Annotated in this window: 49 protein-coding genes, 4 tRNA genes and 2 pseudogenes (1 of these 55 cut by a window edge); 36 read left to right on the top strand and 19 right to left on the bottom strand. The window is 60.8% G+C overall.

Annotated elements, in window-relative coordinates; genetic code table 11:
* The 5 genes and pseudogenes from HMPREF2978_RS13090 to HMPREF2978_RS13085 all read left to right on the top strand — a co-directional run.
* Window positions 1-141 (top strand): annotated as a pseudogene (locus tag HMPREF2978_RS13090) (HAMP domain-containing histidine kinase); the annotation flags it as partial.
* Between the two features lie 145 nt (window positions 142-286).
* The gene (locus HMPREF2978_RS10120; RefSeq protein WP_019193801.1) at window positions 287-613 is read left to right on the top strand and encodes a heavy-metal-associated domain-containing protein; all 327 of its coding nucleotides are present in this window, start codon (window positions 287-289) and stop codon (window positions 611-613) included.
* 51 nt (window positions 614-664) lie between these two features.
* The gene (locus HMPREF2978_RS10115) at window positions 665-2,899 is read left to right on the top strand and encodes a copper-translocating P-type ATPase (protein WP_070745361.1); all 2,235 of its coding nucleotides are present in this window, start codon (window positions 665-667) and stop codon (window positions 2,897-2,899) included.
* A gap of 47 nt (window positions 2,900-2,946) precedes the next feature.
* Window positions 2,947-3,561 carry a YdhK family protein gene (locus HMPREF2978_RS10110; protein WP_070745358.1) on the top strand — a complete coding sequence of 205 codons (615 nt, stop codon included), beginning with the start codon at window positions 2,947-2,949 and terminating at the stop codon, window positions 3,559-3,561.
* A 267-nt stretch (window positions 3,562-3,828) separates the two neighbouring features.
* Window positions 3,829-4,117 (top strand): annotated as a pseudogene (locus HMPREF2978_RS13085) (IS6 family transposase); the annotation flags it as partial.
* 386 nt (window positions 4,118-4,503) lie between these two features.
* Here HMPREF2978_RS13085 and HMPREF2978_RS10105 read toward each other — a convergent pair.
* Window positions 4,504-5,469: a helix-turn-helix transcriptional regulator gene (locus HMPREF2978_RS10105; RefSeq protein ID WP_046648642.1), complete on the bottom strand. Its 966-nt coding sequence runs from the start codon at window positions 5,467-5,469 to the stop codon at window positions 4,504-4,506.
* 118 nt (window positions 5,470-5,587) lie between these two features.
* Between HMPREF2978_RS10105 and HMPREF2978_RS10100 the strand changes: the two genes are divergently transcribed.
* Complete coding sequence (locus HMPREF2978_RS10100) at window positions 5,588-5,953, top strand: VOC family protein (RefSeq protein ID WP_046648644.1); 366 nt, start codon at window positions 5,588-5,590, stop codon at window positions 5,951-5,953.
* Window positions 5,954-6,477: 524 nt separating this feature from the next.
* Here HMPREF2978_RS10100 and HMPREF2978_RS10095 read toward each other — a convergent pair.
* Window positions 6,478-6,562 (bottom strand) — tRNA-Leu (locus HMPREF2978_RS10095).
* 190 nt (window positions 6,563-6,752) lie between these two features.
* Between HMPREF2978_RS10095 and HMPREF2978_RS10090 the strand changes: the two genes are divergently transcribed.
* The 11 genes from HMPREF2978_RS10090 to HMPREF2978_RS10040 all read left to right on the top strand — a co-directional run bounded on the left by HMPREF2978_RS10090 (window position 6,753) and on the right by HMPREF2978_RS10040 (window position 17,910).
* Window positions 6,753-7,577 (top strand): DUF3662 and FHA domain-containing protein, encoded by an 825-nt coding sequence (locus HMPREF2978_RS10090; RefSeq protein ID WP_070444456.1) that lies wholly within the window; start codon window positions 6,753-6,755, stop codon window positions 7,575-7,577.
* A 44-nt stretch (window positions 7,578-7,621) separates the two neighbouring features.
* Window positions 7,622-8,074 carry an FHA domain-containing protein FhaB/FipA gene (locus HMPREF2978_RS10085; RefSeq protein WP_010188187.1) on the top strand — a complete coding sequence of 151 codons (453 nt, stop codon included), beginning with the start codon at window positions 7,622-7,624 and terminating at the stop codon, window positions 8,072-8,074.
* Window positions 8,071-9,405, top strand: a complete 1,335-nt coding sequence (locus tag HMPREF2978_RS10080; RefSeq protein WP_070745354.1) for a PP2C family protein-serine/threonine phosphatase — start codon at window positions 8,071-8,073, stop codon at window positions 9,403-9,405. The genes HMPREF2978_RS10085 and HMPREF2978_RS10080 overlap by 4 nt, the downstream gene beginning before the upstream one ends.
* Window positions 9,406-10,758 (top strand): FtsW/RodA/SpoVE family cell cycle protein, encoded by a 1,353-nt coding sequence (locus HMPREF2978_RS10075; RefSeq protein ID WP_070745351.1) that lies wholly within the window; start codon window positions 9,406-9,408, stop codon window positions 10,756-10,758.
* Complete coding sequence (locus HMPREF2978_RS10070; RefSeq protein ID WP_070745348.1) at window positions 10,755-12,185, top strand: penicillin-binding transpeptidase domain-containing protein; 1,431 nt, start codon at window positions 10,755-10,757, stop codon at window positions 12,183-12,185. The genes HMPREF2978_RS10075 and HMPREF2978_RS10070 overlap by 4 nt, the downstream gene beginning before the upstream one ends.
* The gene (locus tag HMPREF2978_RS10065; RefSeq protein ID WP_070745345.1) at window positions 12,185-13,597 is read left to right on the top strand and encodes a serine/threonine-protein kinase; all 1,413 of its coding nucleotides are present in this window, start codon (window positions 12,185-12,187) and stop codon (window positions 13,595-13,597) included. The genes HMPREF2978_RS10070 and HMPREF2978_RS10065 overlap by 1 nt, the downstream gene beginning before the upstream one ends.
* 6 nt (window positions 13,598-13,603) lie before the next feature.
* On the top strand, window positions 13,604-15,544 hold the full coding sequence (gene pknB / locus HMPREF2978_RS10060) for a Stk1 family PASTA domain-containing Ser/Thr kinase (RefSeq protein WP_070524982.1): 1,941 nt from the start codon (window positions 13,604-13,606) through the stop codon (window positions 15,542-15,544).
* A 68-nt stretch (window positions 15,545-15,612) separates the two neighbouring features.
* Window positions 15,613-15,888, top strand: a complete 276-nt coding sequence (crgA, locus tag HMPREF2978_RS10055; RefSeq protein WP_010188168.1) for a cell division protein CrgA — start codon at window positions 15,613-15,615, stop codon at window positions 15,886-15,888.
* Between the two features lie 15 nt (window positions 15,889-15,903).
* Window positions 15,904-16,980 carry a sensor histidine kinase gene (locus HMPREF2978_RS10050; protein WP_070524980.1) on the top strand — a complete coding sequence of 359 codons (1,077 nt, stop codon included), beginning with the start codon at window positions 15,904-15,906 and terminating at the stop codon, window positions 16,978-16,980.
* A gap of 51 nt (window positions 16,981-17,031) precedes the next feature.
* The gene (locus HMPREF2978_RS10045) at window positions 17,032-17,247 is read left to right on the top strand and encodes a hypothetical protein (protein WP_070524978.1); all 216 of its coding nucleotides are present in this window, start codon (window positions 17,032-17,034) and stop codon (window positions 17,245-17,247) included.
* A gap of 9 nt (window positions 17,248-17,256) precedes the next feature.
* Entirely contained in the window at window positions 17,257-17,910 is a 654-nt protein-coding gene (locus HMPREF2978_RS10040) for a response regulator (protein WP_070524976.1), read from the top strand.
* Window positions 17,911-18,381: 471 nt separating this feature from the next.
* Here HMPREF2978_RS10040 and HMPREF2978_RS10035 read toward each other — a convergent pair whose 3' ends face one another.
* Both HMPREF2978_RS10035 and HMPREF2978_RS10030 read right to left on the bottom strand, forming a co-directional pair.
* Window positions 18,382-19,026, bottom strand: coding sequence for a rhomboid family intramembrane serine protease (locus HMPREF2978_RS10035; protein ID WP_070524974.1), 645 nt, complete (start codon window positions 19,024-19,026; stop codon window positions 18,382-18,384).
* 70 nt (window positions 19,027-19,096) lie between these two features.
* Window positions 19,097-19,627: a peptidylprolyl isomerase gene (locus HMPREF2978_RS10030; RefSeq protein WP_070524972.1), complete on the bottom strand. Its 531-nt coding sequence runs from the start codon at window positions 19,625-19,627 to the stop codon at window positions 19,097-19,099.
* A gap of 69 nt (window positions 19,628-19,696) precedes the next feature.
* Here HMPREF2978_RS10030 and HMPREF2978_RS10025 point away from each other — a divergent pair, with 69 nt between their 5' ends.
* Complete coding sequence (locus HMPREF2978_RS10025) at window positions 19,697-20,347, top strand: HAD family hydrolase (protein ID WP_070524970.1); 651 nt, start codon at window positions 19,697-19,699, stop codon at window positions 20,345-20,347.
* Window positions 20,348-20,351: 4 nt separating this feature from the next.
* On the opposite strand, the gene metE is transcribed toward HMPREF2978_RS10025, so the two are convergent.
* Both metE and HMPREF2978_RS10015 read right to left on the bottom strand, forming a co-directional pair.
* Window positions 20,352-22,616: a 5-methyltetrahydropteroyltriglutamate--homocysteine S-methyltransferase gene (metE, locus tag HMPREF2978_RS10020; protein WP_070745342.1), complete on the bottom strand. Its 2,265-nt coding sequence runs from the start codon at window positions 22,614-22,616 to the stop codon at window positions 20,352-20,354.
* A complete protein-coding gene (locus tag HMPREF2978_RS10015) occupies window positions 22,613-23,536 on the bottom strand; it encodes a methylenetetrahydrofolate reductase (RefSeq protein ID WP_070524966.1) in 924 nt (307 codons plus the stop codon). The genes metE and HMPREF2978_RS10015 overlap by 4 nt, the downstream gene beginning before the upstream one ends.
* A 362-nt stretch (window positions 23,537-23,898) precedes the next feature.
* On the opposite strand from HMPREF2978_RS10015, the gene HMPREF2978_RS10010 reads away from it, so the two are divergent.
* From HMPREF2978_RS10010 to HMPREF2978_RS09990, 5 genes are all read left to right on the top strand, one after another.
* Window positions 23,899-24,774, top strand: a complete 876-nt coding sequence (locus tag HMPREF2978_RS10010) for a hypothetical protein (protein WP_070745339.1) — start codon at window positions 23,899-23,901, stop codon at window positions 24,772-24,774.
* A gap of 167 nt (window positions 24,775-24,941) precedes the next feature.
* Entirely contained in the window at window positions 24,942-25,145 is a 204-nt protein-coding gene (locus HMPREF2978_RS10005; RefSeq protein ID WP_070523292.1) for a hypothetical protein, read from the top strand.
* A gap of 72 nt (window positions 25,146-25,217) precedes the next feature.
* Window positions 25,218-26,792 (top strand): ABC transporter transmembrane domain-containing protein, encoded by a 1,575-nt coding sequence (locus HMPREF2978_RS10000; protein WP_070524962.1) that lies wholly within the window; start codon window positions 25,218-25,220, stop codon window positions 26,790-26,792.
* A complete protein-coding gene (locus HMPREF2978_RS09995; RefSeq protein WP_070524960.1) occupies window positions 26,789-28,582 on the top strand; it encodes an ABC transporter ATP-binding protein in 1,794 nt (597 codons plus the stop codon). The genes HMPREF2978_RS10000 and HMPREF2978_RS09995 overlap by 4 nt, the downstream gene beginning before the upstream one ends.
* Before the next feature lie 23 nt (window positions 28,583-28,605).
* A complete protein-coding gene (locus HMPREF2978_RS09990) occupies window positions 28,606-29,097 on the top strand; it encodes a GNAT family N-acetyltransferase (RefSeq protein WP_070524958.1) in 492 nt (163 codons plus the stop codon).
* A 44-nt stretch (window positions 29,098-29,141) separates the two neighbouring features.
* On the opposite strand, the gene HMPREF2978_RS09985 is transcribed toward HMPREF2978_RS09990, so the two are convergent.
* Window positions 29,142-29,214: transfer RNA gene (locus tag HMPREF2978_RS09985), tRNA-Ala, on the bottom strand.
* Window positions 29,215-29,384: 170 nt separating this feature from the next.
* On the opposite strand from HMPREF2978_RS09985, the gene HMPREF2978_RS09980 reads away from it, so the two are divergent.
* Window positions 29,385-30,272 (top strand): polysaccharide deacetylase family protein, encoded by an 888-nt coding sequence (locus tag HMPREF2978_RS09980; RefSeq protein WP_070524956.1) that lies wholly within the window; start codon window positions 29,385-29,387, stop codon window positions 30,270-30,272.
* A 181-nt stretch (window positions 30,273-30,453) separates the two neighbouring features.
* Here the strand turns inward: HMPREF2978_RS09980 and HMPREF2978_RS09975 are convergent.
* The 4 genes from HMPREF2978_RS09975 to gyrA all read right to left on the bottom strand — a co-directional run bounded on the left by HMPREF2978_RS09975 (window position 30,454) and on the right by gyrA (window position 33,639).
* Window positions 30,454-30,526 (bottom strand) — tRNA-Ala (locus HMPREF2978_RS09975).
* A 9-nt stretch (window positions 30,527-30,535) separates the two neighbouring features.
* A tRNA-Ile gene (locus HMPREF2978_RS09970) sits at window positions 30,536-30,612 on the bottom strand.
* A gap of 87 nt (window positions 30,613-30,699) precedes the next feature.
* Window positions 30,700-31,047, bottom strand: a complete 348-nt coding sequence (locus tag HMPREF2978_RS09965; RefSeq protein ID WP_070524954.1) for a DUF3566 domain-containing protein — start codon at window positions 31,045-31,047, stop codon at window positions 30,700-30,702.
* 3 nt (window positions 31,048-31,050) lie between these two features.
* Window positions 31,051-33,639, bottom strand: coding sequence for a DNA gyrase subunit A (gyrA, locus tag HMPREF2978_RS09960; protein WP_070524952.1), 2,589 nt, complete (start codon window positions 33,637-33,639; stop codon window positions 31,051-31,053).
* A 79-nt stretch (window positions 33,640-33,718) separates the two neighbouring features.
* Between gyrA and HMPREF2978_RS09955 the strand changes: the two genes are divergently transcribed.
* The 4 genes from HMPREF2978_RS09955 to HMPREF2978_RS09940 are packed head-to-tail and all read left to right on the top strand — an operon-like array spanning window position 33,719 to window position 35,151.
* The gene (locus HMPREF2978_RS09955; RefSeq protein ID WP_070525256.1) at window positions 33,719-33,940 is read left to right on the top strand and encodes a CopG family transcriptional regulator; all 222 of its coding nucleotides are present in this window, start codon (window positions 33,719-33,721) and stop codon (window positions 33,938-33,940) included.
* Window positions 33,937-34,197: a cell filamentation protein Fic gene (locus tag HMPREF2978_RS09950; protein WP_070524950.1), complete on the top strand. Its 261-nt coding sequence runs from the start codon at window positions 33,937-33,939 to the stop codon at window positions 34,195-34,197. Before HMPREF2978_RS09955 ends, HMPREF2978_RS09950 begins: the two co-directional genes overlap by 4 nt.
* A gap of 50 nt (window positions 34,198-34,247) precedes the next feature.
* The gene (locus tag HMPREF2978_RS09945) at window positions 34,248-34,694 is read left to right on the top strand and encodes a hypothetical protein (protein WP_070745336.1); all 447 of its coding nucleotides are present in this window, start codon (window positions 34,248-34,250) and stop codon (window positions 34,692-34,694) included.
* 10 nt (window positions 34,695-34,704) lie between these two features.
* Window positions 34,705-35,151, top strand: coding sequence for a DUF6918 family protein (locus HMPREF2978_RS09940; RefSeq protein ID WP_070524946.1), 447 nt, complete (start codon window positions 34,705-34,707; stop codon window positions 35,149-35,151).
* Window positions 35,152-35,224: 73 nt separating this feature from the next.
* Here HMPREF2978_RS09940 and gyrB read toward each other — a convergent pair whose 3' ends face one another.
* The 5 genes from gyrB to dnaA form a co-directional block, all read right to left on the bottom strand.
* The gene (gyrB, locus tag HMPREF2978_RS09935) at window positions 35,225-37,270 is read right to left on the bottom strand and encodes a DNA topoisomerase (ATP-hydrolyzing) subunit B (protein WP_070524944.1); all 2,046 of its coding nucleotides are present in this window, start codon (window positions 37,268-37,270) and stop codon (window positions 35,225-35,227) included.
* Window positions 37,271-37,400: 130 nt separating this feature from the next.
* The gene (locus tag HMPREF2978_RS09930; RefSeq protein ID WP_010188103.1) at window positions 37,401-37,949 is read right to left on the bottom strand and encodes a DciA family protein; all 549 of its coding nucleotides are present in this window, start codon (window positions 37,947-37,949) and stop codon (window positions 37,401-37,403) included.
* Window positions 37,936-39,114, bottom strand: a complete 1,179-nt coding sequence (gene recF, locus HMPREF2978_RS09925) for a DNA replication/repair protein RecF (RefSeq protein ID WP_070745333.1) — start codon at window positions 39,112-39,114, stop codon at window positions 37,936-37,938. Before recF ends, HMPREF2978_RS09930 begins: the two co-directional genes overlap by 14 nt.
* Before the next feature lie 5 nt (window positions 39,115-39,119).
* Complete coding sequence (dnaN, locus tag HMPREF2978_RS09920) at window positions 39,120-40,301, bottom strand: DNA polymerase III subunit beta (protein ID WP_070745330.1); 1,182 nt, start codon at window positions 40,299-40,301, stop codon at window positions 39,120-39,122.
* A gap of 576 nt (window positions 40,302-40,877) precedes the next feature.
* Window positions 40,878-42,518 (bottom strand): chromosomal replication initiator protein DnaA, encoded by a 1,641-nt coding sequence (dnaA, locus tag HMPREF2978_RS09915; RefSeq protein WP_010188097.1) that lies wholly within the window; start codon window positions 42,516-42,518, stop codon window positions 40,878-40,880.
* Window positions 42,519-43,317: 799 nt separating this feature from the next.
* On the opposite strand from dnaA, the gene rpmH reads away from it, so the two are divergent.
* From rpmH to HMPREF2978_RS09875, 8 genes are read left to right on the top strand one after another with little or no spacing between them, the layout of a single operon-like run.
* The gene (gene rpmH, locus HMPREF2978_RS09910; RefSeq protein WP_003847033.1) at window positions 43,318-43,461 is read left to right on the top strand and encodes a 50S ribosomal protein L34; all 144 of its coding nucleotides are present in this window, start codon (window positions 43,318-43,320) and stop codon (window positions 43,459-43,461) included.
* A gap of 3 nt (window positions 43,462-43,464) precedes the next feature.
* Window positions 43,465-43,833 (top strand): ribonuclease P protein component, encoded by a 369-nt coding sequence (gene rnpA / locus HMPREF2978_RS09905; protein WP_070444524.1) that lies wholly within the window; start codon window positions 43,465-43,467, stop codon window positions 43,831-43,833.
* The gene (gene yidD / locus HMPREF2978_RS09900; RefSeq protein WP_070444526.1) at window positions 43,821-44,099 is read left to right on the top strand and encodes a membrane protein insertion efficiency factor YidD; all 279 of its coding nucleotides are present in this window, start codon (window positions 43,821-43,823) and stop codon (window positions 44,097-44,099) included. The genes rnpA and yidD overlap by 13 nt, the downstream gene beginning before the upstream one ends.
* A gap of 9 nt (window positions 44,100-44,108) precedes the next feature.
* Window positions 44,109-45,095: a membrane protein insertase YidC gene (gene yidC / locus HMPREF2978_RS09895; protein ID WP_070524940.1), complete on the top strand. Its 987-nt coding sequence runs from the start codon at window positions 44,109-44,111 to the stop codon at window positions 45,093-45,095.
* 23 nt (window positions 45,096-45,118) lie between these two features.
* Complete coding sequence (rsmG, locus tag HMPREF2978_RS09890) at window positions 45,119-45,748, top strand: 16S rRNA (guanine(527)-N(7))-methyltransferase RsmG (protein ID WP_070524939.1); 630 nt, start codon at window positions 45,119-45,121, stop codon at window positions 45,746-45,748.
* Between the two features lie 10 nt (window positions 45,749-45,758).
* On the top strand, window positions 45,759-46,607 hold the full coding sequence (locus HMPREF2978_RS09885; RefSeq protein WP_070444533.1) for a ParA family protein: 849 nt from the start codon (window positions 45,759-45,761) through the stop codon (window positions 46,605-46,607).
* Between the two features lie 6 nt (window positions 46,608-46,613).
* Window positions 46,614-47,669, top strand: coding sequence for a ParB/RepB/Spo0J family partition protein (locus HMPREF2978_RS09880; protein WP_070524937.1), 1,056 nt, complete (start codon window positions 46,614-46,616; stop codon window positions 47,667-47,669).
* Window positions 47,670-47,675: 6 nt separating this feature from the next.
* A complete protein-coding gene (locus HMPREF2978_RS09875; protein ID WP_070524935.1) occupies window positions 47,676-48,251 on the top strand; it encodes a hypothetical protein in 576 nt (191 codons plus the stop codon).
* A 5-nt stretch (window positions 48,252-48,256) separates the two neighbouring features.
* On the opposite strand, the gene HMPREF2978_RS09870 is transcribed toward HMPREF2978_RS09875, so the two are convergent.
* The 3 genes from HMPREF2978_RS09870 to trxB all read right to left on the bottom strand — a co-directional run.
* On the bottom strand, window positions 48,257-49,441 hold the full coding sequence (locus tag HMPREF2978_RS09870) for an N-acetylmuramoyl-L-alanine amidase (protein ID WP_070524933.1): 1,185 nt from the start codon (window positions 49,439-49,441) through the stop codon (window positions 48,257-48,259).
* A 65-nt stretch (window positions 49,442-49,506) separates the two neighbouring features.
* On the bottom strand, window positions 49,507-49,830 hold the full coding sequence (gene trxA, locus HMPREF2978_RS09865) for a thioredoxin (RefSeq protein ID WP_070444541.1): 324 nt from the start codon (window positions 49,828-49,830) through the stop codon (window positions 49,507-49,509).
* A 7-nt stretch (window positions 49,831-49,837) separates the two neighbouring features.
* Window positions 49,838-49,951, bottom strand: partial view of a thioredoxin-disulfide reductase gene (trxB, locus tag HMPREF2978_RS09860; protein ID WP_010188061.1) — the 3' end only. Its footprint extends 813 nt past the window's final position; only the last 114 of its 927 coding nucleotides appear in the window; its start codon lies beyond the right edge, outside the window; it ends in the stop codon at window positions 49,838-49,840.

The raw sequence follows: 49,951 nt of genomic DNA, 5'->3' as shown, positions 1-49,951 counted from the left end.
ATCGGTCTGACCATCTCCAAGGCATTGATCGAGGCCCACGGCGGCACTCTCACCGCCACCTCCCCCGGACCCGGTCGCGGAGCGGTGTTTGCCCTCCGCCTCCCGCTGTCCCCTCCCGACAGTGAGGAGGCTGCTCGGTGACCACACCCTGCCCCGCGTGAGGGCCGTGCCCTTCCCCCCTTTGAAAATATACCCCGGGGGGGTATACGCTAGGGAATATACCCCAGGGGGGGTATCCGCTAGAGAGCGGCATCGCCGCACCCCACCGAACCGAAGGAGCTTTCCCATGATCACCTCCCCGCCCCGCCTCTTGCCGATGGCCTCCCACGGCTGCAGCTGTTGCGGACCTGCCTCACGTGCCGACACTGCCTCCATCCCTGCCGCCAGCGACTCGTCAGCAGGAGGGTCCTCCCCTAGCTACCAGGTCACCGGCCTGACCTGCGGGCACTGCGCGAAAAGCGTGACCCAGGCCCTTCAGGCCCTCCCCCAGGTCGACGACGTCCAGATTGATCTCGCTGCTGGTGGTGTTTCCACCGTCACGGTCACCGGTGCCGTACCTCCGGAGATGGTTCGCCGGGCCATCGAGGAGGCCGGCTACACCGTCTTATCCTGATCAGTTTTACCCATCATCTCGACCCCGACCGGGTTGAGCGAAAGGAACGTCATGAGCACTCCCCACCATTCGGGTGATCACCATGGTGATCACCCCGCTCCGGAAACAGACCACACCCACCACCCGGATCATGCCAGCCACGAACACCACGCACATGCCGACACCCACGGCCAGGCGATGCCCCACGATCACCCGCACTCCGCCCTGGACGAAGACCACCACGTTCATGGTCACGGCGAACACGCCGGACACAGCACCGCAATGTTTCGGGACCGCTTCTGGTGGTCGCTGATTCTGTCCATTCCCGTCGTTATTTTCAGCCCCATGGTCGCCCAGCTGCTCGGCTACCAACTCCCGGCATTCCCCGGATCCACCTGGATCCCCCCGGTGCTGGGCACGATCATCTTCGTCTACGGCGGAACGCCTTTCCTCAAGGGCGGATGGAGAGAATTGAAATCCCACCAACCCGGGATGATGCTCCTGATCGCCATGGCCATCACCGTGGCGTTTGTCGCCTCCTGGGTCACCACTCTGGGGCTGGGCGGTTTTGAGCTGGACTTCTGGTGGGAGCTGGCCCTGCTGGTGACCATCATGCTGCTGGGCCACTGGCTGGAGATGTCCGCTCTCGGGGCCGCGTCCTCCGCGCTTGACGCGCTGGCTGCCCTGCTGCCGGATGAGGCCGAGAAAGTCATCGACGGAACCACCCGCACCGTGGCCATCTCCGACCTGGTCGTCGACGACGTCGTGCTGGTGAGGGCCGGTGCCCGGGTGCCGGCCGACGGAACCATCCTCGACGGAGCCGCCGAATTCGATGAGGCGATGATCACCGGCGAATCCCGTCCCGTCTTCCGCGACACCGGTGACAAGGTGGTCGCCGGTACCGTGGCCACCGACAACACCGTCCGCATCCGGGTGGAGGCTACCGGCGGGGACACCGCCTTGGCTGGGATCCAACGCATGGTTGCCGACGCCCAGGAGTCCTCCTCCCGGGCCCAGGCCCTGGCGGATCGGGCGGCGGCGTTGTTGTTCTGGTTCGCGCTGATCTCCGCTCTGATCACCGCGGTGGTGTGGACCATCATCGGCAGCCCGGACGATGTCGTGGTGCGCACGGTCACGGTGCTGGTCATCGCCTGCCCGCATGCCCTGGGCCTGGCGATTCCGCTGGTCATTGCGATCTCCAGCGAGCGGGCCGCGAAATCCGGGGTGCTCATCAAGGACCGGATGGCGCTCGAGCGGATGCGCACCATCGACGTGGTGCTCTTCGACAAAACCGGCACCCTGACCGAGGGTGCGCACGCGGTAACCGGTGTCGCGGCAGCTGCCGGCGTCACCGAGGGCGAGCTGCTGGCCCTGGCCGCCGCCGCGGAGGCCGACAGCGAGCACCCCGTGGCCCGCGCCATCGTGGCGGCTGCGGCCGCCCATCCCGAGGCCTCCGGTCGGCAAATCCGTGCAACTGGTTTCAACGCCGCCTCCGGCCGGGGGGTCCGGGCCACTGTCGATGGCGCTGAGATCCTCGTGGGCGGGCCGAACATGCTGCGCGAGTTCAACCTCACCACCCCGGCCGAGCTCACCGACGCCACCAGTGCCTGGACCGAGCGTGGGGCCGGTGTGCTCCATATTGTCCGCGACGGTCAGATCATCGGTGCGGTGGCCGTCGAGGACAAGATCCGCCCCGAATCCCGCGCCGCCGTGAAAGCCCTCCAGGACCGCGGGGTGAAGGTCGCGATGATCACCGGCGACGCCCAGCAGGTGGCCCACGCCGTCGGTCAGGACTTAGGCATTGATGAGGTCTTCGCCGAGGTCCTGCCCCAGGACAAAGACACCAAGGTCACGCAGTTGCAGGACCGGGGTTTGAGCGTGGCCATGGTCGGTGACGGTGTCAATGACGCCCCCGCTCTGACCCGCGCGGAAGTCGGTATCGCCATCGGTGCCGGCACGGATGTGGCCATGGAATCTGCCGGGGTGGTCCTAGCCAGTGATGACCCGCGGGCAGTGCTGTCGATGATTGAGCTGTCCCAGGCCAGCTATCGCAAGATGATCCAGAACCTGATCTGGGCCTCTGGCTACAACATCCTCGCCGTGCCGTTGGCCGCCGGAGTGCTCGCCTCGATCGGGTTCGTGCTGTCCCCGGCCGTGGGCGCGATCTTGATGTCTGCCTCGACCATCGTGGTGGCCCTGAACGCCCAGCTGTTGCGCCGCATTGATCTGGATCCGGCTCACCTGGCTCCGACCGACGGGAAGGAGGAACACAGTGGGTCGATATCCCCCGTAACCGTTACTGACTGACCTTGTCTCTCGACCCCTAACTCACACCACCTTTGAAAGGAACGCTCATGAAACGCAGCATTACCCTCGCCGCCTTGGTACTGACCTCCACCCTGGCGCTGACCGCCTGCAGCGACGCCACCGACAACTCCGACGATGCCGACACCACCAGCACCACGACGGCAACCGCAGAGACCAACGAGACCCATCAGGAAGACACCACCACTGCCGACGAAGAGCACGGCGGGCACGACCACCCTGCCGACGGCGGGGCACCGCCGGCAGGCATTGAAGAGGCCGAGGATCCCACGTACCCGGTGGGCACCGAGGTCATCCTCACCGCTGACCACATGCCCGGCATGGACAGGGCCACAGCCACCATTTCCGGGGCGTTTGACACCACGACCTATTCGGTCAGCTACACCCCCACCGAGGGTGGGGCCCCGGTTACCGACCACCGCTGGGTCGTCCATGAGGAGCTCGTCGATCCGGGTCAGGCCCCCCTGCCCGACGGGGCAAGCGTTGTCCTGGATGCCGAGCACATGTCCGGCATGAAGGGTGCTGAGGCCACCATCGATTACTCCACCGAGGAGACGGTCTACATGGTTGATCTCACCGTCGACGGGATGACGATGACCAACCACAAGTGGGTCACCGAGAGCGAGATCCAACCCGCCGAATAGTCCACCTACCCTGAACCGCGAGACCAGACAAGGCACCCGCTCCAGAGTCGGTCATCAATCGCTGCCGACCATGCCGAAGCAAACCAGCCACACACGGAACCTGCACGCCCACAGGGCCCACGCTGAGGTAGGCCTTCTGTGTCACTGCTTCTCTTAGTCAGGGAAATATGCCCTGGAATGACCCTGGTGACAGGAGTTCATTCCAGGGCTTTGGGTGCTGTTGCAAAGTTGGGGCAGTAGGAAGAGCGACGTGAAAAAATCACAGCCATGGGTATCTTCTCCGGTCGTCATTTCCCCCGTGACATCATTCTGTGGGCAGTGCGGTGGTACTGCCGCTAGGGGTGAGCTACCGAGACTTGGAGGAAATGATGACTTCAGCGGGGTGTGCCGGTTGATCAACCACGATCTACCGCTGGGTCCAGAAATACGCCCCTGAGCTGGACAAGCAAACACGGTGGTACCGACAGGTACCTGACTGGCAGGCCAGTTCCTGGCGGGTGGTGAGACCTATATCCGGATCGGCGGCAGGTGGTGCTACCTCTATCGGGCGATCACTATGGCCGAAATATTTTGCGTACCTCAACCTCTAAGTCGTGCTCACCTGAATTCTCATGAGTGACATGTAAACCTGCTCTCACACCCTTGGTAGATCACACAGAATCGTCATGGTAAAGACCCTCAATGTGAAGTGGGAAGATTGTAGACCGGCTAAGATGCCCGCACTACGCTGCGGCTTCACCAGTGGTAAGAGGCCCTCGCCCGCCTTGAAGGCGCTCTGAACCTCCAAAGCCCTTACTCCACCACCCTGCGAGTGAAGCGAAAGCCATCGTTACTTACTTTTCTCCAATCATAAGATCCACGAGAGCTCCTAGATTGTTAGCGCACCTCTTACCGTTTTCAGCAGGCCTGTTACGACGGCATCCCAGTGCCCATCTTCGGTCTCTACGATTCAGGATTTGTGGTCCCACTATGTCGTTTCGCAAGTTCATTAGCTAGATCAGCAGTGATTTTTACTGCTTCCGGGGGATCAGTGACCCAGATGTGGTCCCCAAACTGAAGCAATTGCCTTACCCCCTGAATATCCGCATATCCCACCACGATACGGACAAAGTTTTCGTCCACGGGTTCATAATGGATAAGCCGTGATCCCAAAATACGAGATGCCATATCAAGCCGAGTCGCTCGAAGAAGTGCGGTGATTCGAACTGGCATGTCTTCTTCTAATTGCTCAACGAGCTGCGCCCACACCCTTGCCAAACTTTGCCCTGGACGAAGCTGAGCAGCTTGACCTAAAACTCGAAAGGTTTCTAAACGCGAGACTGCCAACATCCTTGGTTCCCCATCGATATCGACGACCAAGTACCAACTTCTACCCTTGTGTACAAGCCCATAAGGATCAGCCACAGCACGTTGTTGCTTCTTGTCCCCGCTTCGGCGATAGGACACCTCAATTCGAGCTTCTTTCCGTACAGCCTCTAGCAACTCTTCTAAGTCGTTTTGGGTTTCATTGCTAAACCAGCCACTGGAATCAAGTAGGACCTTTTCTTCCAAATTATGAGTATCGGACGCTTTAGAGAATGAGACTGCGTTCATTTTCTTCTGCAGCAGGGCGATGTCTTGGCCAAACCCCAAGTGTGCGAGTGAATCTGCCCCGACGCCAAGAATCCTCATCAGCTGAATCTCAGTCGGATCCAATCGAGAAGCGTTCAATCGAGCGCGCCTATCGAGCACAATCCCACCATGCATACCTTGCTCCGTATAAACAGGTATTCCTGCGGCCGAGAGTGCATCAACGTCACGCAGTATTGTGCGCTGGGAAACCTCGAAATGCGAAGCCAGCTCGGCAGACGTAGCACGGCCTCGGGTTTGCAATAGCAAGAGCATAGACAACAAGCGCGCCGATCTCATGCCGTAATTATCACTGGAACCACAATATTTTCCGGAATATGACACTCCTTGTCAGGTTTGTTTGCTCCAATGCACTGCGTCCACGTAAACAACACCACTCACCGAAAGGAGAATGGCGATGCCAACCCCCAATCTTTTCCTAACCTATGTCTCCGATACAGAGATCTCGACTGCCTTCTACAGCGACTTATTCGATATGCAGCCATCGTTCATCAGTCCTCGATATGTAGCATTCGAGATTTCAAAGGATGTCCTGTTTGCTGTGTGGACCGGCCATAACACCCACATGGAGAAACAGACACCGCGAACGAGCGAAATAGGTTTGATGCTGGATGGACCGGCAAGCCGCATCGATGAGACATACCGTCTATGGAAATCGAAAGGAATCCAAATTGTGCAGCCACCCTACGATGATGTCTTCGGCCGCACCTTCGTTGTTGCCGACCCTGATGGAAACCTTATCCGCGTCAGCCCAGTCGATTAACTCCTAGATCAGGATTCAACGACTAGGAAATCCTCCAACACCCGGGAAACACCTCAGTTGGAGGATTCCAAGTGACCCTAAGTAGGATCTCAAGTCAAGGATGGTTTAGGCACACCAGCTTTCCCGTACAACGAACCCCTAAAACTGCTTGGCCTATGGGCGCAGCAGAGATCCACCGAAAGTAATGGCCCGGTCCCAAATCGAACTACGAGATCGAGATCATGCAATAAAACTATTATCCTCTCGACCCTGCCAACCAAACCTAAGCAAACATCAAGCCTCGGACTGACTGCCTACACAATAAACCGAAACTCAAAAGAAGGGTGTCAGATCAAGATGACTTGTTGACACCATCGAAAACAAAATTCGAAAGACGTGTCGACCGGCTCGGGCGGGATTTAGGATGTAAATCCCCACACTTTTAATCCTCGACCGCCAAAATTCAGAAAAACAAAGAAACCGAAGGTCACGAACCCTTTCGAGTTTGTTACCTCCGGTGTCGCAGTTTGTTCAACTGCTCAGCGTGCCCGGGGCGGGACTTGAACCCGCACGTCCTATAAGGACACTGGCACCTGAAGCCAGCGCGTCTGCCAATTCCGCCACCCGGGCAGGGTATTGATGTCTTGGCGACTAGCTAACTCTAGCACGCAGCCCCAGCGAATCTACAAATCCGCTGGCAAACCTGAACTTTCCAGGGAACTTTGCCGCGCGCGTCTACGTTAAGTCAAGAAAAGCACCTTATACTGATCGCTGCTATATCTCTCCCTGAAAACATCCCGAAAGGAGGACGGCCCTTCCTATGGCATTGCTAGATAAGCTCGCCAAGCTGGATTCTTCCCTGCAACGCGGACTGGACAACGGCATGGCCTTTGTCTTCGGCGGAAAAGTCGTCCCCGCTGAGATTGAGGAGCTTCTCAAGCAGGAGGCGCAGGACAATTTGTCCCGCGGTGATGATGGCAAGCTGTATAGCCCCAACGTCATGACCGTCGGCGTATCCTCCAAAGATATCGAGAACCTCTCCCAAGACCGGGGTGTTCCCAAGGATCTAGCTGATCAGCTCACCCGCTTCATCCGTAACAGTGGCTGGTCCCTCGCCGGGCCGGTCATCGTACGCATCGCGGAGGAGTCGGGACTGCGGACTGGGCAGTTGCGCGTGTCCTCCTTTTTGGATCACGAGCCCACCGAAGAAACCGGATTTGATGCGATTTTCCACCACGACCATGGTCAGGAGGACTCTATGACCCAGCCGCACAACGCCGATGAGGCCGCAACCACCGCCTTCATGGCCCCCACCCCGAACCAGCCGGCACCGCAGGGCCCCGCGGTGACGCTCATGCTGCAGGACGGTTCCTCCCGCGTCTACCACGTGCAGGAGGGCTCCAACATCCTGGGCCGCAGCAACGACGCGGACCTGCGCCTGCCCGATACCGGTGTCTCCCGCCAGCACGCGGAGATCACCTGGAACGGCCAGGACGCCGTGCTGGTGGACCTGCAATCCACGAACGGCACCACCGTGAACGACACCCCTATTGAGAACTGGCTGCTTGCCGACGGCGACGTGATCACCCTCGGCCACTCCCACATCGAGGTACGCATCACCGGCCTCGAGAACCAAGGCTATTAAACCACCCCGGCAACGATTATAGATTTTTAGCGTAAGGATTTTCCATGGATTCGATCGTGCTGCTCTCGCTGCGCATCGGCCTGCTGGTGTTGTTGTGGCTGTTTATCTTGGTCGCGCTCAACGCCATGCGCCGCGACGCCAACAAGGCTGCCGGCGTCTACCAAGCATCGTCCCCAGTGAAGGGATCCCAGAAGCGTCGCGAAGCGCCGCGTGAGATCGCCATCGTGGACGGGCCGCTGCGCGGTTCCCACATGGAACTGGGCACGCTCGAAGACTGTACGATGGGCCGCGCACAGGACTGTGACTTTGTCACTGGTGATGATTTCTCCTCCGGCCACCACGCTCGCCTGTTCCGCAGGGGCAGCGAGTGGTTCGTGGAGGACCTCGAATCCCGCAACGGCACCTTTGTTGGTGGCGTTCGCATTGACCAGCCAGAACGAGTCGGAGTCGGCTCCGATATCAAACTTGGCCGAACGACCGTGAGGTTGATGGCATGACTTTAAGCCTGACTTTTACTGCAGTGACGGACCGCGGATTGGTCCGCGAAAACAACGAGGATTCCGCCCACGCGGGCCCGCACCTGCTGGTGCTTGCCGACGGCATGGGTGGACACGCCGCCGGCGAGGTCGCCTCCACCACGATGGTGGAGCACATGGCCTCCCTCGAGCGTGATCCGGGCGATAATGACATGCTGGCCCTGCTCGGCGCGGCGGCGGAAGATGCTAATGCGGCGATCCGCGAGCACGTGGACGAGCACCCGGAGACCGAGGGCATGGGCACCACGCTGACCGCCCTGCTCTTTAACGGCTCCGAGTTCGGCGTGTGCCACGCGGGTGATTCCCGCGGCTACCGGCTGCGTGAGGGCAAGCTGACCCAGATCACCAAGGATGACACCTATGTGCAGTCCCTGGTGGACGAGGGCAAGCTCGACCCAGAAGATGTATCTTCCCACCCACAAAAGTCGTTGATCCTCAAGGCCTACACGGGCCGCCCGGTAGAGCCGACGCTCTTCATGCTCGATGCTAAACCGGGCGACCGCCTCCTGTTGTGCTCGGATGGCCTCTCGGATCCAGTGACGGCCTCTACCATCGAGCAGGCGCTGAAGCAGGGCACGGTCGAAGAGGCCGCCACCACCCTGCGGGATCTGGCGCTGCGCTCCGGCGGCCCGGACAACGTCACCATCGTGGTGGCAGAGGTCGTGGAGGGAGAGGGTGATGAGAACGCCCCAGTGACCGTGGGCGCGATCCAGGGCGTCGTCCCGGAGCCAACGCACCCGGATTCCTCTGCTAGCCGCGCTGCCAAGTTGATCTCACCCCCAAAAGCCCAGGCCGCTGAGGAGAAACCCCAGGAGGAACCACAGCGGCGGCCCCAACGAAGCCGGATTGGGTGGAAGGTCATCGCGGGCCTTGCCATCATTATCGTGCTGGTCATCAGCGGCGGGCTCTGGATGAAGAGTTACCTAAGCAATAACTACTACGTCACCGCGAACGAAGACGGTGTCCTCACCATCCAAGAAGGCGCGGACTATGAGATTTTCGGCCGCCCGCTGCACCACACGTATCAAAATGCCTGCTTGAGCAAGGAGAACGCGCTCAAGTTGGGGCACGGCGCCTGCGACGGTGATTTCGCACCGTTCGCGCTGAAGGATTTGCCCGAATCCGAACGCGCTGCCGTGGGCAATCTGCCCTCCGGTTCTTATGACGAGGTGCAAACGCAGCTTTCGCAGCTTTCGGACAAGGCGCTCAAGCCCTGCCCGAAGGCGTCGAAGGACGAGAAAAACAAAGATGCCAAGAGCGAATCCAAAGGAAACTGCCGGGAGGTGAAGTAGATGAGTAAGTTCTTTTCCCGCGGCACCGAGTTCGGCCTGCTCGTGCTCGCCACCGTGGTCTTCGCCATCACCCTGGTCAGCCTCGAGTTGTCGCAGGGCAACGTGCTGACCCTCGATGTCCTCTACCTCATCGGCGGTTTCATCGGCGTCTTCGCCGTCGCTCACTTGGTGCTCTGCTTCCTCGCACCCTACGCGGATCAGCTCATGCTGCCCATCGTCGCGGTGCTCAACGGTACTGGACTCATCTTGTTGCAGCGCCTCGACCTGGCGAATGGCGGCGGCCTGGCGGTGCGGCAGGTGATGTGGACCATCGTGGGCCTCATCCTCTTCGCGCTGGTGCTGGTTCTCCTGCGTGATCACCGCTCGCTCACCCGATACTCCTATATCCTGGGCGCGCTTGGCCTCATCCTCCTCGCGTTGCCACTCGTGTGGCCGCAGCCCCCGGGCGTGGACGCCCGCATCTGGCTGTGGCTCGGGCCATTTTCCATCCAGCCGGGTGAGTTTTCCAAGATCCTGTTGATCCTGTTCTTCGCCATGCTGCTGACCCAGAAGCGTTCGCTGTTTACGGTGGCTGGCTACAAGTTCCTCGGCATTTCACTGCCGCGCCTGCGGGATCTCGCTCCCATCCTGGTGATCTGGGGTATTGCCATTGTCATCATGGGTATTTCCAATGACTTCGGCCCAGCCCTGCTGCTTTTTAGCACCGTGCTCGGAATGCTCTTCATGGCCACCAACCGCGTGAGCTGGCTACTCATTGGCGTCATCCTCGTGGGCGTCGGTGGCTTCGGCATCTACCAGATATCGGAGAAGATCCAACAGCGCTTCTCCAATTTCTTGGATCCGCTGGCCAATTATGATTCCACCGGCTACCAGCTCTCCCAAGCACTCTTCGGCATGTCCTCCGGCGGCATTACCGGCACCGGCCTAGGCCAGGGGCATCCGGACATGGTTCCGGTGGCGCACTCCGACTTCATCCTGGCTGGCATCGGTGAGGAGTTCGGCCTCATTGGCCTTACCGCTGTGCTTGTCCTGTTTGCCATGCTCGTCTCCCGCGGCTTCCGCACCGCGCTAAGCTGCCGTGATACCTATGGCAAGCTGGTCTCCTCGGGCCTCTCGCTCACCTTGGCTGTGCAGGTCTTCGTCGTCACCGGCGGCATCTCCGCGCTGCTGCCCATGACGGGCTTGACCACGCCGTTCATGTCTGCGGGTGGTTCCTCTCTCATGGCTAACTACATGCTGCTGGCCATCCTGCTGCGTATCTCGAACGCGGCTCGCCGCCCGGCGCGTGAGCTGAGCTCAAACGCACCCACTGACACGTCTATGTTCCCTGCCATCCAGGAGGCAAGCCGATGAACCGATCGATCCGCCTCGTGGCCCTCTTTTCCCTGATTCTTACCGCCATACTCCTCGTGAACCTCACGGTGGTGCAGGCGTTTTCCACCGATAAATACGCCCATAACCCCAAGAATGTCCGCGGTTTTTTGGAGATGCGCACGACACCGCGCGGCCAGATCTTCGCCGGCAACATGGTCCTGGCGCAGTCCACGGCCGACGCCGAGGGCAACTACTCCCGCTCCTACCCCGCCGACTCCCCGGCCTTCGCCAACATCACGGGCTACCTCTCGGAACGCTTCGGGGCCTCGCAGCTGGAGGCCTCCCAGAATGACATCCTCAATGGCAAGGATGATTCGCTGCTGGCGCGCAACTGGCTCGATGTGCTCTCCGGCAAGCCCCAGATGGGCGCGAACGTGGAGGTCACCATCGATCCCGCCCTGCAGCAGGCCGCCTACGACCAGCTCGCTGGACCGGGCTATAACGGCGCGGCCGTTGCTATCCAGCCCTCGACGGGCAAGATCTTGGCCATGGCCTCCACCCCGAGCTTTAACGTGTCCGACCTCCTCGGTGATAACGCCAACGAGAGGTGGGAACAGCTGCAGAACCAGGAGGGCACGCCGCTGGTTAACCATGCTGCACAGGACACCCTGCCCCCGGGCTCAATTTTTAAGATCATCACCACCGCCGCTGGTCTCAACAACGGTTTCGAGCCGAACTCCACGCTGACCGGCGCGGCGTCCATTACGCTGCCCGATACCGTCACGGAACTGACCAACTACGGCAACCAGTCCTGCGGCGGCGCGGAAAGCGTGACGCTGCAGACGGCCTTCGCATTGTCCTGCAACACGGCCTTTGTGCAGATGTCGGAGAGCATCGGCGCCGATGAGCTGCGCAAGTACGCCGAAGGCTTCGGCGTGGGTGAGAAGTACTCCCTGGGCGTAGGAACGTCCGCCGGAGCGCTCGGCGAGCTTAGCGACGGCGCCCAAGTCGCCCAATCCGCCATCGGTCAGCGCGACGTGACCATGTCAGCGCTCCAGGCAGCGATCATGGCCGGCACCATCGCCAACAACGGCAAGCGTATGGAGCCCTACCTGGTCAACCGCATCACCGATGCCCAGATGAAGGAACTACGCGCCACCAAACCGCGTCAGGCCGCTGAAGCCGTGAATGAAGAAACGGCCAATACGATCAAGGACCTCATGTTCGCCTCCGAGCGCAACACCTTTGGCTTCGACGGCAACGGTTTCGCCTCCAAGACCGGTACCGCGGAGCACGGCGAGGGCCTTGCCCCGCACGCGTGGTACGTGGCTTTCGACCCGGACAAGGACATCGCAGTCGGCGTCGTGGTCAAAGATGGCGGACACCTTGGTGAAGGCGCAACCGGCGGCCAGGTTTCCGCCCCCATCGGTCGCGCCATCTTGCGCGCATACGGAGGTGAGCAGTAGTGAATAGCGCAGATAACAAGGAGCACCTCCAAGCGCTGATCGGCGGGGACTACCAGCTGCAGTGGATCGTCGGCCACGGCGGCATGTCCACTGTGTGGCTGGCGGATGACGTGCGCAACGACCGCGAGGTCGCACTCAAGGTCCTGCGCCCAGAGTTCTCCGATAACAATGAGTTCCTCTCTCGCTTCCGCAACGAAGCCAAGGCCGCGGAATCCATCGATTCCGACAATGTCGTGGCTACCTACGACTACCGCGAGCTCGAGGACAACGGCCGCACCTTTTGCTACATGGCCCTGGAGTATGTTCGCGGCGAATCCCTGGCGGACCTGCTGGCGCGCGAGGGCGCACTCCCGGAGACACTGGCGCTCGACGTCATGGAGCAGGCCTCCCACGGCCTGTCCGTGATCCACCACATGGGACTTGTGCACCGCGATATCAAGCCCGGCAACCTCATGATCACCCAGAATGGGCAGGTCAAGATCACCGATTTTGGCATCGCCAAAGCCGCCGCCGCTGTGCCTCTTACCCGCACCGGCATGGTCGTCGGCACCGCCCAGTACGTCTCCCCCGAGCAGGCCCAGGGCTACGAGGTTGGCCCGTCGTCTGACGTCTATTCGCTCGGTGTCGTGGGCTATGAAATGCTGGCCGGAAAACGCCCCTTTAGCGGCGATTCCTCAGTCTCGGTGGCGCTGGCGCACATTAGCCAGGCGCCGGAGCCCTTGTCGACGTCGATTAGCGCGCCCACCCGTGAACTGATCGGCATGGCTCTGCGCAAGGACCCGGGCACCCGCTTCGCCGACGGCAACGAGTTCACCAACGCGATCTCCGCCGTGCGCCAAGGCCAGCGTCCACCGCAGCCGAAGTCCGCGGCCTTGGCTCCCATCGCCGCTGAACCTTCTCCTTCCGCGTCCACTGAAATGCTGGCCAACATGGCGCACCCCACCACGGTGCGTCCGGCCGTTTCTGCAGCCCAGACGGAGGAGCGCCCCGCCAAGCAGGGAGGTTTCGGCACTGGTTTGCTCATCGCGGTGGCTATCGCGGCCCTCGTGGCGATCGGGTTCATGGCTTATAGGCTGTGGGGGAACACGACACCGACCCCACAGCCCACGCCAACGGAGGTCATTGTGACCGAAACCGTGGAGCCGGAAACAACGGAAGAAGAGGAAAAGGAAGCCCCTGAGACCGTTGAGATTACCACTGTGGAAGAGGAACCTACTCAAGTCACCGTCACCACGACGCACTCAGTCATTCCCTCCCCGCCCACGACCGCGCAGCGGACCACCCAACACGATCTGCCGACGCTCCCTCCGGAGGAGACGCAACCGCAGGTCGATGACAACACGCTGCCCGAACCCGAACTAGACTCACAGAACAACCCCACCGAAGATTCCGCACTACAGGGAGGCCAGTAACCCGCCATGGTCAGTGATCGGTACCACCTCCGCCAGTCCATCGGCTCCGGCGGCATGTCCGAGGTCTACGAGGCCGAAGACTCCGTCTTGGGGCGCACTGTTGCCATCAAGATGCTGCGCCCTGACATGGCGCGCGACGTTAACTTCCGTGAGCGTTTCCGCCGCGAGGCCCAAAACTCCGGCAAGCTCAACCACCCGAACATCGTTGCTGTCTTCGATACCGGTGAAAAGGACGTCGACGGCCTGATGGTGCCGTATATCGTCATGGAATACGTGCAGGGTCGTACCTTGCGCGACATTGTCCGAGAGGATGGCCCCATGTCGGTGGCGGAGGCCGCGCGCGTGCTCAAGCCAGTAGCGGAGGCCCTCCAATCCTCCCACGAGGCCGGGATCATCCACCGCGATATCAAGCCGGCCAACATCATGCTGACCAACACCGGCCAAGTGAAGGTCATGGACTTCGGCATCGCCCGCGCACTGGATGATTCCACGTCGGCGATGACGCAGACCTCTGCTGTCATCGGTACCGCGCAGTATCTTTCCCCGGAACAGGCCCGTGGCAAGCCTGCCGACGCACGCTCCGACGTCTACGCTCTGGGCTGCGTCATGTATGAAACGGTCACTGGACGCACCCCGTTTGAGGGCGAGACTCCCTTCGCTGTGGCCTACCAGCACGTGCAAGAGGATCCAACGCCCCCCTCAGAGCTCATTGACGAAAAGCTCACGGAGCGAGAGCGTCTTGGCGTCGACGCCGTCGTGCTCACGGCAATGGCCAAGCACCCGGCGGATCGCTATCAATCCGCCTGGGAGATGGGCGATGACCTTGATCGTTTAGCACAGGGCCAACTCCCGGAAGCGGCACGCTCCCACGTCAACGATGAGGATCATCCCACCACAATGGTGGCACCCGTGGCCGCACAACACCGTGCGCCGGTGGCCTCCACCCGCCCTTCGGAGGATGAGGAGTCAGGCTCCGGCTTGAAGTGGCTGGCGGCCTTGCTCGCCGCTTCTCTCGTCGCCATTATTGGCTACTTTGCCTGGGATTTCTGGGATAGCTCCCGTCAAGAAGCCCGTGAACGCGAACAGGAACAGCATGAAGCAGCTCAGCGCGCGAACATGGTCACTGTCCCGAAGGTGGCCAACCGCCCGCGCAATGAAGCGGTCGAGGAGCTGGAAAAGCTTGGCCTGCTGGTAACCGTCAACGAAGAACCCAGCCCCGATGTGCCGCGCGGCAAGGTGATCCGCGTCAACCCGGCGGAGGGCTCGGAGCTGCAGAAGAATTCTTCGGTCACGCTGACAGTATCTTCTGGCAAGGAGGTCACCGAGGTCCCGGATCTCACCGGCATGAAGCTGGATGAAGCTACCACTGCGCTGGAGGAAGCCGGCTTGGAGCTGAATACCGACGTGGAACAGGTGAATGATGAGGCCCCCGCGGGCGAGATCATTTCCCAGAACCCAGCGGGCGGCGCGCAGCTATCCAAGGGTTCGAAAGTACGCGTCACGGTGTCCAAGGGCCAGAAGGAAGTCAGCGTCCCCGACGTCAGCGGCATGGATCGTGACCGCGCGGTGGACATGCTGTCCTCCATGGACTTTGACGTCACCGTGAATTCGGTGGATTCGGAGCTGCCGGAGAACCAGGTGCTCAGGGTTGTCGAGCAGGGCCAGAAGCTACCCAAGGGCAGCCAGGTCACCCTGGAAGTCTCCAACGCGATGCTCATCCAGGCACCGGATATTACGCATTCCTCGCAGCAGGAAGCCGAATCCGCGCTGCGCGCCAAGGGCTGGTCCGGTTCCCTCGACGTGGGCGAACGCATCCCGACGTCTAATCCGATCGACAGCAACAAGATCGGATGGGCGTCGGCAAGCCGCGGCGATGTCATCCGTAAGGATGAAACCATCCACGTCCGGTTCTGGGAGTTTGACCCGGCAGCATTGCTACCGCAATAGCTCTCAAAGGCGCAGCTGCTAAGGTATCTCACAGATTAACCACCCCTATTCTTCGTGAAGGTGTAACAATGCCAAAGTCCAAGATCACGACGGAGGGCTCCGCACTCCCGCAGTCCTCCAGCTCTGCAACTAACCGCACCCCGGTCAAGATCAACTCTGAGGGAACTCCGAAGTGGTACATCGCCATCATGCTGGGCCTCATGCTCCTCGGCCTGCTCTGGCTGGTGGTCAACTACCTTGCAGGTGAGTCCATTCCGTTCATGCAAGAGCTGGGACCGTGGAATTACGGCATCGGCTTCGGTCTGGCCATCATCGGTCTGTTGATGACGATGGGCTGGCGTTAGTTTTCATCGCTGCCGATGAGCTCCTCGAGGTTCTATAGCATCGCTGGCGTTGGCTGCATCATTTTGGTGATGCTCACCGTCACGGTGGATAAAAACTTCCTCACTCCCGGCGCACTCGTGCTCGCCGGCCTCGGCGTAACCCTAACGCCACTGGCCATCCGCCGCCCACTTGCGTCGGCCTGCGGGTACGGTGCGCTTTTTGCGCTCGCTGTCTGGTTTTCCGACTGGCGGTCTTTCTTACTCCTGGCGTGGAGCCCCGTTATCGTCGGCATCGTGGCCTTTCGCACGCGCTGGCTGTGGGCGGTTCCCCCAGCGGTGGCCTACACCTACCTCATCACGACGGATCCATCGAAGAATTATCTTCCGGATTTCGATCCGCTGAACCTGTCGACACCGCTCATCTTGTATGCAGTGGCCATCGTCATTGGAGCCGCGCTGCGCAAAACCCGGGACCAGCGTCTTGCCGCTGAGCAACGCGCCGCCGAGCAACGCGAGGCGCTGATGACCGCACTGCACGATTCGGTAGCTGCGACGCTCACCTCCGTGGTCATGCGCTCTGAAACCTTGGCATTGACCCAAACGGATCCCTCTGCGGCTGACTCCGCGGAAGCGATTGCTAACGACGCCCGCCGGGCCATGGGCGAAGTCCGCGACCTGCTACGCGTGATGAAGAATGAGAGCTTGACTCAGGGAGTTAAGTCCTTGGAAGAAGACCTCGACACCATGGTTAGCTTCCTTAGCAGCCACGGCTTCCACTGCGAAGCACAGATCAATGTGGGCAAGAACGGTGAGCTTGCTCTGCCGGAAAAGCTATCGCTCGTGTTCTCTGAGCTCGCCATCAACATCCTCAAGTACGCTCGCCCTGAATCCCGTGTAAGCATCGAGGCCACTGGCAGCTCCAAGTCCATCGACCTCGTGATCACTTCCGAGATTGCGGCGCAACAATCACGCCAATACATGACGACGAGTCTGGGCGTGGGGGAAATCGCCCGCCGCGTTCGCCGCATGCACGGCGTCTTCGGCAGTGGAAAAGAAGGAGAGCTCTGGGTCACACGCCTTTCTCTTCCCGCTACCCACCTAAGAAAAATATAGTAAACTTGCCCGGTAACTCGCCGATTTTTAGATTCCACAAGGTTAGTAGACATGCGTTCTTCCCTCGCCGTTGCCGCTGCAGCTCTCGCGCTGTTTTCCGCACCACTCGCCAGCGCTGATGAGACTCCTGTTGAAGCTACCGCTAACACCACCGCTACTGAGAGCACTGAGTCCACGGGATTCACCTTCTACAAGTCTTTCGCGGGCGAATTCACCGACCACTTCCGATGCTCCAACAATCCCCAGCTCTGGTGGTGCCGCGGCTAAACTGTTCCCATGAGCATTCGGGTTTTCCTCGTTGACGATGATGAGCTCGTTCGCTCGACGCTCCGCGTCTATTTCCAGACCACCGAGGACATCATGGTGGTCGGTGAGGCAACCAACGGCGCGGATTGCTTAGCGCAGATTGAGGAAGTCAATCCGGACCTCGTCCTCGCCGATATTCACATGCCACACATGGACGGCATTACGCTGCTCAAGCACCTTAACTCCGGGCCGAATCCCCCAACGTTTTTGGCGGTGACCGCCTTCGACTCGGATGACACGATGCTGAAGATCCTGCGGGCGGGCGGCGCAGGCTATATCTTGAAGAACCAGCGCCCGCGCTCGATCATCGAGGCGGTTCGCGCCGCCGTGGAGGGCGGCACCGTCGTGGCGCCCGCCGCCATGCACCGTTTAGTCGACTACATCGGTGAGCCTGCCACCCCACGCGATCCCGTCGCCGCCGCCATTGAGAACCACGAGCTTCACGACGCCGAAATAGCCGTCCTCAAACTCCTCCTCGCCGGCAACTCCAATTCAGAGATCGCTGCCGCCACCGGCTATTCCGAGTCCGCCGTGAAGAAGCACGTCTCGCGCCTCATCACCATCTTCGGCGCCAGCACGCGCCTGAACTTGGTGACCAAGATTCTGGGTGGCGCTGGCTCCTAAGCCCGACTTCACCCTGGCGACAGGACTCCTTTTCTTAAAACGCTTACGGCTATGAACCCTTGCAAAAGGCATCTGGCAAAAGGCATCCTTGGATCTAAAAACGCCATCCGCCCTGCGTAAATGGCGTTTTCAGCCGTGAAAACGCCTTATGACTGATGCCTTTTGCTAGACGTCTTTTGCCAAACTCCACACAACCTGAGCGCTGTTAACACCTTGGGTACAACGTTATCCACAGGGTGGGGATAACTCTGTGGAAATCGAATTCCACAGCTTTTCTCCACACCCTGTGGATAAGTGTTTTCACGCTTCCCACAGACCGCACAAAAACTTCGAACACAATCTAATACGCTGCTGATCTGCGGTTATCTTGGCCCACACGTTCGGTAAATTACAAAAATGTAGTTATCCACAGTGTGGATAACTTATGTGGAATTCTTTCGCACAGAGGTTTTGGTGGATAACACGCCCAAGTTATCCCCAAAGCCCAGCTCGCAGCGCCGCTAACACGGCTACCACGACAGCAATAAGCCATATCCCCAGCCAACGCAGCCACGCCCGTTGGCGAAAGAGGAATGGTGCCAACAGCAGTCCTGTCAGCAAACCGCCCAAGTGCCCCCACACGGAGACGTTCTCCGCCACAAAGCTGTAGACAACGTTTGCTACGACCAAGGCGATGGGCGCTCGCAGGTCTAAACCGCGGCTGCGGTACACGCCGATGAGTAGTCCCATGAGCGCAAAGAGGGCGCCGGAGGCGCCCACCGTGGGTGTGCCGAAGTCCATCCACAGCACTGCGGCGGAAGAGCCAACAATGGAGATGAGATAGGCCGCCACATACAGCGCGCTGCCCAGGGCGCGTTCTACTTCCCTGCCCACAAAGAACAGCATCACCATGTTGACCAAGAGGTGCCCGGCGTCGAGGTGCATAAAGCCCGCGGTAATGACAGTTGCGGGGTGCTCGGACACTTCAGGGCCCCACAGCGTCCAGTCTTGGGCCAGCAAGCTGCGATAGTAGGGCGTAGAGAGGGTCTTGGCCTGGATGGCCGTGACCAACCATGCCCCAATGCACAGCACCATGAGCACCATGGTGACTGGCGCCGAACGAAAATAATTTTTCACGCAGACTCCTAAAACAACGAGCCCGCCACCACATCACGTGGCAGCGGGCTCAGATGAAAAGCTAAAACGCTTAGGCGATCTCGATGGACTCGATGACAACGTCCTCAGCCGGACGGTCCATGCGGTCGGTGGAGACCTTAGCAATCTTGGACACAACTTCCTGGGAAGCCTGGTCGGTGACCTCACCGAAGATGGTGTGGTGGTTGTTCAGGTGCGGGGTCGGCGCCACGGTGATGAAGAACTGGGAGCCGTTGGTGCCCGGGCCGGCATTCGCCATGGCCAGCAGGAACGGGCGATCAAACTGGAGCTCCGGGTGGAACTCATCCTGGAACTGGTAGCCGGGGCCGCCACGGCCGGTGCCGGTGGGGTCACCGCCCTGGATCATGAACTGGTCGATAACGCGGTGGAAGATAGCGCCATCGTAGAACGGGCCAGACTGCTCACCCTTGGCGTTCTGGGTGGTGTAGTCCTTCTCGCCCTTAGCCAGGCCGATGAAGTTCTCAACGGTTACCGGTGCGTGGTTACCGAACAGGTCGATAACAATGTCACCGTAGTTGGTGTGCATCGTTGCAGTTGCGGTCTTCTGAGTCATGCCAGCCATTGTATGGAAATTTCCACCATTTCGTTGTTCCGCCGCGACGCTGTCAGCGATCTGCGTAGGGTTGCAAGCATGATTCGCGCCGTTCTCTTCGATCTCGATGACACCCTCATGGACCACACCGCCGCGATGCATGCGGCCGTGGAGGAGTGGCTGCCGGGCGGTCATTACGAGCGCTTCGCGGAGATCGAAAAGAAGTGGTTCGCCGCCTACGAGCGCGGCGAGGTCACCCACCAAGGCCAGCGCGTGGAGCGCTGCCGCGAATTCTTGGGCCGCCCGGAGATGACGGAGCAGGAGGCGCTGGCGGAATATGCCAAGTATTTGGCCGCGTATGAAAAGCACTGGCAGGCGCTTGGCGACGCCCTCCCCGCCCTCCAGCACGTCCTATCCCTGGGCCTCAAGGTCGGCATTCTGACGAACGGTGCGCGGGACATGCAGGAGGCAAAACTACGGGCGGGCGGGCTCGACCTGCCAGACGTCGAGCTCTTTCCCACCGTAGAAATGGCTAAGCCAAAACCGCACCGAGAGGCCTACCTCGAGGCTTGTCGGCGCCTAGAGGTAGAGCCTGGCTCCACGCTCATGATTGGTGATTCGGTGGCTAATGACGTCGAGGGTGCACGTGCAGCGGGGCTCAAGGCACTGCACTTCGATAGGGGCGGAAACGGAGACATCGCCGCGCTCAGTGAGCTGACGGCGATGGACGGTTTAAATCCAAAGATTTAAACCCCTAGAGGCTGGCGCGGGCCTCGTCGCGGGCGAGGACCATATTGCGCAGGGAGGCCTCGGTCTCCTCGTAGCCGCGGGTCTTCAGGCCGCAGTCCGGGTTGACCCACAGACGTTCGACCGGCACGTTCTTGAGTGCCGCGCGGATGAGCTCGGCCATCTCCGCCACGGACGGGATGCGCGGCGAGTGGATGTCGTAGATGCCGGGGCCGATCTCAGAGTGGAACTTCTCATCGATGTCCTCGAGCAGCTCCATGCGGGAGCGGGCAGCTTCGATGGAGGTGACGTCGGCGTCCAGGCCGGCGACAGCGTCGATGATCTGGCCAAACTCCGAGTAACACAGGTGCGTGTGGATCTGGGTGGTCGGCTTGGCCTCGAGTGCTACGAGGCGGAAGGAACGCACCGCCCAGTCGAGGTAGGCCTTGCGGTCCTGCTCGCGCAGCGGCAGCAGCTCGCGCAGGGCGGGCTCGTCGATCTGGATGATGTCGATGCCGGCCTCCTCGAGGTCGCGGACTTCGTCGGCCAGCGCCACGCCGAGCTGATCAGCGGAGACAGACTGGTGAACATCATCGCGCACGAAGGACCAGGCCAGGATGGTCACCGGACCGGTGAGCATGCCCTTGACGTGCTTCTCGGACAGGGACTGCGCGAACTTCGCCCACTCAGTGGTCATGGCCTTCGGGCGGGAGATGTCACCAACCACGATTGGCGGACGGGTGCAACGGGAGCCGTAGGACTGGACCCAGCCGTTCTCGGTGACGACAAAGCCGTCGAGAAGCTCGGCGAAGTACTGCACCATGTCGTTGCGCTCCGGCTCACCGTGGACCAGAACGTCCAAACCTAGGCGCTCCTGCAGCTCGATGACGGACTTCACCTCGTTGCGCAGTGCCTCGGTGTAGTCGGCATCGGAGAGCTCGCCCTTGCGGTGTGCGGCGCGGGCGGCGCGAATCTCAGCAGTCTGTGGGAAGGATCCGATGGTGGTGGTGGGCAGCTGCGGCAGACCGAGGGCTTCCTGCGCCTTGTTGCGCTCGGCGAACTCCGGCTGGCGCTGAACCTGGCCCTCCGGCAGCTGCGCGGTGCGATCCTGTACTGTCTGGTCGTGGGTGCGAGAGGACTCGGCACGGGTGCGCACGGCGCGGTCGGCCTGTGCATAAGCCTCCGGGGCATCCAGCGGACCGGCGGCGAGTGCTACGACCTCGCGGATCTTCTCGTCGGCAAAGGCGAACCAGGTGGCGACGTCCACCGGCAGGGAGGTCTCCGCCTCCACAGTGTGCGGCACGTGCTGCAGGGACACGGAGGTGGTTACAGAAACGCCTTCGCCGAGGGTCTCGAGCTTCTCGCGCAGGTCGCGGAGGTTGGCGGCCCAGACATTGCGGCCGTCGACCAGGCCGGCGGAGAGGTGGGTGGCGCCGGCGAGCTTGGCCACGCGCTCGAGGTAGGAGTTGTCCAGAGCCAGTGTGCCCACGGAGAGATCCACCTGGACTGCTTCCGGCTGAAGCTCGGTGATGACGTCGAGGCCAGCGTTGAGAGAACCATAGGGCGTGGTCAGGTAAACCTGCGGGCGCTTCTCCGCGCCCAGGATGCGGCCATAGGCGCTCTTGAGTGCGGCGGCGAGGGTGGCGTCGTCAGCCGCGGCGAGGTCGGCTACTAGAGCCGGCTCGGCGAGCTGGATCCATTCGACGCTGGCGTCGTGAAGCTCAGCCAATACGGTGAGGTAGGAGTCCACGAGCTCATTAAGGTGGTCGAGCGGCTGCTTAGTGGCGCCCTCGGCCTGCTTGGACAGCGCCAGCAGGGTCACTGGGCCAACGAGGACCGGACGCACGGTGTGGCCAGCGGCGCGGGCCTCCTCGACGATCTTCAGCACGCGCTGCGGGCGGGCGCTAAAGGTCTGGTCATCGGTAATCTCAGGAACGATGTAGTGGTAGTTGGTGTCGAACCACTTAGTCATCTCCAGCGGCGCCGTGTCCTTGTTTCCGCGGGCCAGGGTGAACTCATCATCGAGGCTCTCGCCCTGAGCAGCGCCTACGGTCAACGCGGTCTCGAGGACGTGGTCGTAGTAGGCAACGTCGGCCGGGATGGCGTAGTCCTCAGTGAGGCCCAGCTCCTTGAGGCGGGCGTAGGTGTCGAGGCGCAGGGAGTGCGCGGCGGATTCGAAGGTCTCGCCGTCGATCTTGCCGGACCAGTAGGACTCCAGCGCGCGCTTGAGCTCGCGGTGGGCACCGACGCGTGGGTAGCCCTCAATCGTGGCCTTGGGGAAGGGTGCGGTCATGGGATGACTCCAATTCGATGTAGCAGGTCAGTCGTAATGTCTGGATTGTTGTGCGTGTAGATGTGCAACCCGTCGGCGCCGGCGTTCATCACCGACTTCGCCAGCTTGGCTGTAATCTGCATGCCGATTTCTTTCTCTTCCTCGGGAGAGGTCGCTGCCGCGAGTTGGTCAAGCACCTTGGTCGGCCCGTCCAACCCGGACAGCTGGCACATTCGCTCCACCCGAGCGCGGCTGGTCATCGGCATGATCCCGGGAATGAGCGGAATGCGCACACCCGCCAACCGGGCGCGCTGGGCGAAGCGGACGTAATCCTCCGCGTCGAAGAAAAGCTGGGTGATGGCGAAGTCTGCGCCGAGACGCTGCTTGGCCAAAAGGACGTCGATGTCCTCGTCCAGCGTGGCGGACTCAGCGTGGCCGTTGGGATAGCAGGCCACACCAACCGCCAAGCGGCCAGCTGCCAAACGCGCCACGCGGTCCGATTCCCAGCGGCGAATGAGCCGGACCAGGGAATCAGCGTGCGGCAGGTGGCCTTCGGGCATGCCGTCCTCCGGCAGGTCGCCGCGGAGCGCGAGGAGGCCGCGCACGCCGGCGTCGACCAGCGTGTCGATCCAGCCAACGAGCTCTTCCTCTGTGCCGGCGGTGCAGGCCAGGTGGGCCAGGGGGCGCATCGCCGTATCGCGCGAGATCTTCTCAATGAAGGCCGCGGTTCCCTCCAGCCACCCAGAGCGCTGGGAGCTGGTGACGGCGATGTAATCAGGGTTATACGCGGCGAGCGTGGCGAGCAAGCGGTCAATCTTTGCAGCGTCTGCATCGTGACGCGGCGGGATCACCTCGAAGGAGAGAGCGGTGCGCTTAAGCTCCTTGGGCGTATCTTCGCTGATTTGGTCTAGTGGTGCGGATGCGGAAAGTCGCGGGGACATGCTCACCTCCTCTGCAGGTTATCGTTGTTTGTCTTCGGTGTTGATGTCCCAAAACGTACCAAGCTGTCCATTTCGGACGAAAGGCTTTTTACATTGGTAATACCTTTAGAACTCAGTCAGCTGCACCGTTAGCCCATAGCGCTAGTGAATAAAAACCCGGCCAATCCGTACAAAGCTGTCTATTTTCTTTGGACAGCTCGCGGCCTGGCATATCTGGTGGCGGGACCTGCGCGCCACCACTACGCTGAAAGGGAGTATCCAGCGCTAACGCGGGCACACCCGGTTCGGCGCCGACAATCACTCCATAAACAGTTGTCCAACTCAAATCACCTCAGTATTGACGTAAAGGAGCACCTGAGCCCATGAACCCCGCCGCCCTGTCCACAGCCATCAGCGCCACCTCCGCCCTGGTGGAGCGCCTCAAGGAACGCCGCGATGAGAAGGCCCGTGAGGCCTACTCCGCCCTGGAGACCGCCGCCGCCCGCATGGAAGAGCGCGATGGCGAGTGGTTCTCGGAGGCCCGCCGCGAAGCGGGTGCCGTAACCAAGGCCGCGCATGCCCGCCTCGAGCGCACCCTCGAACAGCTCAAGGAGCGCAGCGAGGAAGCCACCGAGAAGCTCTCTGAGGCTGCATCAGAGGCCCAGGACAAGGCCTCCAAGCAGTGGAAAAAGACCCAGAAGCAGGCAGAAACGAAGGCCTCCAAGGCCCGCAAGCAGGCTAAGAAGAAGGCTTCTAAGGCTGAGAAGAAGGCGCAGAAGCAGAGCGCCCAGCTGCAGAAGAAGGCCCGCCGCCTCAGCGGCAAGGACAAGAAGAAGGGCTCGAAGATCTGGCTGATCTCCGCGCTCGTTGCCGCCATTGCTGCCATCGGCGGTGGCATCTACTACTTCTTCGCCCAGAAGAAGGAGAAGGAATCCGCCGTTCCGCCGCGCGTTGAGGACTTCTCCTCCCCGTCCGCGCCGCAGGGCTCCACCTTGGTCTACACCTCCACCACTGAGGATGATGCCAAGAAGGAGTCCAACTTGGCTGAGGAGGGCGTCGTCGAGCGCGATGAAGAGCTGCTGGGCTCGCTGGATGAACAGCTGGCCAAGCACCGCGAGGAAGAAACCGCCATCCAGGACGCCGTCGAGACCGAGATCGAGGTCAGCAACGCCGACAAGAAGGATGCCGACACCTCCCGCATCACCGATGATCACGAGTCCGAAGGCAAGCACCGCCTCCAGACCGAGGACGAGAACTAACCCCCCATCCTTGGGGGTGCGCATTTCGTTGCCTTGATCTCACTGCGTTGCCCCCGCGCGCCCGACCTGCTTGAATTGAAGGCTAATTGGCATCGATCCTCAAAGATCGGTGCCCGCGCGCTGTTTTGCGCGGGAAGCCCTACCAACAGCAGGCAAGGAGATCAGGCATGAGCTTTGAGTCGCTCGTAGTCAAGCTCAAGAGCGGGGAGACCTTTTATTTCCCCGCAGGTGCCGTGAGCGGCGATCCGTCCACCCGCGTGGATAACCTGCGCTTTGCCATTGAAAACGGCACGCAGTTTAACTCCGTCGATGATTATGGAGTCGACCGCGAGTTCAACGGCTATGACGTGGAGAACTACCACCTGGCTTAAGTTCCCCCAGTGATTCATTGATCGTAATCTGAATCACTCCCTTATGCGTTGTGCGCTATAGGATGAGTTCTTATGACTCACTACCCCCGCATGAGGACGTGGTCGTGGTACCTCCCCGATGAGCCCCCTTCCGGGGAGGTCTCCCTCACCGAGACCACCGATTTCTCCCGGCCCGGCGCCGCCACGTGGCGTCTGCTCGGCGCCCAGCGCACCGGCGTTATCGGCATCTTCGTTGCCACCCTCATCAACGCGCCGCTGGGCGCGTTGGTCTCCGTCATCATCGGCCAGACCACGCAGTATGCCTTCTCCGAGCCCTCCTGGCGCACCGTAGCGCTGCCGCTTGCGGCCACGGCGATCCTCCTCTTCATCGCCTATATCTGCGAGGCCACGGCAGATGCCTTTACTGATCTGAGTCAGGCCCGCACCACGCATACACTGCGGCTGAACTTGCTGGATAAGCTGCTGGGTGCCTCCACCGCAGGGATAAGCCCCGGCCGGCTGCTCAACACGATGGATGAGGATTCGCACTACATCGGCCAGCTCAAGCAGATCCTCAACTTCCCACTGGTCATGGTGGGCTACCTCTTGGGCGCGGTGGTCAGCCTGGCCCCGATTTCCTGGCAGGTCTCGGCTGTGCTGCTGGTTGGCGCACTCGCCACCGCGCTGGCCTCCTGGGCCACCACGAAGCCGCTGACAAGGATCGCCGCGCGCCGCCGCCAGTTGGAGAACACCGCGCTTTCACTCGCCACGGACTTTGCTCAAGGCTCCCGGGTGATCAAGGGCCTCGGCGCCAAGAACATCGCGCGCCAACGTTTTTCCGACGCCGCCCAGGATTCCTTGGGCGCCATGCTCCGCGAGGCCAAACTTTCCTCCCTCATGGCCTGGCTGCGCCAGATGGTTCCCGCGTCCTTTGCCGTGGGCATTCTTGCCTGGACCTCCTGGGAAACCTTCGAGGGCCGCATCGCCCCCGGCGGGATGATGGCGATCACCATGCTCGTCCCGCCCGCGCTCACAGCATTAGGTGTGTCTCTCGGCCTGCTCACGGAGAACTGGGCGCGGGCTCGGGCCTCCGTGGAGCGCGTCGGCGAGCTGCTCGGCCAGCTTTCTACCAACACCACCGAAACCGCCGGCACCCCCGTCGATCTCTCCCCCGGATTGCACGTGTGGATGCCCACCACCACTGAGGGGCGCAACACCGTGGACTCCTGGGTGCGCTACCTTCATGAGCACGGCGCATTGTGCCCGCCGCACCGCATCTCCGTGCTGGAGGGGACCCTGCAGGACAACGTCGATCCGCTGCGCAGTGCTAGCGCTACGCAGCTTCACGCCGCCCTCCACGCCTCCGCCTGCGAGGATATTGTTATCCGTCTTGGTGGTCTTGGTCCCAACGGCGAGCTGCCCACCGCGCCCATCGGTGAGGCCGGCCTCAACCTCTCCGGTGGCCAGCGCCAGCGCGTCGCGCTTGCCCGCGCACTCTCTGTGGACCCGGAAGTTCTCGTGCTGGACAACCCCACGACGGGACTGGATTCGTTGACCTTGGCGGACGTCGCCAAGCGCGTGCGTGAGCTGCGCGCCGGCAAGATCACCGTGCTCATTACATCCGCCTCCACGTGGGCCGCCAACGCGGATGAGGTGGTGGAGCTATGAGCCAGCAGGATCGCGCGGATGCCCTTGCACCTGCCTCCCCGCGGGAGTGTCTCCGTTTTCTGAAAACCCTGCCCAGTGCGCCCAGCCGGCTTGGCATCGCCCTTTTCTTCGGCCTGTTTACCGTTACGGTCATCATGATGAACCTGGTCTCCCAGGTGCTTGGCCGCGTCGTGGACATCATCCAAGGCGTGGAGCTACCCGTCCTCGGCACTGGGCGCGCAGCCATGGTGGGCGCGCTCATCGTTATCGCGGTGGGCTTCCTCGTGGAGGTCACCGGCCGCACAGTGGGCCGCTACCTGGTTACCTCCACTACCCGCCGTCTCTCGGTGGATCTGCGCACCTCAGCGCTGGACTCTACCCTCGGCGCTCCCGTTCCTGCCGTCATGGAACTGGGCACCGGCAACATCATCACGCGCCTGTCCAAGGACATCGACACCGTGGTCATGACCATCTCCATGATGGGTGACCGCCTCGTGCTCACGCTCTTCATGCTGCCGCTGACCGCGCTCATGATGATCTTCATCCACCCCGCTTATGCGCTGCTCTTCATCGCGGTGAGTTGTCTGCTCTACCCCTTCATCCGCGGCACCATGCGGGATATCCCCGCCGTGGCCAACGAGGTGTCCTCGGTGGAGGCCTACCGCAACAACGTCCTGCTAGACACGATTCGCGCCCTGGAGACCCTCCGTCAGTTCTCCCTGAAGGACTGGGCGCATACACGCATGAAGCGCTATTCCTGGGACACGGTACAGGCCTGGGGTGACAAGGTTCCGCTGATCAACCGCATCCTGGGCCAGGGCGCCCTGGCCTTCGCGGTGTTGCTCTTGGGTTCGGTCCTCATGTCCGTGCCCATGGTGATGTGGGAGTGGCTGACCCCCGGTGAGGCCACCGCCGCGGTGCTGCTAGTGATGCGTCTAGAGATCCACGTGTTCAACATCCTCTTCTTCGCTGGCGAGATCCAGCATTCCGTGACCTCCCTCGGCCGCGCGGTGGCCCTGGCCACCTTGGACAACAGCGCTGGTACGAAGGCGCTTAAGGACACTCCCCGGCTAAACGACGCCCCCACTATCACCATCGAGCACCTTTCCTACGCCTACCCCGGCGGGGCACGCGTGCTTGACGACGTCTCCCTAACCCTCTCCGCCGGCACCACCACCGCCCTGGTGGGTACCTCCGGTGCGGGTAAGTCCACGCTCGCCGCCCTCGTGGCGGGCCTGCAGTACCCATCGGCGGGGAGCATCAGCCTCGATGGCATCGATACCGCCACCGTGCCGAACACGTGGATTACAGAGCACGTAGCGCTCATTACCCAAGAAGTGCATCTTTTTTCTGGTTCGCTGCGCGAGGACCTACTCCTGGCCAAACCCAACGCCAGCGATGAGGAGCTGTGGCAGGCGCTCAACACCGTGGGCTTGGATGAGCATTCGCGGTGGCTGCCTCAGGGCCTCGATACGAAGATTGGCGCCGGCAACGAGGAGATCGGTGCGGAGGCCGAGCAACAGCTTTCCCTGGCTCGCATGATCCTGCGCCAGCCGCCGGTGCTCATCATGGATGAGGCCACCTCTGAAGCCGGCTCCGAGCACGCGGAAGTGCTCGAACACGCTGCTAGAGCAGTCACGAGGGGCCGCACCGCGCTCGTCGTTGCCCACCGCCTGGACCAGGCCCGGGAGGCCGACCGCATTATTGTGATGGAACAGGGTCGGATCGTCGAGGATGGCACCCACACCGAGCTCATCGATCGGGGCGGGCGCTATGCCTCAGCCTATGCCCAGTGGGAGCATGGGAAGTAGGTAGTTCGAAGCCGCCTTCTACCATGGGAGCTATGCATCTACTTTCCCTCACTGAAGCTGACCGCACTTACCTGGCACGTATCAATTTCCTCGCCGATACCTTTGGCAATGAGCACAAGGAACTCCCCGCGGGTTTCGAGGAAGGCTTTGACTACTACCTCGGCGGTTGGGAGCCTTCCCGCGGAGGTTTCATCGCCTGGGAAGGCCACGTCCCCGCCGGTGGCGTGTGGCTGAACTGGGGTACAGCGCAGCGCCATGGTTTCGGCCACGTTGCCGAGGGCATTCCGGAGCTCGCGCTAGCCGTAGAACCTCGCTTCCGCAGCCAAGGAGTGGGCACCATGCTTATCGACGCCGCCACCGAACTCGCCCGCGAGATGGGCGCCCCGGGTATCTCGCTCTCGGTGGCTAAAGATAACGACCGCGCCCACCGCCTTTATCTGCACCTTGGCTTTGAGCCAGTGGGCGAAAGCGATGATCACATCATTCTGGTCAAGCGCTTTAAGGCTGCTGAATAAGTCAACCATCAAAGTTAAAGGGCGCTCACTGTGTGAGCGCCCTGTGGAGCATAGGGGAATCGAACCCCTGACCTTTGCATTGCGAACGCAACGCTCTACCAACTGAGCTAATGCCCCAATACCTGTAGAGCGTACTCCTCCCAGTAGAAGCAGCGAAATCACCCCTAGGACGGGTCCAGCAAAACCTCAGAAGTCAACTTCTTTCACTCTAGTTGCGTGTCATTAGGGATAATGCACCTTCACCGGGCAGACAATAAGGGGTCTGAAAAAGTCTGTGGAAGGTTGTCATGCGCCGAAAAAGTGTTCTTGTCCGCTCCCTCATCGCCCTTGCCGCAGCCACGGCACTACCTAGCACGGCTGCCGCTGCGGAGCTTCCCGCACTCCCCCAGCCGGTGATTCAGCAGCCACAGCTACCGCAGCTCCCCGACGTCCAGAAGGACCTTAAGCAACTGGAGCGGGACGCCTACGACGCACTTCCCAAGGAGCTTCAAAACAGTCCTGTCTTTGCCGGCTCCTCGCGGCCGGCTGCGAAGCCCGCGCCGACCGGCAAACGGCAGTCGCAGTCGGTTGCTGATTCCACCTGCTCCAACTGCGTGGCTATCACCTATGACGATGGCCCCGGCGAGTTGACCGCTCAGCTCCTCGACACCCTGAAGGCCAAGGACGCCCAGGCCAGCTTCATGGTCTTAGCCCCCAGTGCCTCCACGCACCCGGAACTGCTGCACCGCATGAAGGCTGAGGGCCACACCGTGGGAAACCACACCGCAACCCACCGTGAGCTCAACAAGCTCTCCCCCAGCGACGTAGACGGCGAGATCAAGGCCGGTGCCGCGGCCATCAAGGCAGCGACGGGTGAGAACCCGCGGTGGATGCGTCCCCCGTACGGTGCCACCAACGGCACTGTGGAGGCCGCTGCGAAGGCTAATGGCCAGGCGCAAGCCCTGTGGTCCGTCGACACCGTGGATTGGAAGGACCGCAATTCTGAGCACGTCTGCGAGGCCGCGGTCAGCGGGGCGCAGCCCGGCTCCATCGTCCTCATGCACGACATTCACGCCACAACCGTAGGCGCCGCGGACTGCGTCATCGACGGTCTGCGCGCGAAAGGCCTAGAGCCGGTCAGCCTCGACCGCCTCATCCCCAATCCGCAGGCGGGAAGGCAGTACCTCACCCGCTAGCGCAGAGCGGCACGTGCTGGGGCCACGCTAAAGGCACCATGTGAAGACCTCCGGCGCGAAACCCCCAGGTGAATGGTTAAGGAGATCTGCATAAGGTGCCTCTAGTCTGGTCCTAGATCCCCTGAGCGGACAAATGCGAAAGGCGCCCAGCGTTTCCGCCGGGCGCCTTCCACTTATGCTGTGGAGCATAGGAGAATCGAACTCCTGACCTTCTGCTTGCAAAGCAGATGCTCTACCAATTGAGCTAATGCCCCATTGTTCCGTGGTGGGCCTAGCTGGAATCGAACCAGCGACCTCATCGTTATCAGCGATGCGCTCTAACCGACTGAGCTATAGGCCCTTGACCGGAACGAATAGTTACTCTACATAGGACCGGCGATCTATTACAAATCGCCTGGTCATATGTAGTTTTTCTCGGTGATATTCGCTAGTTACTCGGTTCGTCTTGGAGGCGAATCTTGAATCCGCCGAAGACGTCCACGATGGCGTTGTAGATCACCGCCATGATGGGCGCCAGGATGGTCATCAGCACAGCGATGATGGCACCAAACAGTGCGGCCGCAGAGACGACCAACCCGAAGGAGACCTCAAAGCCGCCGCCGACACCGCCGACGAGGCTATTGAAGGAATCCCAGATGCCCGCCTGGTCAAGGCCGACGTACAACAAGCACACGGCGATGAGCCAGGCCACGAGGCCGACGAGGGACATGGCCAAGCCAACGCGGAACGCCGACATGGGCGAAATCCGGGCGAGGTGAAGCTCTCGTCCAATCATGGGTTACTCCTCGTCCTTATCGGCATCCTTGCTGTCAGCTTCGTCCTGCTGGGAGTCTTCCCCAAGCTTGAGGTGCTCAGGTTTGACGTCCTCCACGGACTTCTCGCCCTTGGCTACTGCCTGGGCGTCTTCCTCGCCATCGTCCTCCACGTTGCGGTCGATGGCCAGCAGTTCGACGTCGTCAGCCAGATTGACCAAGCGCACGCCCATGGTGGCACGGGAGCTCGGGCGAATCTGGTTGACCTCAGTGCGGACAACGCCGCCAGCAGAGGTAATGGCGAAGATCTCGTCGTCTTCATCAACGGAGATGGCCGCAATGAGCTTGCCGCGCTTCGGTGTGTACTTGAAGGTCATCACGCCGAGGCCACCGCGGCCCTGCGGGGTGTACTCCTCAATCGCGGTGCGCTTGCCGTAGCCGCCAGAGGTGGTCACCAAGAGGAACTGACCGTCGCTGACCACAGACATGGACAGCAGCTGATCATCGCCGCGGAAACGCATGCCCTTCACGCCGGCAGTAGCGCGGCCCATCGGACGCAGCTGGTCATCGTCCGCGGTGAAACGGATGGCCTGACCCTGTTCAGAGGTGAGCAGGATGTCATCGCCCTCGTTGACCAGCTGGGCGCCGATCAGCGCATCGCCCTCGTTGAGGTTGATAGCGATGAGACCAGCGGAACGTGCAGATTCGTAGTCGGTGAGGCGGGACTTCTTTACGCGGCCCTGCTGGGTAGCAAGGACGAGGTAAGGAGCGTCCTCGTAGGACTGAATCTGGATGACCTGGGCGATCTTCTCCTCCGGCTGGAACTCCAGCAGGTTGGCCACGTGCTGGCCGCGGGCGGTGCGGCCAGCCTCCGGAAGCTCGTAGGCCTTGAGGCGGTAGACGCGACCGAAGTTGGTGAAGAACAGGATCCAGTCGTGCGTGGAGCAGACGAAGAAGTTCTTGACAATATCGTCCTGCTTTAGTTCCGCGCCGCGCACGCCCTTGCCACCGCGCTTCTGTGCCTTGTAGGCATCCACCTTGGTGCGCTTGGCATAACCGGTAGCGGTGATGGTGACAACGACGTTCTCGCGGGCGATGAGGTCCTCATCGCTAACGTCGCCGGAAGCGGCAACGATCTGGGTGCGGCGCTCATCACCGTACTTTTCGACGATCTCCTCCAGCTCATCGTGGACGATCTGACGCTGGCGCTCCTCGCGGGCCAGGATGTCCTTGAGGTCCGCGATGATCTCCTCGATCTCAGCCAACTCATCGATGATCTTCTGGCGCTCCAGGGCAGCAAGGCGGCGCAGGCGCATGGCCAGGATGGCATCGGCCTGGATCTCGTCGACGCCGAGAAGCTGCATCAGACCTTCGCGGGCCTCCTCCACCGTCGGGGAACGACGGATGAGCGCGATGACCTCATCGAGCATGTCGAGCGCCTTGACCAGACCGCGCAGAATGTGGGCGCGCTTCTCAGCCTCATCAAGGCGGAACTGGGTACGGCGGACGATGACCTCAATCTGGTGGGCCACGTAGTAGCTCAGCATCTGATCCAGACGCAGGGTACGCGGCACGCCATCGACGATGGAGAGCATGTTGGCGCCGAAGGAGGTCTGCAGCTGGGAGTGCTTGTACAGGTTGTTGAGGACAACGCGGGCCACAGCATCACGCTTGAGGGTGACCACGATGCGCATACCTACGCGGTCGGAGGACTCGTCCTCGATCTTGGCGATTCCCGCGATCTTGCCGTTGACCACGGACTCCGCGATGTTGGAGATCATGTTATCCGGGTTGACCTGGTAGGGCAGCTCAGTGATAACGATGGTCTGGCGGTTGCCCACCTCCTCGATGGAGGTGACGCCGCGCATGCGGATGGAGCCGCGGCCGGTGGTGTAGGCATCCTTGATGCCCTGATCGCCCACGATGAGGCCCGCAGTCGGGAAATCCGGACCCTTGACGCGCTCCATGCAGGCAGCCAAGGCTTCTTCCTCAGAAGCATTCGGGTTATCAAGCAACCAGTAAATAGCCTCCGCCAACTCGTTAAGGTTGTGCGGCGGGATATTGGTGGCCATACCGACGGCGATACCGCCGGAGCCGTTCATCAACAGGTTCGGAACGCGGGAGGGCAGGATAGTCGGCTCCTGCGTCTTGCCGTCGTAGTTCGGCGCAAAGTCAACGGTGTTTTCGCGGATATCACGCACCATCTCCATCGCCAGCGGCGTCATACGGCACTCGGTATAACGCATAGCTGCCGGGCCGTCATTACCGCGGGAGCCGAAGTTACCTTGGCCGTCGACCAGCGGGTAACGCATGTTCCATGGCTGGGCCAGGCGCACGAGGGTGTCGTAAATAGCGGAGTCACCGTGCGGGTGGAACTGGCCCATCGTGTCCGAGACCGGGCGGGCGGACTTTACGTAGCCGCGATCCGGGCGGTAGCCGGAGTCATACATGGCGTAGAGGATGCGGCGGTGGACAGGCTTAAGACCGTCACGCACCTCCGGCAGGGCGCGGCCGACAATGACGGACATGGCGTAGTCGATGTAGCTCGACTCCATCTCCTCATTGATGTCAATTGGTTGGATGCGATCGAAAAGATCACCGTTGTTATCACTCATAACGCCCTATCCTACCGTTCAGGGCCGTATAAAGCCGTTTGTGGCACAGCAGTGGTATCACAGTGATACCATTCGCGCTATGGCTATGACACTGCGCCTGACCCCAGAACAAGACCATGCGCTGACCTTGTTGGCTTCCGCGCAAGGCACCTCCAAACACGAAGCGGTGGTGCGAGCCGTAGTTGCGGCGGCCGCACGAACCCTCTCGGATGCTGCCGTGCAGGACACCGCGCGCCGGCTGCTGCCTGGGCGTGCGGAATTGGAGGCAGAGATCCGCCAAGCCCGGGGTGGGAGTCAGTGAACATAGAGCAATTGCTCCTCATAGCGCGGGAGTTCTGCCAGGCCCATCGGGTGCGGGTTACCGATTTTGCCGCCTTGGCCGCTGCAGCGGCCGCGAGTACGGCCACCGTCGAGGGAATTGCCGTCCATGGCAGCCGCACGGCGGCGGCTGAATCACTAGAAAAGATCTTACGCGCAGTCCCCGCGCTCAGCGGAAAGAATGAAGAATTCGCGCGATTTTGCGCCGAGGTCTATCTTTCTGTTGCAGAAGTTATGTAAGTTAAACATGATAAAGAAGTCTCTATTCCCTTGTAGGAAGGAATCCCCCTATGCCCTCGAAGTCTTTGAAGAAGTTCCTCGCCGCCGGTGTCGTGGCTACCACCCTCGCCACCGCCGCAACGCCAGCTGCGAGCGCTAAGACCGCCGACAATGACTGGCAGAACAACCTCAACCCCGACTTCGAGCAGGGCGAAGCCGGCTCCTCCCTCACCGGCTCCACCCCGATCGACATGACGCTCATCATCGGCGGTAGCATCGCCGCCGCAGCGGCACTGCTCAAACTAGTGGTGGATAACGTCCCGGCACTGCGCGCCCAGGTAGACGAGTTTGCCGTCCAGATCGGGATGGCCGGCTCCTCCGGTTCTTCTGAGAACAGCCGCCTCTACGAAGGTGGCCTCGACTTCGACCTCGAGCGCCTGGCCCGCACCAACGGCTTCCCGGAGATTGCTGACCAGCTCGCCGCGCTCAAGGCAGGCTCCACCGCACCGGCACAGTAAGCTCGCCTGTATGACAAACCTCACCCAGCTTCTCCAATCCCCTACCCGCAACGCCGTAGTGGCGGACTTGGCCACGGCCGCCGATGACACCGTCTCTTCGCTCTCCGGCATTTCCGGAATGGCCTTCAAAGGCGCTTTAGGCGCCGCCAAGAAGGCAGATTCTAAGGTCTTGTCCAAGGGAATCAACCACATGCTTCCGGAGTTGCTCAACAGCCTGGATTCCTACTGGAAGGAATTCGAAGGCTCTGAGCAGTCTGATTTCGGCACTTACCTGGACGGACGCAGCGCTGAGGTTACAGAGGTCATCATGAATACTGCGGACAAAGCCGCTGAAGACGTTAAAGCGCCTGGCATCGCCCGCACCTACAAGTCCCTGCGCGGCAAGGCCTCCTCTATCTTAGAGCCCAACGTGGCGATCATCGGCCGTGTTCTGCAGCGCCACATGGGCACTGTCTAAGAGCGCGCGCTTGACGACGAAAAAAGCCAGCACCTCAGTTGAGGTGCTGGCTTTTGCGGGTTTTACCTAGCGCTTAGACGTCAAGGAAGCGCACGTCCTTCGCACGGCGGGTAATGAAGGAGCGACGAGCAGACACATCATCACCCATGAGGATGGAGAAGAGCTCATCGGCGCGCTGCGCATCCTCCAGATCCACGCGGCGAAGCACGCGGGTGGTCGGATCCAGGGTGGTCTCCCACAGCTCAGCGGCGTTCATCTCACCCAGACCCTTGTAGCGCTGGATGCCGTCATCCTTATTGATCTTGCGTCCCTGCTCCAAGCCCTCGGCGAGCTGCTCGTCGCGCTCCGCATCAGAGAAGGCGTAGCCCGGCTGGCCCTTGCCCCACTTCAGCTTGTACAGCGGCGGGTTAGCCAGGAAGACGTGGCCATCCTCCACCAACTGCGGCATGAAACGGAAGAGCAGAGTCAACAGAAGCGTGGCGATGTGCTGGCCGTCAACGTCGGCGTCGGCCATAAGCACGATCTTGTCGTAGCGCAGCTTGGAAATATCGAATTCTTCGTGGATGCCCGTGCCCAAGGCAGTAATGATGGCCTGGACCTCAGCGTTCTTCAGAACCTTGTCCATGCGGGCCTTTTCCACGTTGAGGATCTTGCCGCGCAGCGGCAGGATGGCCTGGAACATGGAATCGCGGCCGCCCTTGGCGGAACCACCTGCGGAGTCACCCTCCACGATATAAAGCTCAGTGCGCTTCGAGTCCTTGGAACGGCAATCCGCCAACTTACCCGGAAGGCCACCGAGGTCACCGGCGGACTTGCGGCGTACCAACTCGCGAGCCTTTCGCGCAGCCACTCGGGCGTGCGCGGAGGACACGGCCTTATTGATGATGACCTTGGCCTCAGCCGGGTTGGCATCGAACCAATCGTTGAGGTGCTCATTAACGGAGCGCTGGACAAATCCTCGAATCTCCGAGTTACCCAGCTTCGTCTTAGTCTGGCCTTCGAACTGCGGATCCCCAACCTTGACGGAAATGACGGCGGCCAGGCCTTCGCGGCAGTCTTCGCCGGAAAGATTGCCATCCTTTTCCTTGAGGAGCTTGTGCTCCTTGGCGTAGCGGTTCATCAGGGAGGTCAGCGCCGCGCGGAAGCCTTCCTCGTGCGTGCCGCCTTCATGAGTGTTAATGGTGTTGGCGAAGGTGTGGACGGACTGCTTGTAGCCCTGGTTCCACTGCAGCGCGATTTCCACCTCATGGTCCTCACCCTTAACGTCGAAAGCAACGATGGTGGGGTGGATGGCGGTCTTGTTCTTGTTGAGGTGCTCAACATAATCCTGCAGACCGTTTGGGTAGTGGTAGGTGACTTCCTTCTTCTTGGAAGTCTTCTCCTCGCTACCTTCGCCGTCCTTTTCAGACTTTTCCTTCTCATCGAGGGAGCTCAGGCTCACGGCGGAGTCGCCGGCTTCGGCGATCTCCTCCAGTTCGGCCTGTTCCTTGGAGATGGCGCGCTCATCGCGCAGCACGATGGTCAGGCCCTTGTTCAGGAAGGCCATCTCCTGCAGGCGGCGAGCGATCGTGTCGTAATTAAATTCGACGGTCTCGAAGATCTCCGGGTCCGGCCAGAAGCGGATGGTGGTTCCGGTACCGCGAGCATTATCGCCTTCAACGAGTTCATCCGGGATGGCGTTGTTGAAGTTCTGGTACCAGTGCTTGCCGTCGCGCTTGATATCCGCCTCCACACGGGTGGACAAAGCATTGACCACGGAGATACCCACGCCGTGGAGGCCGCCGGAAACGGCATAAGATTCTGAGTCGAACTTACCGCCAGCGTGCAGCTGGGTCATGACCACCTGGACGGTGGGAACACCGGAGGCGTGCATTTCCACCGGGATACCACGACCGTTATCGATGACCTCAATGCCGCCATCCTCGCGGAGGGTGACGATGACCTTGTCGGCATAACCTGCCATCGCCTCATCGACGGAGTTATCAACGATCTCCCAAATCAGGTGGTGCAGGCCACGGGCACCGGTGGAGCCGATGTACATACCGGGGCGCTTACGGACAGCCTCGAGGCCCTCCAGAATTGTGATTGACCCCGCATCATATGCGTGTTGTTCAGCCACGGATTCGTGTTCTCCTTTTGGCTAGAGCTAAATCTAAGACTTTAGCCATTCTACACTGTGTCCCCCCACGCAAGGGCACTGCACGCCCGTGAGAGACCCAAATTTGCGTGAATTTCGCGGTCGCCCAAAATCAGCCGTACGTATCTTGCGAACCTTGCGGCTTGACCCATTGGCGGCCCTCATAGTTGCGGTGCTGCTTGGGGCCCTGAATGTGCAGCTTAACCACCACGTCCGGGCCGAGGCGATCAGCAATCTTCTGCAAAATGGGCCGCTGCAAGTAACGCAGCTCGGTGGCCCAGCTAGAAGAATCACACGCCACGTAGACAACCTGCTCCTTGATGGTGAGCGGTTGCGTGTGCGCGGCGATGCGCTCGCCGACGAGGTTTTCCCAATTGCCCATGACCCAACCATGAGCTAATTCGTGTTCCCAGCCGCGTTTGCCAATCTCTCGTTGGATCTGTGCGCCGAGGCTAGGGATCTCGAGGCTGCGGCGTCTGCGACGGCCATCAGGACCGCTCGGCCTACCACGCTGATAGGGCTTTGGCTGCTTCTCGGAAGATGTCGGGGCCACGTTCATTTTGGGCGCCGGTTTATTGAGCTTCGGCGGATTCTTGGAGTTGCTTCGTGTGCGCTCGAAGAGCGCCTTGACCGGATCGAAGTCCTGCTCAGTCATCTTCATCACCGCCCGCTGTATACGGAGCGATCTCAGAAATCCGGCCTTCGTCGGTATCCCGGACCGTGACCGTAAAACGTTCGATGGGCTGCAAGTTTCCGGGCAAATCCTCATCCACCGCCGCAGTGATCAGCACCTGTTCCGCGCCCGCCGCGAGGCGGACGAGTTTCTCGCGGCGCTTGGCATCCAGCTCAGCGAAAACATCATCGAGGATGAGGATCGGATCAGTGCCGTCTTGGCGCAGCAGGTTGAACTCCGCCAGCCGCAGAGAGATGGCATACGACCAGGTCTCGCCGTGGCTAGCAAAGCCCTTGGTGGGGCTCGTGCCAAGGTTAAGCACCAGATCGTCGCGGTGCGGTCCGACGAGTGAGATGCCGCGTTCGATCTCTCGTTGGCGCTTCGTGGCCAGCTCGGTGAGCATCATGGCCTCGATGACCTCGCGGTCTGAGATGTCCACGGTGGACTTGTAGTCAATGGCGGCCGGACGCGATTCCGGGGCGAGCCCGGCATAGGCGGCGGGGATGAGCTCGCGGAGTTCGTCGACAAGCGCAAGGCGTGCCTGAATCACCTGCGCGCCGAGGGAAGATAGCTGCGTATCCCACACGTCGAGAGTCGCCAGCGCCGAGGCACCATCACTGTCGCTGTAGCCGCGGCGCAAGCTTGGCGACGCCGACTTCAACAACGCATTGCGCTGCTTGAGCACCTTGTCATAATCAGCCTTCACACCAGCCAAACGCGGCGTGCGTGAGGCAATGATGTCATCCAGATACTGGCGGCGCGCTGCCGGTTCGCCGCGCACGAGGGACAAATCCTCCGGGGAAAATAACACGGTTTTCACCACGCCCAGGAGCTCACGCGGGGATTTCAGGCGCGTGCGGTTGATCTGAGCCTGGTTGGCCGCGTGGGGTTTGATCAAAAGGTGCGCAGTGAGCTCTCTGCCCTGGTTCACCGCCGTGGCGGAGATACGAGCATTGTGCGCACCCTGGCGCACGAGGGGGGCATCGTGGGCCACGCGGTGTGAGGATAGATGCGCGGTATACCCGATGGCCTCGACGATGTTGGTTTTGCCGAAACCGTTGCGGCCGACAAACAGGGTAATTCCCGGTTTCAGCCTGAGGGTGAGCTCGGGCCAGGAGCGGAAGTCCCTGACATCGAGATCGCGAATATACATATGGCCTAGCCTGGCAAGCGCACCGGCATCAAGAGGTAGGTGAAATCAGTTTCCGGGGTGGGGAAAGAGCCGTCTTCGTTGGCTGCTGGCAGCTCTTCCGGTTCCGGAATCATGATTGCCGGGCGCGAAGGTTCGGTAAAGCCGAAGACCACGCGATCCGTGTGAACCACAGCCAAACCATCCTTGAGGTAGGACGGGTTGAAAGCAATGACAAAATCCTCACGGCCGTTGAAGGCGCACGGCAAAGTCTCGCTCGCGCGACCGGAATCCGCACCGGCCGCCAAGGTCACCTCACCTTCGCTGAACTCCATGCGGATCTGAGCGTTGCGATCCGTCAACAGCGAGACGCGGCGAATGGCTTCCTGGAGCGGAGCAACCTCAATGCTGGCCATGGCGCTGTGGGTCTTGGGTAGCAGCGGTGCCACGTTGGGGAAATCCGCATCCAGCATGCGGGTGGTGGTCTCGCGGTTATCCGCATGCAGGCCAAATAGGCCTTCCGCAGCGATGTTCTCACCCGTGCCCACGGCAATTTCTACCGGGATGTTGAGGTGCGTGTCCAAGGAGCGGCCGGTCTCCTGCAGGGTCTTGGCCGGGACAAGAAGCTTGGCCTGGACATCAGAAGATACTGGCTCCCACTCGAAGGTGCGCATGGCCAAGCGGAAACGGTCCGTAGCCGTCATTTCCACGTGGGAACCATTGATGTCGATGTGCACACCGGTGAGCATCGGCAGGGTGTCATCCTTGCCGGCAGCCGCAACAACCTGGCTGATGGCCTCCACGAAGAGCTGCGGGTTAATGGTGCCGGTGACCTCCGGCAGGACGGGAAGCTGAGGGTAATCATCTAGCGGAATGAGCGGTAGCTCGAAACGGGAGGAACCACAGATCAACAAAACCTTGTTGTCTTCCTGCGTCATCTCGATTTCCTTGTTGGGCAAGGAAGCAACGATGTCAGAGAGCAACTTACCGGCCACGGCGATGCGTCCCGGCTCATCCACCATGCCAGCGATACGCACGCGGGTGGAGACTTCGTAGTCGAAGCCGGTGAATTCCAAACCATTGTCATCCGCGGTGATCAGCATGGCGCGCAGTACCGGTTGGGTGACCTTCGAGGGAAGGCTGCGCGCGACCCACGCTACGGCGTTGGCGAGGTCATCTTTGGCAACGCGAAATGACACGGACTGCTCCATGGTGGTGAGACGCTCCTCTAGTTGCGGATGGAAGATTCTTGCAAGCTCACTCCAACTTACAGGATCAGCGTCGAAGCACAGGATTTTGTCATTTACCTTCTGTGCTTCCCGATAAGGGCGTGCGGTGAGGCCAGGCGCCAACGAATCACACACATCCTTTTTCTTCTTAGTTAGGGAGAAAACAAAATAGGAGTAGTAATAAGCGCTGTGGGATCTGTGGACAACCCAGTAAAAGCCAAGCTCTGAGCGGCGAACCGATCTGTGAGTCAGGGTGTGGGATCACTGTGATCAAATGACAAGAAATGTGAGTAACTGGGTCGGGGTCAAAGTTATCCACAATCCATCCCCAGATCTATCCCTGCTGATCACAGGGTTAACCACAAGGGCAATGTGCCCTCTGATCTGCTGTGGAAGAAGAAAACGTGACAAGGATCTACAAATTACAACAATGAAATTACACAGCTGTGAATAACGGTGTGGATAACTTTTTGGTGGATCGCAAAGACGCCCCTGCCCACACCCGCGGGGGAGGTTGCTGCGGGAAATGGGAGGGGCGTCGCCAAGCGTTGCGTGCTGCTAACGCTGGTTGTGATTCTTCACGCGCTGAGTCAGCGCCTGGATCTCGTCGTAGGTATTCCGGTTCTCAGTCATCTCCTTACGGATCTTGCGGTCCGCATAGATGACGGTGGTGTGGTCCTTGCCGCCGAACTGGTCACCAATCTTTGGCAGGGAGAGCTCAGTGAGCTCGCGACACAGATACATCGCCAGCTGGCGGGCATGGGCCACGGCGCGCTTCTTACCAGAACCGCGCAGGGTATCCACGTCGATGTTGAAGTAGTCCGCCGTCACTTCGATGATGGCTGCCGCGGTGATCTGGCGATCTGCAGAATCCGGGGCCAGATCATGCAGAGCAATCTCCGCCATCTCCAAACTGATCGGCTCATTGACCAGAGAGGAATAGGCAGAAACGCGGATGAGCGCACCTTCGAGCTCGCGGATCGAAGATTCGAAGCGAGAGGCGATGAGCTCGAGAACCGAGCGATCGACGTCTGTGCCGTCCGCGGAGGCCTTCTTCATGAGAATGGCGATGCGCGTCTCTAGGTCTGGCGGCTGAATGTCTGTAATCAGCCCGCCTTCGAAGCGTGTGCGGAGGCGATCTTCCAGCGTGGTCAGCTGCTTCGGTGGGCGGTCGGAGGACAAAATGATCTGTTTATTGGCCTGGTGCAGCGCATTGAAGGTGTGGAAGAACTCTTCCTGCGTGGACTCCTTGCCTTCTAGGAACTGGATGTCATCAACCATGAGGATGTCCAGGTTGCGGTAGCGGCGCTTGAAGGATTCCTGGCGGTCATCACGCAGGGAGTTGATGTAGTCGTTGGTGAATTCCTCCGAGGAAACGTACTTCACGCGCAGTCCCGGGTGCAGGACCTGGGCGTAGTTGCCGGCCGCGTGCAGCAGGTGCGTTTTGCCGAGGCCGGAACCGCCCCAAATAAAGAGTGGGTTATAGGCGCGCGCGGGGTTCTCCGCGACGGCTACGGCAGCGCCGTTAGCAAAGCGGTTGGAGGAACCGATGACGAAGTTCTCAAAGGTGTGCTTCGGGTTGAGAGACTTTTCTCGGTTCGGGTTGTGTGCTGGCTCCTCCCGCGGGATCCGTGCCCCGGTTGCTTCGGGGTAGCCACTGGGAGCGGTGCTCTGTTGCTCGCTGTAGTGTTGCGCCAATTCATCGAGGCTGGCCGGGGAATGCGCGGCCTCCCATGAGCGCGGCTGATGGTGGTTTGGTGTCTCTGGCTGGGAAGCTGGAGCGGGCTGAGTGGACTGGGTGGGCTGCTGGAAAGCCTGAGTCTGGTGCCCCATGCCGTGCTCGGGAGCCTCGGTTTGAATAGGGCGTTGAGGCGCGGGTGCTGGGGGCTCTTCCTGTGGTGCCGGCTGCGGTGGCGCCGCAATGGTCACAGCCAAAGAACAGGGGCGACCCATGTGCTGCGATAAAGCGCGGGTGATGTACTCCCCTAGTTCAGTTTCGATGACAGTTTTGGCGTTCTCGTGCGGCGCGGCGATCAACGCGTAGCCATCACCGATCATGATGGGTTCGACGAGTTGAAGGTTGAGGCGCTGGCTATGGGAGAAGTTGGGGACATCCGAGTTCGGTTGCTCGGACTGAGCCAGCAAATCACTGACCACAGCTTTCCAGCTGGCCCGGAGGGCTGCTTGCGGATCGGACACAACGCCTACCTTCTGTGTAGTTAAAGTTCACGCGGTGCTGCCGAAGAGGCGGCCACACCTATGTGGTTCTGGGAAGAAGTGGCCTTGAGAACCAAAATATTTACTGCGTGACTCTGGGTGAGAATCGGGGATGGACGGATGGATAAGAAAGAGATACGGAACGAGAAATCACAAGAAGTTTGTGATTTCCACCGGAGATTCCACACGATGTTTTAGCGCGTAACCTCGGTTTCCACAAAGTTATCCACAGGTGTGGATAGGTGGTTTATCCACAGCCTATCTTATGACTGTGGATAACTATGAATTGGCTCCTTAATGCAGTTTACCTGCGTAAACAGCAAAAGTCTCAAGTTATGATTGAGAGTTATCCACATCCTGTGGGTGACTGTGGAATTCGATTCCTCAGTTGTACCGCGTTATAGGGGCGCTGTCTAACGCGCTTTTATGCGCGCTCGACACGGTGGCGCCTAGCGCGGTGGGCGGACAGCGGGAGGGGGCGCTAGCCGCGCTGCATGTGGGCAAAAAGTGGCGTCCTAGCTGCGGATAAAAACATCCTTGTAATTTCGGGGACACCCAGTGTGTCGATTTGTTTCGCGCACTATCTGTCACGTAACCTGTGATGGTCTATCGCAACAGTGCATGGTGCACATGTTGCATGTGGGAATGCCTCGCCACGCCTCACGGCGCTTAAAGTGCGAAGCCTCATCCCCACGTACACCATTCATTAGTGGATGTTTAAGCCCACCGCCATCAGTGGCGCGAGGCTGTGCCATCCACCAACAACTTCAAGGAGTTAATCGTGGCAAAGGGTAAGCGTACCTTCCAGCCGAACAACCGTCGTCGCGCTCGCAAGCACGGCTTCCGTACCCGCATGAGCACCCGCGCCGGCCGCGCCATCGTCGCCGCTCGTCGCAAGAAGGGTCGCGCTAAGCTCACCGCTTAATTCATGCTTCCAGCCCAGCACAAGCTCACGTCCCCGAGGCAATTTCGGAGGACCATCAAGGGCGGGCGCCGGGCGGGCACGCGCACTGTCGTCGTGCATTTGCGCTTTAATGACGGTGAAGACGCCATCGCGGCCACTGGGCCGCGGTTCGGTCTCATCGTGTCGAAGGCCGTCGGGAATGCCGTGGTTCGCCACCGCACCTCCCGACGGCTTCGTCATGTGTGCATGTCCCTCATGCGCGATGGTGTCAAAGGGACAATGCTGCCCGCCAACGTTGACATCGTTATCCGCGCCTTGCCCGCCAGCGGTGATGCCACCAGTGAGCGCCTTGAGCGTGATATCCGCAAAGCGCTACGCACATGGGATATCTGAACTCCCAAGGTGAGGAGATTCCCGAAGCCCGCGGCTTCGGAAGAGTCCTAGTTCACGGGGTGCGCTTCTACCAAAAGCACTTGTCAGGCCTTAAGATGGTCTCCACCTGTCGTTTTGAACCGACGTGCAGTGCCTATGCCCTCGAAGCCATTTCCATCCATGGAGCCTTCAAGGGGACGGGCATGGCGCTTGCCAGGTTATGCAAGTGCGGTCCCTGGCACCCGGGCGGGTTTGATCCGGTACCGACCAAACAACAACTGAGGTAAACAACTCTCGTGCTTAATTTCATCTATTGGCCAATTTCAGCCGTCTTGTGGTTCTGGCATTGGCTCTTGAGCTTCGTTCTTGATTCCGCATGGGGCGGAACCTGGATCATTGCCATCGTTCTTCTGACGTGGACGCTTAAGGCCATCATGGTCAAGCCGACCATCACGCAGCTGCGCTCCTCCCGCAAGATGCAGGAGATCCAGCCGCAAATCCAGGAACTGCGCACCAAGTACGCCAATGACCAGACCAAGGCGGCGCAGGAGATGCAGCGCATCTACAAGGAATCTGGCGTGCGCCCGGTGGCGGGCTGCTTGCCTATGTTCGCGCAGATCCCGATGTTCATTGGTCTGTTCCACGTGCTGCGCTCCTTCGACCGCACTGTTGCTGTCGCCGGTGGCATTGGCCACCCGGCGGGTGACGCCATGTCGGAGGAAATGAACGCCTCCATCGCCAACTACATCTTCGAACCCGCGCTGGTGAAGGAGTTCGTCGATGCCAAGATCTTCGGTGTGCCGCTGGTGGCCAACCTACGCCTGGACTCTGGTCTGGAGATCATTAAGGAAACCACCACCGCGCAGGCGGCCGTCATCATCGTGCCGCTCATCGCCATCATTGCGACGCTCACGCACTTCAACGCCCGCATGACGCTGAACCGTCAGGAGGCTCGCCGCGCCGCCGGCAAGACCGCTACCCCGCAGGGCCAGAATGCGGAGATGATGCAACAGCAGATGGCCATGATGAACAAGATGATGCTGTGGTTTATGCCGGCAATGCTGGTGTTCTCCGGTTTCATCTGGCCCATCGGCCTTCTCTTCTACATGTTGGCCAACACCGTGTGGACCTTCTTCCAGACCCGCATCGTCTACGCCAAGATGGACCGCGAGGAAGAAGAGGAGGCAGCCGCTAAGGCTGAGCTCAAGCGCACCTCTGCTCCGAAGCCGGGCGCACGCAAGAAGGACAATCGCTCCAAGAAGCAGCGCCGCAAGAACAACTAGAACTTAACCCAGGAGTTTTCACAGTGACTGAATCTGTGTCCGACACTGTGCCACTGGACCCGTCTGACGTCTTCGGATCGCGTCTGCCGCTCGCGCAGAAATACCACGATTCGCTGGCTACGGACGGGTCCACCCGTGGTTTTATAGGCCCCCGCGAGGTCCCGCGCCTCTGGGAGCGCCATCTCATCAACTGCGCCGTGGTCGCCGAAGTCATGCCGCAGGGCGCCACGCTTATCGACGTCGGCAGTGGCGCCGGCCTCCCCGGTATCCCGCTCGCCATCGCGCGACCTGACCTTAAGATCACTCTCATCGAGCCTTTGCTGAAGCGCTCGACCTACCTCAACGAGGTCGTTGATCTGCTGGGGCTGGATAACGTCACCGTCATTCGCGGCCGCGCCGAGGAAGGTCCAGTGAAGAAGGCCGTTAAGGGTGCCGACATCGTGACTTCCCGCGCGGTGGCCCCGCTGGGAAAGCTGGCCAAGTGGTCCCTGCCGCTGGTGCGCAAAGGCGGCGAGATGATTGCTCTCAAGGGTTCCTCAGTGCATGAGGAGCTAGAGCGCGATGCTGCTGATATCAAGCGCGCCGGTGGCGGAAAAGCCGAGGTCATGACCATCCACGGCACCACGATTATCCGTGTCCCGCGCGTGAACTAAAGTAGACGGCATGACTCATCCTCGTCTTATCACCATCGCGAACCAGAAAGGTGGCGTGGGTAAAACCACCTCCGCCGTCAACCTTGCCGCCGCGCTTGCTGAGGCCGGCAAGAAGGTCCTGGTGATCGACTTGGACCCGCAGGGCAACGCCTCCACCGCGGTAGGCGCGGAGCACACCTCCGGCACCAAATCCAGCTATGAGGTTTTGTTGGGTGACTGCAGCGCGGAGGATGCGATGCAGCACTCCCCCGATGATGAGAACCTCTACTGCATCCCGGCCACCATCGACCTCGCTGGCGCAGAGATTGAAATGGTCTCTCTGGTCCGCCGCGAGTTCCGCCTCTATGACGCCCTGCACAATGGCTTCCTCGAGGAGCATGGCTTTGAGTACGTTTTTATCGACTGCCCACCTTCCCTAGGCTTGCTCACCATCAATGCGATGACGTGTGCAGAAGAAGTTATTATTCCCATCCAGTGTGAGTACTACGCCTTGGAGGGCGTGGGCCAGCTGCTGGGCAATATCTCCATGATCCGGGAGCACCTCAACGAGGACCTTCACATCTCCGGTGTGCTGCTCACCATGTTTGACGCCCGCACCAAGCTGGCAGAGCAGGTGGCTAATGAGGTGCGTGAGCAATTCGGCGCCGTCGTCTTGGGCAACGTCATCCCGCGTTCTGTGCGCGTTTCGGAGGCGCCGGGCTATGGTAAGACAGTTATTGCTTATGACCCGTCGTCGACGGGCGCCCGCGCCTACTCCGCCGCTGCACGCGAGCTGGACAAGCGCGGAGACTACACGCCGCACCCCACCACGGGTGCCATTGGCGTGAGCCCAGAGATTTTCGCGGAATTGGAAGGATAGGACACCGTGGCAGATAAGAAGGCAGAGCAGAAGCCGGAGCAGCGCCAGGGCGGCCTTGGCAAGGGACTGGCCGCTCTCATTCCGTCTGGCCCGGGTGCGCCCTCCCGCAAGCCGCGCCTTGGGGATTCGGCGGCTGACATTATCCTTGGCGCTTCGACCGGCGGGGCTCACGGATCTGCGCCGAAAAAGGTGCAGGGTGCGCCCACCATCCAGCAGTCTTCTGGCTCGAAGAAGCGGCAGGCCAAGCCTTCGGTGATTGGTGCGACGTACCGCGAGATCTCCGTCGGGGACATCATGCCCAACCCGAAGCAGCCGCGTACTGTCTTCGATGAGGATGAGCTAGCGGAGCTGGTCCACTCCATCAAGGAATTCGGGCTGCTGCAGCCGGTCGTGGTCCGCCCTGCTGAGGAGGGCGGCTTCGAACTCATCATGGGTGAGCGCCGCTGGCGCGCCTCCTCCAAGGCAGGCCTGGCCACCATCCCAGCTATCGTGCGCGATACCAAGGATGATGATCTGCTGCGGGATGCCCTGCTGGAGAACATCCACCGCGTGCAGCTCAACCCATTGGAAGAGGCTCACGCCTACCAGCAGCTGCTGGAGGAATTTGGTGTAACCCAGAACGAGTTGGCTGATCGCATCGGCCGCTCCCGCCCTCAGGTCACCAACATGATTCGCTTGCTCAAGCTGCCGGTCAGTGTGCAGAAGCGCGTTGCCGCTGGCACCTTGTCTGGCGGCCACGCCCGCGCGCTGCTGGGCCTGCCGGATGCTGAGGCCATGGAGCTCATTGCCAACCGCATTGTGGCCGAGGGCCTGTCTGTGCGCGCCACGGAGGAAGCTGTCACCCTATACAAGCGGGATGGTAAGCCGGCCGAGCCAACGAAGAAGCCTGCCGCTCCACAGCCGCAGTTCTTCACCGATTCCGCTGAACGTCTGGCAGATCGCTTCGACACCAAGGTCACCGTCACCATGGGCAAGCGCAAGGGCAAGATGGTCGTCGAATTCGGCGACCAGGAAGATTTCGAGCGCATTCTGGCCCTCATTGAGGGCAAGGAAAGTAGCTAGCCCACTATGTTCGTTCAGGCCGTCAAGGAAGGCATTGCCATCAATCCCTTGGCGGCCCGATCCATCTTCTGGGAGCTGAAGACCACGGTCGCTGATCCGGCCTTTGAGAAAGAAGCATGGATCAGCGCTACTCTGCTGCGCTGCGGCGAATGCGGCTTCACCGTGAGCGATGAAGCTACCGTCTTCTTCTGCCCACCTGACCTTGCCCCCGGTGCCGCGAAACTGCCCACCTCTCCTGTCTCGGAGGATGCTGTGCTCGTGTCCTCGCTGTTCGTGAAGTCGCACCGTGCGGCGAAGGGCCTGGAGGCGGTGCTTCTCGACGCCACCATTATGCACCTCACCTCCCGCGAAGCCAGCGCCGTCGAAGCTTTTGGCTACCGAGATGCCCAAGCCGCAGAAGATCTTCTGCGGGACAAACCCGGCCGCATCGGCCTTTTACCTGTGGAAACGTTGGAATCCGCCGGGTTCATGGTGGTGCGCGATCACCCCATTACGCCGCGCTTGCGCCTTGAGCTGCCCCCTGCCTTCGACCTGCTGACGGCCGCTGCAGTCGAAGACCTCCTCGCCCGTGCCCTAGCCTAGGCCTGTTAAGAAGAGCGCTCGGCGCGCAGCAGCTCGTCGAAGCGGTAGGTGCCGGTCACGGCGGTGTCATCGTCGAGGAGGTACAGGCGTTTGACGGAGACAACGATGGCCTCGGCGATGTCATCGCGGCGATCCGGGTTGGTCAGAATAGCCACGTCCTTCGGGCTGGTCAGGTACCCCAGAACCACTTGGACGACCGGCATTTGCGTCAGACGTAGCAGCGCCCACGTGCGGCCGTGGTTGCGGCAGTTACCCAGTTCGGTACGGGCAACAATCTCACGCTGGATGAAGCCGGAGAGCGTTTCCCCGATGAGGGAAGAATTGCCGGACTCCGAACCGAAGTAGAAGGTGGCCACACCATTGGCCTTCTCTGTGGGGTACTCGTCGCAGGCGAGCGAAATGACCAAGTCAGCACCAAAGGCATTGGCAATATCGGCGCGATCGTGGATGGAGGGATCATCGGTACGCGGGCGGGAGATGATGGTCTCCATGCCGGCGGCAATCATGCGGCCAGCAACTCGCTCAGCCAAATCCCAGAGGATCTCTTCCTCAGTGATGTCACCAAAGCGGCCCTTGACCGTACGGCCCTTGTTGAAACCGCCCAAGCTGGGATCGATGACAACGCGCTTGCCGGCCAATTGGGGCCCCGCATTGCGGACGCGCTCACGTTCCTGGATGTTGTGCGCTGAGCCGCCGGTGATGCGCCGACCCAAAAGGTTCAACGCGTTGATGGTCTCCGGGCCACAAATTCCGTCACTGCGCAGCCCAGAGTTCAACTGGTACTCCGCCAGCGCCGCATAGGTGCGGGCGCCAAAATGGCCGTCGATGCGTTCCTGGTAGAAGCCGAGCTCCTGGAGTTGTTGCTGCAGCTGGGAAACATCATCGCCCACCTGCACGTTGCCTGGCTCATAGGCCAGAACGCGAGCGCCCAGCGTGTAGGAAGCCTGGCGCAGCTCGCGCAGAGTGAGGTCATCGATATCGCCGCTGGGCACGATGCCACGCGATTGCTGGAAGGCCTTAAGAACCTCCGCTAGCTCGGCGTCAAAGTGCTTATCGGCTTCGGAGTACTTCTGCTTCCTCCAGTCGGACAAGGTCCCCTGGTAGTCAGTCATCAGGCCGAGGCGGGCAAGGGTTGCGCGTGCTTCGGCGACCCGAACGCTCTGGTCACCTACACGTAAAACGCGGTTCACACCTACCCCTTTCGTGATCAAGGAGGCGCACTACAGTGCGCCAACAACGAGTTAAAGAATACCAGTTAGAGCTGTTTCTTTACCTGCGCCACGATGTCGGCCTTGGAACGCAAGCCAACGAACTCATCGACCTTCTCGCCGTCCTTGAAAATCAGCACAGATGGGATGGACATGATCTGGAACATGGCACCCAAAGTGCGTTCTTCATCCACGTTGACCTTGACTACGGAGACGTCCTCACCGAGTTCTTCGGCGACCTCCTCAAGGATCGGGGACAGCTTCTTACACGGACCACACCATTCGGCCCAGAAGTCCACGACGACTGGCTTGCCTGCCTCTACGACGTCAGCGCGGAAGGAATCAGTAGTGACGTTTTTAATGTTGCTCATGTGATTACTAACGGTTCTCAGCGAGGAAATGTTCCGCATCAATGGCCGCGCGGCAGCCGGAGCCCGCAGCGGTGATGGCCTGCTGGTAGTGGTCATCCACCAAGTCACCACAGGCAAAGAC

Source organism: Corynebacterium sp. HMSC074C01 (assembly GCF_001814605.1).
GTDB lineage: Bacteria > Actinomycetota > Actinomycetes > Mycobacteriales > Mycobacteriaceae > Corynebacterium.
The sequence above is the reverse complement of the archived record's forward strand: the minus strand, read 5'-3'. Positions and strand labels throughout refer to the sequence as shown.

What these genes read in the sequence shown, in the direction of transcription:
- HMPREF2978_RS10120 (WP_019193801.1), top strand. Translation starts at nt 287, where the DNA reads ATGATCACCTCCCCGCCCCGCCTCTTGCCGATGGCCTCCCACGGCTGC.
- HMPREF2978_RS10115 (WP_070745361.1), top strand. Translation starts at nt 665, where the DNA reads ATGAGCACTCCCCACCATTCGGGTGATCACCATGGTGATCACCCCGCT.
- HMPREF2978_RS10110 (WP_070745358.1), top strand. Translation starts at nt 2,947, where the DNA reads ATGAAACGCAGCATTACCCTCGCCGCCTTGGTACTGACCTCCACCCTG.
- HMPREF2978_RS10105 (WP_046648642.1), bottom strand. Translation starts at nt 5,469, where the DNA reads ATGAGATCGGCGCGCTTGTTGTCTATGCTCTTGCTATTGCAAACCCGA.
- HMPREF2978_RS10100 (WP_046648644.1), top strand. Translation starts at nt 5,588, where the DNA reads ATGCCAACCCCCAATCTTTTCCTAACCTATGTCTCCGATACAGAGATC.
- HMPREF2978_RS10090 (WP_070444456.1), top strand. Translation starts at nt 6,753, where the DNA reads ATGGCATTGCTAGATAAGCTCGCCAAGCTGGATTCTTCCCTGCAACGC.
- HMPREF2978_RS10085 (WP_010188187.1), top strand. Translation starts at nt 7,622, where the DNA reads ATGGATTCGATCGTGCTGCTCTCGCTGCGCATCGGCCTGCTGGTGTTG.
- HMPREF2978_RS10080 (WP_070745354.1), top strand. Translation starts at nt 8,071, where the DNA reads ATGACTTTAAGCCTGACTTTTACTGCAGTGACGGACCGCGGATTGGTC.
- HMPREF2978_RS10075 (WP_070745351.1), top strand. Translation starts at nt 9,406, where the DNA reads ATGAGTAAGTTCTTTTCCCGCGGCACCGAGTTCGGCCTGCTCGTGCTC.
- HMPREF2978_RS10070 (WP_070745348.1), top strand. Translation starts at nt 10,755, where the DNA reads ATGAACCGATCGATCCGCCTCGTGGCCCTCTTTTCCCTGATTCTTACC.
- pknB (WP_070524982.1), top strand. Translation starts at nt 13,604, where the DNA reads ATGGTCAGTGATCGGTACCACCTCCGCCAGTCCATCGGCTCCGGCGGC.
- crgA (WP_010188168.1), top strand. Translation starts at nt 15,613, where the DNA reads ATGCCAAAGTCCAAGATCACGACGGAGGGCTCCGCACTCCCGCAGTCC.
- HMPREF2978_RS10050 (WP_070524980.1), top strand. Translation starts at nt 15,904, where the DNA reads ATGAGCTCCTCGAGGTTCTATAGCATCGCTGGCGTTGGCTGCATCATT.
- HMPREF2978_RS10045 (WP_070524978.1), top strand. Translation starts at nt 17,032, where the DNA reads ATGCGTTCTTCCCTCGCCGTTGCCGCTGCAGCTCTCGCGCTGTTTTCC.
- HMPREF2978_RS10040 (WP_070524976.1), top strand. Translation starts at nt 17,257, where the DNA reads ATGAGCATTCGGGTTTTCCTCGTTGACGATGATGAGCTCGTTCGCTCG.
- HMPREF2978_RS10030 (WP_070524972.1), bottom strand. Translation starts at nt 19,627, where the DNA reads ATGGCTGGCATGACTCAGAAGACCGCAACTGCAACGATGCACACCAAC.
- HMPREF2978_RS10025 (WP_070524970.1), top strand. Translation starts at nt 19,697, where the DNA reads ATGATTCGCGCCGTTCTCTTCGATCTCGATGACACCCTCATGGACCAC.
- metE (WP_070745342.1), bottom strand. Translation starts at nt 22,616, where the DNA reads ATGACCGCACCCTTCCCCAAGGCCACGATTGAGGGCTACCCACGCGTC.
- HMPREF2978_RS10015 (WP_070524966.1), bottom strand. Translation starts at nt 23,536, where the DNA reads ATGTCCCCGCGACTTTCCGCATCCGCACCACTAGACCAAATCAGCGAA.
- HMPREF2978_RS10010 (WP_070745339.1), top strand. Translation starts at nt 23,899, where the DNA reads ATGAACCCCGCCGCCCTGTCCACAGCCATCAGCGCCACCTCCGCCCTG.
- HMPREF2978_RS10005 (WP_070523292.1), top strand. Translation starts at nt 24,942, where the DNA reads ATGAGCTTTGAGTCGCTCGTAGTCAAGCTCAAGAGCGGGGAGACCTTT.
- HMPREF2978_RS10000 (WP_070524962.1), top strand. Translation starts at nt 25,218, where the DNA reads ATGACTCACTACCCCCGCATGAGGACGTGGTCGTGGTACCTCCCCGAT.
- HMPREF2978_RS09995 (WP_070524960.1), top strand. Translation starts at nt 26,789, where the DNA reads ATGAGCCAGCAGGATCGCGCGGATGCCCTTGCACCTGCCTCCCCGCGG.
- HMPREF2978_RS09990 (WP_070524958.1), top strand. Translation starts at nt 28,606, where the DNA reads ATGGGAGCTATGCATCTACTTTCCCTCACTGAAGCTGACCGCACTTAC.
- HMPREF2978_RS09980 (WP_070524956.1), top strand. Translation starts at nt 29,385, where the DNA reads ATGCGCCGAAAAAGTGTTCTTGTCCGCTCCCTCATCGCCCTTGCCGCA.
- HMPREF2978_RS09965 (WP_070524954.1), bottom strand. Translation starts at nt 31,047, where the DNA reads ATGATTGGACGAGAGCTTCACCTCGCCCGGATTTCGCCCATGTCGGCG.
- gyrA (WP_070524952.1), bottom strand. Translation starts at nt 33,639, where the DNA reads ATGAGTGATAACAACGGTGATCTTTTCGATCGCATCCAACCAATTGAC.
- HMPREF2978_RS09955 (WP_070525256.1), top strand. Translation starts at nt 33,719, where the DNA reads ATGGCTATGACACTGCGCCTGACCCCAGAACAAGACCATGCGCTGACC.
- HMPREF2978_RS09945 (WP_070745336.1), top strand. Translation starts at nt 34,248, where the DNA reads ATGCCCTCGAAGTCTTTGAAGAAGTTCCTCGCCGCCGGTGTCGTGGCT.
- HMPREF2978_RS09940 (WP_070524946.1), top strand. Translation starts at nt 34,705, where the DNA reads ATGACAAACCTCACCCAGCTTCTCCAATCCCCTACCCGCAACGCCGTA.
- HMPREF2978_RS09930 (WP_010188103.1), bottom strand. Translation starts at nt 37,949, where the DNA reads ATGAAGATGACTGAGCAGGACTTCGATCCGGTCAAGGCGCTCTTCGAG.
- recF (WP_070745333.1), bottom strand. Translation starts at nt 39,114, where the DNA reads ATGTATATTCGCGATCTCGATGTCAGGGACTTCCGCTCCTGGCCCGAG.
- dnaN (WP_070745330.1), bottom strand. Translation starts at nt 40,301, where the DNA reads ATGGAGCAGTCCGTGTCATTTCGCGTTGCCAAAGATGACCTCGCCAAC.
- rnpA (WP_070444524.1), top strand. Translation starts at nt 43,465, where the DNA reads ATGCTTCCAGCCCAGCACAAGCTCACGTCCCCGAGGCAATTTCGGAGG.
- yidD (WP_070444526.1), top strand. Translation starts at nt 43,821, where the DNA reads ATGGGATATCTGAACTCCCAAGGTGAGGAGATTCCCGAAGCCCGCGGC.
- HMPREF2978_RS09885 (WP_070444533.1), top strand. Translation starts at nt 45,759, where the DNA reads ATGACTCATCCTCGTCTTATCACCATCGCGAACCAGAAAGGTGGCGTG.
- HMPREF2978_RS09875 (WP_070524935.1), top strand. Translation starts at nt 47,676, where the DNA reads ATGTTCGTTCAGGCCGTCAAGGAAGGCATTGCCATCAATCCCTTGGCG.
- trxA (WP_070444541.1), bottom strand. Translation starts at nt 49,830, where the DNA reads ATGAGCAACATTAAAAACGTCACTACTGATTCCTTCCGCGCTGACGTC.